This is a genomic window from Planococcus sp. ISL-109 (genome assembly GCF_018613655.1).
Taxonomy (GTDB): Bacteria; Bacillota; Bacilli; order Bacillales_A; family Planococcaceae; genus Planococcus.
This window is the reverse complement of record NZ_JAGGPW010000002.1, coordinates 1-45,459: the sequence shown is the minus strand read 5'-3', so window position 1 is coordinate 45,459 and position 45,459 is coordinate 1. Positions and strand designations below refer to the sequence as shown.

The window sequence follows — 45,459 nt, the reverse complement described above, 5'->3', positions numbered from 1 at the left end:
TGAAAGCTGCCAAGCACGCAGCTTTAGCAGCCGCTTAAATTTAAAAAACAGAAAAAATGGTCGGTAAAGTCGTCTACACTTTTTTAAAAGTGCGATTTATGAAATTGATTCATATATGTTGAACTAAAGAAATATCAGTGAATTACCACTACTACTTGAACACTAACAATTTGCGAACAAACATATGTAGCAAAACTACGGAGAAAACCGTACTGCTCCCGCAGGAAAGCGAGTCCGCGAGACCCCGCAGGGAATGAATGAGCGAAGCTTAGCTGAGCGCATTCATTTGCGACGCATCTGCCGTGCAGATGTGGGAGCACAAGGGTTTCGAAGCGACTGGGGAGGCTTGGCGCTCACCCCGCCCCCCCGGAAAGCAGCCATTGGAGCGCAGTCTCATAGCACCGGCTATTTAAAGATGAAAAAGTCTAAGATATCTTTTATAAGAGGATAAATAAAAGATCGACCACTCTAAACATAGGGACGGAGCGAAAGGGACCGACGCCTGGGGGACCGAGCGGGGCTGGCGAAACAATGGCGGCGCGCTCTTTGCCGCCTTGGTTCGACGCCCGCCCCCCCCGGCAAGCGTGCCCCTGAAGCGCAGTCTCATAGCACAAGCTATTTAGACATCAAAACTCAGCATTCAATTTAGCGACAATCTCAACTACTTTACCGCTATATATATTTTTAAAAAAACATTCACCTCCTACTTACACTTCACCTACAGAACAAACCGCTTCAAACTGGACACATACATATGCCATTCGGCTCAAAGCCGCCAAATATTGAAAATTGTGGCAGATAATTCGTTTCAAAGCGTTTGTTTTTTTGGTAAAGTAAAGCTAAGCAGAACGCCACTTGCCTGAAAGGACTTAAACGCATGATATCTGACTTCAAATTTTGGCATTTCTTTATGAACCAAGGTCAACTCATACATAATTTACGGCAAACTGAAATGAGACAAATCAATAAACGGCTCGCCGTCATTCTAGTACTCGGCTTGCTTGTTTTTGCCTTGCCGGAAATATGGGGCATGAACACCGGATCCTTGACGCCGCTGCTCGCTGCAGGCATGTTTGACGCCTACACATTGGCGCGCTGGACATCGCTCGTCGGCACATTGCTGTGGGGAGGCCTGTATTTAAGCTTTCATCTCTACATCGCCGCCTTTCTCTATAGCCGAATCATCGGCACACCATGGAAAGCGATGCTCGTCATGCAAGCTTACGTTACGGCATTGTTGGTGCTGGAAAAAGGCTTGATCTTCGGAATCTTTGCTTGGAACGGCTTCAGCATGGCTTTCTCGCCTTTCTCATTCGGGCCGATTGCTGCCACATTCATGGACAACACATATTTGATTTACTTTTTCAATCAGCTTACTTTATTCACCTCTTTAATCATCGCGATTCAATATCGTTTCATTAAAAACTTTTCGCGCGTATCGCCAAAAATTATTTTGCTGCTGCTTATCATTGTCCACATCGCTTCAGCGTTATTTGTCGCTTTGTTTAGCATGATTCCGGTCGATGAAATGATTCGCGACTTTATGCAAGGGGGGCCGATCCTATGAACCGCTTTTTCTTTGTCGGCTTATCCATCGCCATCGTCGCCTTTTTAACATCGAATTTCCTGCTGTTGTTTGGCGAGAAAAGCATTATTTCCAAAGAGCTTTATGTCAGTGAATATGAACAAGCCTTCACTCATACGTATACTAAGGCCTTGCCGAAAGAAGCTTTGACGGCACCTCAAGATACGATGGAGATTTACGTCCAAGACCATGAAGCGCTCGAGCAATGGCTCGTCAAAGAAGGCGATGCCGTCGCTGCTGGTGCTGAACTTGCCCGTTTGAACGAAAGTGAATCCGAAGAACAACGCGCAGTGTGGGAATCCGAACGGACAGCGCTGCAATCAGAACGCGGTGAAGTCGAGACATCTCTGCAGGAATTGCTTCAGGCGCGGTCGTCCCAAAACAGCAATTTTTCGGATAATACGAACAATAGCGCAACCTATCCTGGGATCGGCGACATCGAAGAAGAAATGCGTCTGGATGTGAATGTCTCAGTCGGTGTAGAAGTACCGGAAGATGGTACTTATGCTTCAGGGATCGCCCAAGCGCAGCAACGGCTGGCATCGATCGATTCCGAGCTGGCAGTCGTCGAAGCGCAGCTCGCACAAAGCAGTGCAAACCCGGCGCTCATCAGCCCGGTTGAAGGGACAGTCGCAAGCATCAACCGCGACACTGCCCCCCTCAGCATTGAAATTTATAACAATGAACGTGAATTCGTCACCTATCTATTAGAAGATGAATGGCACGATGTCGAACAAGCAGACCGCGTGATGATTCAAGCACCAGGCATTGAAGGGGCCATTCCAGGAACCGTCACCAACGTTTCCGAAATCCCTGCCGAAGAATCCAAATGGTTTCAAGCCTACCGCGAGCTCGGACGCATCGACCAAAACAATCCTATCGCCTTTTACGAAGTGCGGATTACACCTGAAACTCCGCTGAAAGACACCATGCCATTCGGCAGCAATGTCAACGCCAGCATCACATTAAATGAAGCACAAGACGCCATCGCGCTTCGTGACAAATGGATCTACAACAATAACGACACAACCGGCACAGCTTACGTCTTGAACATCGACGGCCGCCCGAACGCAGTACCGGTGGAGATCGCCTTTGCACAACATGGCCGCACCATCCTCGCGGGGGGCATGGAAGCAGGCGAACTCACCATAAATGAAGAAAAACTCCACGACTACCCGGGCAGGCCAAGGCTCTTCATGCCCTTCCCAAGCCGCCAGCCTGACTACAGCTACGCCAAAAACACAGAATGGCGCGCCTACGTCGAATACCTACTAGCCCGCTAACCAAAATCTCCGGTAATACCGGAGGTTTTTTCTGTGGAAAAAAAGCTGAATCTGAAAATGAAAACAGCCTTTAAGGGGTAGCTATATATGTTGAACTAAAGAAATATCAGTGAATTACCACGACTACTTGAACACTAACAATTTGCGAACAAACAAACAGATATGGAGCAAAACTACGGAGACTCCCAAGGGGGCAACGGTTTTCTTGCGAGGTTTGAGCTAGCGAGAATCGAGCAGCGCTCTTTTCAGCGACGCATCTGCCGTGCAGATGTGGGAGCACAAGGGTTTCGAAGCGACTGAGGAGGCTCGGCGCCCGCCCGCAGGAAATGAATAAGCGAAGAGAAGTTGAGCAAAGTTTTTCTCGGAGTGGTTTTGCGGAATATCTACAGTGGAAATTTATTAGTTCAACTTATATAGCATGTAACAAAGAAGAAAAAAGTAATATCCCTCACACTATTTTGAACAAATTATAGAAGATCAGGGGAATGGAGCTTAAATATACATGGGTGAAAAAGTGGCTAACTAACCACCATTATAAAACTAGAGATGGAGCGGAAGGTGGTGACGCCTGTCCCCCCCCGGCAAGCATCCACCTGCAGCGCAATCTCGCAGTATGGGCTTATTACATAAAAGCATTCTTTTCTTGTATCATCCCATAACTAAAATTGAACTTAATTTACAGGCGCCTTTAGTGTACGATAGATAAAGCGCATTACAGCCCTTGAACGGAGTGAACTAGCATGCAAGAAACAGATTGGCGTTTCCGTGTCGCGCACCGGGAAGCCTGGATCGGCCTCGGCCTCGCGCTCTTTAACTTTGTCTGGTGGTTCGCCTTCGCCTACGGGCTCGGCTCCCGTCCAGTCGAAGAATACACCTACATATTCGGCTTGCCCGACTGGTTTTTCTACAGCTGCATCGTCGGCTTTCTCGTCATGGCCGTCCTTGTCACCGTCGTCGTCAATCTGTTCTTCGTCGACGTGCCGTTTGACGAAGAACAGGAGGAACGCCGATGAATTATGCAGTGCTCATCCCGATGATCGCTTTTTTGCTCATCATCTTCTTTATCGGCTATTGGTCCAGCAGGAAACTGGCCGGCTCCTCGAACTTCATCAGCGATTATTTCCTCGGCGGCCGCGAACTCGGCGGTTTCGTCCTCGCGATGACCATGGTCGCCACATACGGAAGCGCCTCTAGTTTCCTCGGGGGCCCTGGGACCGCCTATACGATGGGCTTCGGTTGGGTGCTGCTCGCGATGACCCAAGTCGTCACCGGTTATTTCGTCCTGATGATTCTCGGGAAAAAATACGCGATCATGGCGCGGCGCTATGAAGCCGTCACGATGATCGACTTTCTGAAAGCCCGCTACGGCAGCACAGCGGTTGTCTTGTTATCGGCTTTCAGCATCATCGTCTTCCTGTTTTCCGCCATGGCGGCGCAGTGGATCGGCGGCGCACGGCTTATTGAATCACTGACCGGCCTGAGCTATCAATCGGCGCTGTTTTTGTTTGCTGTCAGCGTCCTCGTCTACGTGACGATCGGCGGTTTCCGTGCCGTCGCCTTGACCGATGCGGTGCAAGGGGCCGTCATGCTCGTCGGAACTTTGGTGCTGTTGATCGCGGTCATCATTTCCGGCGGCGGGATTTCAAACATCATGCAAGACCTCATCAATGAAAACCCGAACCTCGTCACCCCGTACGGAGCGGATGGCAATCTCGGTGCCGCCTATGTATCATCGTTTTGGATTTTGGTCGGTGTCGGCGTCGTGGGCTTGCCGCAAATTGCGGTGCGCGCGATGTCGTACAAAAATGCCCGGTCGATGCACCGCGCCCTCATTATCGGCACGATCGTCACCGGCGTTATCATGCTCAATATGCATTTGATCGGCGTGTTCGCGCGTCCCATCCTTCCAGGGATTGACGTCGGAGACAAAGTTATTCCGCTCATCGCGCTCGAAACTTTGCCGCCGTGGGTTGCAGGCATCGTCTTGGCCGCTCCGATGGCGGCGATCATGTCGACGGTCGACTCACTGCTGTTGCTCGTCAGTTCGTCGATCGTCAAAGACGTGTATTTGAATTACATCAAACCGGATGCCAGCCTAAAGGCCATCAAACGCATGTCGTTTGGCGTCACCGGCGTTCTTGGTGTGATCGTCTTCCTGTTGGCACTTGATCCCCCTGATTTATTGATTTTCTTGAACTTGTTCGCATTCGGCGGGCTCGAAGCGGCGTTCATCTGGCCGATTGTGCTCGGGCTTTATTGGAAATGGGGCAATAAATACGGAGCCATCGCGAGCATGGCGACCGGCATCATCAGCTATATCGCGCTGCATTTCTACAATATTGCAAACGGCAATCTGTTCGGCGTCCATACGGTCACTGTCCCGGTCGTGTTATCGCTCATCGCATTTATTGCGTTCAGCTTGCTGATAGAACGGCGCGCTTATGATTACCACGCGGTTCTATACAGAAACGAAAAACAAGCGTAAAATAAGTGGCTATATCCGAAAAAGGGAAGAAGGGTTGCACTTTTGACTCCATGGAAAGTTTATGGCATTTTAACATCGGTCATGATCGTGTGGGGATTTAACCTTGCTTCGGTCAAGTATTTATTGGATTTCGTTGATCCAGTCACACTCACGGCGTTTCGGATATTGCTTGCAGGTATCACCGTGTTGATCATTTTGGCGTCGCTCGGAATGATGCGCTTTCCAAAGCGCAGTGATTGGAAATACATACTGCTCGGCGCCCTGCTCAATGTCGTGGCGCATCATTATTTCCTGTCGCAGGGACTTGCGGTCACAACGGGGACGAATGCCGGCTTGATACTCGGGACAGGCCCGATGCTGACGGCCGTGCTCGTGTCGCTCATCATGCGCAATGTGCCTTCGCGTTTGCAATGGCTCGGTGTCTTTATCGGTTTTGGTGGTGTCGCCACAACGGTCATGGTCGGGGGCGACGCGGCGTCTGGTTTGAGCCTCGGAGATATCTTTGTATTCATTTCCATTTTGGCGCAAGTGTTCAGTTATATCGTCATTGCCAAAGCTGCGCGTTCACTTGATCCGCGCCTGTTGACCGGCTATATGCTCGTGACGGGAGCGATTGTCTTGCTCATTATCGCGCTTATTCAAGAGCCGGGTGAAATCGCTGCGTTCGCAGACGTTCCGACGTCATTCTGGGTCGCGTTCTTTTTCTCCGCGATGCTCGGCACGGCGGTCGGTCACATGCTTTATAATTATTCAATCGGCCAGGCGGGACCGACAAAAGCCGCCATTTTCATGAACCTTAATACGCTGTTTTCACTCATAGCCGCAAGCTTGATCCTCGGTGAAACGATTACGTCAGGCCATTTGATCGGCCTTGTGCTCATCGTAATCGGCGTATTGTTCGGCTCAGGGGCGGCGGAAGATTTACTGCGAAAACGCAGAAAACGGCTCCCAATATGAGCCGTTTTTTCTTTACTGGAATAGAGAAGGGAGAATGCAGTATGGAAAGTATTTGGGGAACACCGGAGCAACTGCGAGAGTTGACTGAACTATTGGTCGGCTGGGATTCGCAAGGACTGACGGAAGGGGAAGTGACATTCCCGGAAAAGCTGGAAAAGAAACTAATGGAACTTGAATATTTCCAAGAAAACCCAGATAATCTGGCGCTTGGGGAGGTCAATTGGGAACGGCGTTATTTGACTGCGCTCTATAAACATGAAAAAGCCTCACGTACCGTTGTATTGCTCAGCCATTTTGATACGGTCGCCGTACACGAATACGGCGATTTGGCACCACTCGCATACCAGCCGGCCCAGCTCGAGGCCGCATTCCAAAAAATCAAAGACGAATTCAAACCGGAGATGCAAGCCGATTTGGCGTCGGGGGAATATGTATTCGGGCGCGGCATAATGGACATGAAATCAGGGCTCGCCATTCATATGGCGCTTATAGAGCGGGCAAGCTTGGAACAGTGGCCGGTCAATCTACTGCTCATGACGGTGCCGGATGAAGAAATCAACTCGGCGGGCATGCGCTACGGAGTGTCCAAACTGCTCGATTTAGAGCGCCAGCATGGCCTGGAATATACAGTGTTTTTAAACGGTGAACCGGTATTTGCGAAATCGCCGGGAGATGAGTCGCATTATATCTACACCGGCTCCATCGGGAAAATCATGCCGAGTGCATTATTCTACGGCAAGGAAACCCATGCCGGCGAACCGCTTGCCGGGATGACGTCAAGCTATATCTCTACGTATTTGACGCGGAAAATGGAGTGGAATCCGGCATTTTCTGAAACGGTTTACGGCGAAGAAACGCCGCTTCCAGTAACTCTAACGCAAGGGGATATGAAAGAAGAATACTCCGTCCAGACGCCGTATCGCACGAAAGCGATGTACAATGTCTTTACAATGGAAAGAAATGCACAACAGGTCATGGATATTTTCGAAAGCCTCGCAAACGAATCGGCTTCAGAGTGCATGGACGATTACCGTGCTTTTTGTCAACACATCAATATGGAGCCGCGCTTTGATGAAATCCGCGTGCTGCGCTTCGAACAATTGGTGGACTATGCGAAGAATAAGTTTGGCATCGACTACTTCAATCAACTGATCCACAAAACCTTGATGGACTCGGAGCGGGATGTACGCGATAAGTCGTTTCATATCGCCGATTTGTTATTGCTCAACTGCCAGGAATTGTCGCCGAGCATCGTGCTGTTGTTTACGCCGCCCTATTACCCGGCAGTCAACTCAAGCGATGATCCGCTGATCGAAGACTGTGTGGCGCATGTAGCACAAATGGCGCTGGAGCGTTTTGATTTGGAGCTCGAACAAGTGCATTTCTTCAATGGCATCTCCGACCTGAGCTACGTCAATTACGAAGACTCTTCGGACGGCTGGGTCAGTTACGAGAAAAACACGCCGGTCTATGGCGACCCTTATAGCATCCCGTTTCAAGCGATGCAGAACCTGCAGGCGCCGGTCCTCAATATCGGCCCGTTCGGCAAAGATCCACATAAGCGGACCGAGCGTCTTCACGTCAAAAATGCATTCGAAGAAATCCCGGAACTGCTCGCCGGACTGATTTTGCACATCGGAAAACGGGCAGAAGATTAGGTGGGGGTGATTGATTATTAGCGCCTTTGAAGTACGATGCCTGTAGTTTGGATCTTCTGGTATTCTGCAAAACTGTTTGCTCGAGCACCGCAAACAAATGGTCTTGGCTTCTCTTCGTCCACTTGTTTGTTCTCACTTTGAAAGACGGGTACAATTCAAACATAAGAAACCAAAAGGAGCGAATCGCTTTATGGACATCAAACAGCAGACAGAATCGTATTTTGACCATTTCCATGCACATCCGGAAGTAAGCTTCCAGGAAGTGGAAACGACGAAGAAACTGGCCCAGATCATGGAAGAGCTCGGGGTGGAGTATCGGACGTTTGAGGACGTTACCGGACTTTTTGCGGAAATCGGCGAAGGGGATAAAGTGATAGCGGTCCGAGCGGACATCGATGCCCTATGGCAGGAAGTGAACGGCACAGTGCAGGCGAACCATTCCTGTGGACATGACGCCAATATGGCGATGGTGCTCGGTGCACTTTTGCGCTTAAAAGACGAGAACCTGTCAAAGCGCATCCGCTTTATTTTCCAGCCGGCCGAGGAACAAGGAAACGGCTCACTGTCCATGATCGAACGCGGCGCATTAGAAGGGGTGACGCATTTATTCGGCGTGCACTTGCGGCCGCAGGAAGAATTGCCGTTCGGCAAAGTGACGCCGGCGCTGCATCACGGCTCCGGTATTTTCCTGAAAGGCAAGATTACGGGAGAAGATGCGCACGGCGCGCGTCCACATCAAGGGAAAAATGCCATCGACGTCATCGCTGCAATCCACCAATTCGCCAAAACGATATATTTCTCGCCGTTCGAGTCGTATTCGGCCAAGCTGACGAATATCCAGACCGGCGGAGAAAGCTTGAACATCATTCCGGGCAGCGCTACATTCGCACTGGATGTGCGTTCTCAGTCCAATAGCTTGATGGATACATTGAAAGCGCGCCTCGAAGAAGGAATACGGACTATTGCAGAGCTTCACCGCGTCAATGTCGACTTGAGATGGGACGATTACACACCTGGCGCCGAAGTGTCGGAACAGGCGATGCAAATTGCCGGCCAAGCAATACGCAATGTGCTCGGTGAGGAAGCATGCAGCGAGCCGATCGAAACGACAGGAGCGGATGATTTCCATTTCTACACGATCAAAAAACCGGAACTGAAAGCTGCGATGGTTGGAGTCGGCGCAGATTTAACGCCAGGGCTTCATCATCCGGATATGCAGTTTAATCGCGATGCGCTCGATATCGGCGCCCGTGTCCTCGCTGAAACTTTGCGCCTGGCATAATGAAAAAATATTGCGCACCCCATTTGGTTTTTGGGTGCGCAATTAAGGGTATGGAACACTGCTCATACTAACGAATTTTAAAGGGGACAACATCATGGATGCGATATTAAATGGGTTGACGTGGATCATCGACGAAGGCAATAACATATTATGGACATACATATTGATCGGGCTATTGCTCGGTCTGGGCTTATATTTCACTATTCGTACCCGCTTTGTCCAAGTCCGCTTGTTTGGCGATATGTTCCGCGTCATCAGTGAAAAGAAAGACGGGACCGGCGGTATTTCGGCGTTCCAGGCGTTTACGATTTCGACCGCCTCACGCGTCGGCACCGGGAACATCACGGGCGTTGCCTTGGCGATTGCAATCGGCGGCCCGGGTGCAGTGTTCTGGATGTGGATGGTGGCGCTAATCGGGATGGCGACGGCATTTATCGAAAGCACGCTCGCTCAAGTATACAAAATTAAAGATGGCGAACAATTTCGTGGGGGTCCTGCGTATTACATGGAAAAAGCGCTCGGCACCCGCAAACTCGGCATCGTTTTCGCTATTCTTCTGACGATGGCATTCGGCTTCATCTTTAATTCTGTGCAGTCGAATACGATCGCGCAGTCGGTCGGTGATGTCCTAGACATTCCGAACTGGGTCGTTGGGGCAACTTTGGTCGTTCTGGCAGCCATCGTTATTTTCGGTGGTGTGCGCCGGATTGCGCACGTCACGCAAATTGTCGTGCCGGTGATGGCGACTATTTATTTGCTCGTTGTAGCTTACATAATGGTCTTGAACTTCACAGAAATTCCAGCAGTATTCACGTTGATTGTACAAAATGCTTTCGGGCTTGAAGAAGTGGTAGGCGGCGGTATCGGAGCTGCAATCATGCAAGGGATACGCCGCGGATTGTTCTCGAACGAAGCCGGTATGGGTTCTGTCCCGAACGCCGCAGCTTCCGCAAACGTATCGCATCCGGCCAAGCAAGGGCTTGTCCAAAGCCTCGGCGTATTCTTTGATACGATCATCATCTGTTCGGCGACCGCGTTCGTCATCATTCTTGCAGATCTATACCGAACGGGCGAACAAGAAGGTGTTCTTTTGACGCAAGCATCACTTACTGTCCACGTTGGAGCTTGGGCACCGTATTTCCTTGCGATTGCGATTACATTCTTCGCATTCAGTTCGATTGTCGGGAACTACTATTATGGTGAGACGAACATCGAGTTTATCAACGCCCATAGCATGTGGCTTACGGTTTACCGAGTTGGCGTTCTTGCCATGGTCATGTTCGGCTCAATCGCTCAAGTGGAGGTCGTCTGGAACATGGCGGATCTGTTCATGGGAATGATGGCTGTCATCAACTTGATTGTCATCGCCTTGCTCGGTAAAGTCGCTTTCCGCGTGCTCGATGATTACATGGGGCAGCGAAAAGCCGGCAAGAACCCGGTCTTTTATGCGAAAAATGTCCCTGGCTTGAAGAACACCGAATGTTGGGGCGAGGAAGAACACCGCCACGACGAATGATCACGGGTCTCTTCCGTTGCTGCGGAAGAGGTTTTTTCATGGGAACCACCCAGACTGCGGTGCGTCCTGTAACGAAACCGTAATGAAAAATACACTAAAACGATTTCTGCCTGAGGCCATGCTATGGTAGAATGAACTATTGATATTAGCTATATGTTTAAAAATATACAAATACATTTGTCATCGCTGTTTATTTTTATGATAGTTTATGAACTATCATTAGTTCACAATGTGATGAAGAAAAATGGAGCAAAACTGCGGAGACTCCCAAGGGAGCAGTGCTCTTTTCAGCGACGAGACAGCCGAGACCCCGCAAGGAATGAATGCGCGAAGTTCACTGAGCGCATTCATTTGCGATGCTCGAACAGAGTTCTCTCGTAGCGGTTTTGCGGAATTTCGATAGGTAAAAAGTAAAAGTTCAGCTTAGCTAGTCTTTGTTCACAATCGATCTGGCCATCAGGGCTGGCAATAAAAAATTTACTGGTAATTGAGGAGAATTAACGAAATGGAAAAAATCTGTGTAGTTGGATTAGGATATATCGGTTTGCCGACAGCTGTTATGTTCGCAAACCACGGTTACGAAGTTCACGGAGTGGACGTCAACGAAAAAGCGGTTGAAATGCTGTCTGCAGGGCAGATCCACATCGAAGAGCCGTTTCTTCAGGATTATTTGAACAAAGCTTTGGAAAAAGGAACATTTACAGTATCGACAAAACCTGCCGAAGCGGAAATGTTCATCATTGCTGTACCGTCTCCGATTTCAGAAGACAAAACAGCCAATATGGATTATATCCGTGCAGCGACAGAGTCAATCGTGCCGTTCCTGAAAAAAGGCGACCTCGTCGTATTGGAATCGACTGTTCCTCCGCGTACGGTACTAGACGTCATGATGCCGATTCTTGTGAAGAGCAACTTGGAGATCGGGACAGAACTGTTTGTTTCGCATTCCCCTGAACGCGTCATTCCAGGCAAAGTATTCGAAGAGCTCGTGAAAAACGACCGCATCATTGGCGGCATCAACGAAGAATCTTCAAAACGCACGCAAGTTTATTATGAATCATTCGTTAAAGGCGCGTTCATTTTAACGGATGCGACGACTGCTGAAATGGTCAAAGTCATGGAAAACACATACCGCGACGTCAATATTGCGTTCGCCAACGAAATTGCGAAAATCTCAGATAGCGTCGGGGTCGATGCTTGGGAAGCAATCCGCCTTGCCAATCACCACCCGCGCGTCAACATCCACTTGCCGGGCCCTGGTGTGGGCGGACATTGCATCGCGGTCGATCCGTGGTTCCTTGTGGAAAAAGAAAAGGACCTTTCGAAGATCATCCATCTGTCCCGCAACACAAACGACGGCATGCCGCAATATACGGCAGACAAAATCGACGATATTCTCAAAGACATCGATGACGCGAAAGTCGCGGTATTTGGCCTGGCCTTTAAAGGCAATATCGACGACATCCGCGAAAGCCCATCTATGGAAGTGCTAGAGTATTTGAAAGCGAAAAACTTGCGCATTTCTTCATTCGACCCGCATGTCAAAGAAAACAAAGCGCCGTTTCAGACGCAATCGTACGACGAGGCAGTTGAAGGGGCAGACTTGATCGTCATCTTGACCGATCACAAAGCATTCAAACAATACAGCCCGGAGACGCTCGGCAAAACGATGCGCAACCAAACCATTTTCGATACGAAAAATGCCATTAGCCGCGAAGCTTACGAAAGAGCCGGTTTCACGGTTTATCGCCTCGGCGACGGCAAAGGCAATCCGAAAAAATAAAATACACGGCGCATTTTCAATTTTTTGAAAATGCGGTTTTGCATGGAGGAACAATCCACATGAAGGAAGAAATTCTAGGCGTCACAGTCAATCAAGAAACCGAAAAGCAGCTGCTCGACAAGATCCAAACCGATATCGAAATAGGGCGCAAATCACGCATTGTCGCGATCAATCCAGAAAAAGTCATGATGGCTTCAAAAGACCCGGCACTCCGGGCATTATTGAACGAATCAACGTATCAGATTCCGGACGGAGTCGGCATCAAAATCGCTTCCCGCATGCGCGGTGGCGCGATCCGTGAACGTGTCACGGGCATCGGCATGATGGATGCGCTGCTTCAGCTTGCCGATAAACATCACCACCGTATATTCATGTACGGCGCGAAAAAAGCGACTGTCGAACTGGCGGCGCAAAACATTCAGGCGAAATATCCGAACCTGGTCATCGCCGGCACGCTGGATGGTTATGAGAAAGATCCAGCCAAAATCATCGAGGCGATCAACGAAGTCAACCCGCAAATCCTATTTGTCGCACTTGGCAGCCCGAAGCAGGAACTGTTTATCCGTGAACATATGAACAAGCTGAACGTCAATATTTTCCAAGGGGTAGGCGGCAGTTTCGACGTCTATAGCGGCAACGTTAAACGTGCGCCAAAACTGTTTTTGAACACAGGAACAGAATGGCTGTTCCGGCTGTTGAGCCAGCCGACTCGCATCAAGCGCCAAATGGCACTTCCTCAATTTCTGATGAAAGCAGTCCGGGATAAAGGCGGAAAGCGCTGATGAAAGTATTGCACATCATCAGTGGCGGAGAAACAGGTGGTTCGAAAAAGCATTTAGTGCAGCTTTTGACCAACTCTCCCGTAGAAGCAGAGTTGCTGCTTTTGACGGAAGGTGCTTTTGCAGAAGACGCACGAAAGGCGGGAATTCCCGTCACCGTCATCGGGCAAAGCAGCCGTTTCGACCGGTCCACAGGGAAGAAAATCCTGTCGTTTTTAAAAATTGGCGGTTTTTCACTTGTCCACTCCCACGGGGCACGGGCGAATTTCCTGATCAATTCGATTTACAAAAAACTCGGAATGCCGTGGTTCATCACAGTTCATAGCGATCCGACTTTGGACTTTTTGCATCAGCCGAAACCGCTCGCTAAAATCTTCACCATGCTCAATCAGCGCGCGATGAGGCGGGCAGACCATTTGTTTGCCGTATCGGAAAAATTCAAAGATATGCTCATCCAAATGGGGGTAGAACCGAAAAAAATCACCTCTGTCTTTAATGGCATAAATTTTCACAAAACCTTGCCAGCGTTTGATAAACAAGCGATACGTGAGTCGCTCGGTGCACATCCAGAAGACTTTGTCTTTGCCATAGTCGCCCGCCTTCATCCGGTGAAAGGACATGATATTTTGCTCGAAGCTTTCGCTAAAACCGGTAAAGCGCCTTGGAAACTGTGGGTCATCGGTGAAGGGGATTTACGCATGAAATTGGAGCAGCAAGCGGAAAAACTCGGCCTTCAAGACCGCGTCGCCTTCTTAGGGAAACGGGATGATGTGGACGAATTGCTGTACGCGGCAGATGTATCTTTATTGACATCGCATAGCGAAAGTTTCCCGCTCGTCTTATTGGAATCAGCGGATATGGCCACACCCGTCATTTCAACAAATGTCGGAGGTGTGCCGGCACTGGTAGATCCAGGAAAGACTGGATGGATTGTCGAACCGGGTCGCGCCGATGCGCTCATGTACGCCATCGAACAAGCCATGGACACGGCGACCGATACCGAAGAAATGGGGCACCAGCTTAGGAGCTTTGCAAAAGAAAGATTTTCCAACGAAAATCTACAACGGGACATCCACACAGTTTATTCGAAGGTTTTAAAGGTAAACTAGGTAAATAAGACTGTTTTTTTAATCAACCCAATTCCAGTAAATACACCGTTAAGCCTATACATGGCGCGGATTTGTAAGCCTTTTGAGTGGTCGCTCAAGAGGCTTTTTGCTGTCCTTGTAACACAAACGTAATATTCCTCTCGCAAATTCAGTGATAAACTCTGTGTTATTAAGATGAATAAATTGTCTAATAAATACAGAAAATCAGACTGATAATAATAGGGGGAAGAAAACGCATATGAAAAAGATAAAATGGTTCGGAACAATGATCGCCGCAACAGCATTATCTATGTCCGCATTTGCTTCCAATTCAGAAGCTAGCGTGTTTGAAAAATTCGATCGGATTTCAGGCGCTGATCGCTATGAAACGGCAATACAAGTTTCACGTGCAGGTTGGGGATACCACAGCACAAACAACGTGGTAATCGTTATCGGCGATAACTACCCAGATGCGCTAGCAGGTGCACCGCTTGCCAAAAAATTAAATGCACCGATTCTGCTAGTCAGAAAAGATAGCGTACCGGCTTCCATCATGTCGGAAATCGGGCGTCTCGGGGCAAAGAATGCGACAATCCTTGGCGGAGAAATCGCGATTTCGAAAAAAGTAGTCACTCAACTTGAAGCGAATGGCTTGAACGTCGACCGGATTGCCGGCAGCAACCGCTCCGAAACTTCAGCATTAATCGCTAAAGAAGTAGGCGGCTCCTCAGCCATCGTCGCAAGCGGCGCCGGCTATGCGGATTCCTTGGCAATTGCTTCTCATGCTGCTGAAACAGGCAAGCCGATTTTGCTGACATCCGGCAATAAACTATCCAAAGAAGTCGAAGCTACACTCAAGAGCTATAAAACTGTCACGGTAGTTGGTGGAGAAGGTGCCGTCAGCAAAGCTGTCTACGATAAAATCGATGAAACAGCGGCAGTTCAACGGATTTCAGGAAAAGACCGCTACGCAACAGCTGCAGCCGTCGTCGCCAAATTATACCCAGGCACAGTGACCGATTCATTGGTTGCTTCCGGCCAGCAATTCGCCGATGCTTTGACAGGTTCTGCACTTGGTGGAAAACAGAAAAAACCGATCCTATTGGTTCGCCAATCGGCTTTGCCATCGTCGACCAAAGATGTCATCAACAATAAAAATGTTAGCAACTTGATCGTGATCGGTGGGGAAGTGGCGGTTTCCAAAGAAGCGCTGAACCCGAATCCGAAACCGGCAGCCACACCGACACCGATCGTCAAACCGTCTGTTGATATCCGTGCGGACATTATTACAGAAGCGAAAAAATACATGGGCGTCCCATATCGCTGGGGCGGTACGACAACGTCTGGCTTTGATTGCTCGGGCTATTTGATGTATGTGTTCAATCAAAAAGGCATCAGCATTCCAAGAACAACAGCGTTAATGGCGCAAGCCGGCAAGCCGGTCAGCTATGCGAACGTCAAACCGGGCGATATCGTCTTGCTTGACCTGGTCAGAAGCACACCGACACTAGCATCTCACGCTGGAATTTATGTCGGCGATGGGAAAATCATCCATGCTGGAACGAGCACGGGCGTGACCATCACACCGCTTGCAACATCTTGGGGACATTGGGACAAAAAAATCGTCGCCATCCGTTCGTATACAGATTAAAAAATGGCTGCGGCCATTTTTTTTTGCTTTAAGATTTCCACGATCATAAAATCAAATCGAAAGTGATCAGTTTAGCAGAATAATTTACATAAATTTATAAAAATTTATGTACCTTTTAGTAAAAATCTAGAATATACTGTTAAAAAATAGAGAGTGTTCATCCAAATGAAAGACTAGGGGGAAATAGAGTGAAAATCTTATTGAATGGTTTAGCGATGTTAATGTTTATCGGTGTGCTGATCGGAGGCGCGGCAAACGCATCAGCCAATGATGATTTTACGGTCAAAGTTCGGCTGACCAATAATTTGGGGACAGCCACCAGCTATGACTTTACGCCACGCGGAAGTTCGCAGCTTCAAGAAGACAAAACAGTCCAATTGGAAAAAGGGGTCCGTTACAGCGTTCAAGTTGTATCCGGCAAACTGGTCTTAAAAAAAGGCAGCAAAACGCTGAAAAGCGGACTCGCTACCGTAACGGTCGAACCGGTCGCCTATTCAAAAGCCAATCATATCTATCTCTACAAAACAGGCACGAGCACGATCTACCCATACATGGGAACGATTCAATTCCGCATGTCCGGCACGACACGGATGCAGCCGGTCAACTCGTTGCAATTTGAAGATTACTTGAAAGGCGTCGTGCCGTCTGAAAGCCCGGCGAGTTGGGGCGCGAGTGGTGGGATGGAATCATTGAAAGCCCAAGCCATCACCGCCAGATCCTACGTCTTTTCCAAAATGAACCAAAACTCACTCGAAATCGATGACACGACAACGTTTCAAGTGTATAAAGGATTTATTTGGGATCCCTTGTCCCCGAAGTACCAATCCGCTTATCAGCATACGAACCGCGCTGTCGATGAAACAAAAGGACAGATTTTAACATATAAACAAGCAAACGGCCAAACCGGCTTTGTCACTGCCTATTTCTCATCGAGCAACGGAGGGCAAACCGAACTGCCGGAACAATACTGGTCTAGCAAATTGCCGTATTTGTCCACTTCACAAAAAGATCCTTTTGATACGAACAATGTCGTCTGGAAGTTGAATTGGCTGAAACAGCAATTGCCGGCAACCGCCGATTTGATGATGCCGGCAGTTTGGTGGCAGACGACCGCCGAACATAACTTGAACGGTGGACTCGTCAACGAGCAAAGTAAAACGGCGTTCACGAACTTTAAAAAGGATTTGCTCGCCAAAGCGAAAGCAAAAGATCCGAACGTGGAATCCATTAAAATTGCATCCATCAATCAAATCCAAACAGAAACTTACGGCAATACCGGGAAAGTCAAAGGCATCACACTCGATATGGATTATTATGTCCGCAACAGCAAAAATGGCGCGTTAAGTTTTGACATGGCAGCGGGCGCAGCATCCAAAACCCTGTCCGGCAAAAGCCGCTATGAAACTGCTGTGGAAATTGCCAAAGAAACGCTCGCAACAGAAAAAGCTCCAGCCATCGTTCTTGGCCGCGGCGACGTGCCGGCTGATGCCCTTGCCGGAACGGTTCTGGCGCACAAACACGGCGCACCGGTCTTGCTGACGAGAAGCGAAAGTTTACCGGCAGTGGTCGAGAAATTCCTCGAGGAACAGACCGTGCAAGGCGCCACGATTTATTTATTGGGCGGAACCTTAGCGATTTCTGCGGAAGTCGAAGCCGTTTTGACGAAAAAAGGATTTAACACGAAACGCTTAGCCGGGAAAACCCGTTCGGAAACATCGCTATTGATTGCAAAAGAAATCGGACAGATGAAAACCGTACTGTTCGCAACAGGCAAAGATGACTCTTCGGATGCCTTGTCGGCTTCTGCTTATGCAGCTGCTCATCAATTGCCGATCATCATCCACATGGGATCGAAAAGTCCGGAGTCCACTTTAACGTTCCTGGAAGAACAAAAAACCGAAAAAGCGACGATCATTGGTGGTACGTCGGCAGTACCGGAAGCGGTAGCCGGCACATTGGCTGAACGCGGCATCCAGAGCGACCGCATCAGCGGCCAAGACCGCGTAGCAACAAGCATCGAGATTAACCGTTTATTGCCGATGAATGGCAAGAATTTAGTAGTCGGGAACGCTTACTCCTTCGTGGATGCTCTCGCAGGATCGGTGCTCGCAGCGAAAACGAATTCACCGATTTTATTGCTTCACCCGGATCCGTTGCGGTTACCTGCAAGTCATATGGAGCAAATCAGCAAATTGACGAAAGACCAAGCGTATTATCTTGGCGGCGAAATGGTCATTCCGACCGCTTTGAAGACTGCGAGCAATGAATACATCGGTTCGTCATTGAAAAAGCACCGTGCGTCCGTAACGTATAAAGCAGGGAGCACACCAAGCATGACCGCATTCCGGACATTGCTAGGCGGAGCGAATTTGAAGAGTGTCGATTTTGACGTCGTGGATACGGCAGACCGTTTTGTATTGGACGGGAGCGGGTTTGGGCACGGCATCGGCATGAGCCAGTGGGGCTCTTACCGCCGCGCGCAAGCAGGCCAGAGCGCTGAGCAGATTTTGAAGTTTTACTATCAAGGCGTATCGATCGAAAACACATCTAAGTTTGTAAAATAAGCTATTGAAAAGCCGTCCTGAAAAGGGCGGCTTTTTTTGTTTGGAATGAATTCTAGTTGCACGAAAAAAGGTGGAGGGGATTGTGCTCCAGATAGATGCTGAGTTTTGATGTCTAAATAGCTAGCACTATTAGACTGCGCTGCAGGGGCACGCTTGCCGGGGGGGCGGGCGTCGAACCAAGGTGACGCAAAGGGCGCGTCACCATTGTTTCGCCAGTCCCGCGCGATCCCCCAGGCGTCGGCCGCTTTCGCTCCGTCTCTAGGTTAATAGTGGTTGATAAGTTTCTTTGTCTTTTGACAATTAGGGACAAGATAATATGTCTCGGACTTTTCATCTTTAAATAGCTTTTGTTATGAGGCTGCGCTGCAGGGGCGCGCGTCAAACCAAGGTGGCAAAGGGCATGCCACCATTGTTTCGCCAGTCCCGCGCGATCCCCCAGGCGTCGGCCCCTTCCGCTCCGTCTCTAGGTTAATAGTGGTTGATAAGTTTCTTTGTCTTTTGACAATTAGGGAGCAAGATAATATGTCCCGGACTTTTCATCTTTAAATAACTTTTGTTATGAGGCTGCGCTGCAGGGGCACGCTTGCCGGGGGGGCGGGCGTCGAACCAAGGTGGCAAAGGGCATGCCACCATTGTTTCGCCAGTCCCGCGCGATCCCCCAGGCGTCGGCCCCTTTCGCTCCGTCTCTAGGTTTATAAGGGTTGAAAGTTTCTTCGTCATCTCAAACTAGCAAGCAGTGGAAGATATCTCTTTGTAAGAACAAATGATGCTGCACACTTTTCCTGATAACTGGAGAGGGGAAAAAATTTCAGTATTCATTGAACCAGCTAAGTCAGTTTTCTATTCACTATGCCCCACTAAGGAAGCGATTTCCCTACCAGTGGACAAAACCTATAGAAGCAACTCAATTTTCACAGGCTAAAGCCAGCGGAAATGAAAAGCCGTCTCGCGCTCACGGGTGAGCCGAAGCAATGAGACAAGTGGTTTTCTTGGCTCATTGCGGGAGGCCAACCCAAAGCGAGTTGGCGGATAGTTGGATGGCACTGAAAATGAACCGCTTAACATTCCGCGCTCCATGCCCAAATATCTTCACTCAAAGCCACAATGAAACAAACTGGTGACAGAGCTTTCAAAGTAAATAAAAACGTTAAAACAAATGGTTTTCATATCCTACTGTGAAAGGCCTAACTCAATCGAATCGAAGGGCTGATAACAATTGGAACAAGAATCAGCTTTCAAAATACCTATCAACGAAACCCTCTGATTACTGCTTATCAAAGCGCTTCTATTTGCACTTGCTTTGTAAAAGGTAAATGAATTACAAAAATTATTAAAGCTCAACTATTCGTTGAAAACCTTAATGGGACAGTGTAAACACAACTAAGCAACCGGTAAAGCGTCTTTACATGAGCTTAGTACTGTTGTAATAATTGTCACAATAGTGCTAAAATTGGTTCATCGATAATGAGGTGTTAACTATGAAAAAGACAAAAAGATTAAATTCCCCCCTGGTAGTGTTGGCAATTCTGTCGATCATACTACTCACCAAGTTGGGGGTCTTCCGTACCTTAGTCTACGGAGAAGTATCCTGGCTGAGGCTGTTGATTGTTGATTTTCCGATCTGGATGCTTCTGCCGGTCGTGTTGTTTGTGGTCTTGCGGCGGGTCAGCCCGGCAGTCGCGTTTGTTTACAATTTGATCATCTCCGGCTTGATGGTGTCGATCATTTGGTACGAGCGCTATTTCCAGACAGTCCCGAGTTATTTCGATTTACAGCAAGGCGATCAAGCCGGTTCAGTAATGGAGACGGTCAGTTTATTGTACTCGCCGCTGGATTTCCTGTTTTTTGCGGACATACTCATTTACGTGGCCTTGTTCATCTTGTATTGGAACCGGCCGCTGACCATGAAAAACCGCAAAAAAATCGGCGTGGCAGCATTTGTATTGCTGGTCATAAGCGCAGTGACGACAACGGTCGCGTTGCAAAAGCCGATTTTGGATATGACCTTATTCGCAAAAGAGCAAGGCTTTGCACAAACTCAGCTTGTACAGGCGATGCAGCAAAATAGCGTATCGGCGCAAATGAATTTATTATCAGACGAAGAACTGGCTGAGCTAAAAGGCAATGAATTTGTGCCATTTACGGAACATGAACGGTTTGGCATTGCGGAAGATCGCCACCTGTTCGTCATCCAAGTCGAGTCGCTGCAGAATTTTGCGATCAACCAGTCGATTGACGGCCAGGAGCTGACGCCGAACATGAATGCGCTGCTTTCGGACAGCTTGTATTTTGATCGGATGTTCCAGCAGATCGGCGCAGGCAATACTTCCGATGCGGAATGGCTGCTTCATATGTCGCTGTTGACAAGAGGTTTGGATCCGACGGTCAACTATTTGAACGGCAAAGAGTTGCCTTCGCTAGTCGATTTGCTCAATGACCGGGATTATTACACGACGACTTACCATGCGGATGCACTGAAATATTGGAACCGTGAAGAATTGTATCCGGCGCTCGGTTTTGATTATGCGTATTCGCTCGACGAAATTCCGAATGAAGACTTTATCCATATTGGGCCGTCTGATCGTGTCATGTTCGAGTTTGCCGAAGAAGAAATTCGCCAGCAACTGGCGGAAGGCAAAAAAATCTACGCCAATTTGATGACCATGACAAGCCATACGCCATTCACGATGCCGGAGAAAGATGCGTATCTCGAGTTGCCGGAAGCATATGTGGACAGCTACACAGGGGATTACTTGCAATCAATCCGCTACGCCGATGAAACAATCGGAGAGTTTATCGCTTTCTTGAAAGCGGAAGGCATTTACGATAGATCGATCATTGTAATCAATGGCGATCATTCCGGTCTTCATGGAACGCCGATGAAAGTAAGTGACAATAACTTGATGTCGGAGTTGCTGGGCCATCAGTATTCTCTAAAAGACCGCTTCTTATTGCCGTTCATCATTACAGCTCCCGGTTTGTTTGAGTCGGAAGTGAATTCCAATTTCGGCGGACAGGTCGATATGATGCCGACCATCATGAACTTGCTGGGCATAGAACCGGAAGCGCCGATGGTTGGGCATAACATGCTGCAATATGAAAACAATCTGCTGGCCGTGCGCTATTATTTGCCGGGCGGATCGTATATAACAGGTGACAATATGTATCTTGGGCAAAACGCCCGATATCCGGAACGTTATTATGATTTTGATACGATGGAGCGGATTGAGGTAGACGACGCGACCATTGAACAAAATCAGGCAAACTCCCTAAAAATATTAGACCATTCCGATGCCTTGTTGAGTAATTACTTGGACGAAGGCGAGGAAGAAGAATCCGAAGAAGAGAGCTAATCTCTTCCTTGGATTTTTTTATTAATTCAATGCAGTGGATGAAAATACAAGGTTTATACATAGGCTATAAAGCTGGTTTAATTCTTTTTACCTAATCAATATAAGGTATTTACTGATATTTATTATTTTTTTAGGTCTTTTGGCTTTTTGTTTGAAAAATTCAGTTTTAAACTCTGTATAAAGAATCATTTTATGAAAATATTGTAAAATTCTCTTGTTTCTCCTAATTTCCGCCCGTACTATTAGGTCAGAAAGAGGGGAATGTAGCATTGAAAACTAAACTTTTGTTCGTGCTCTTGTTGCTGCTTGCCATTGGAATTGGTTCAGGAACTGCATCAGCTTCCGGCAAACCGACTGTGATTATAGACCCAGGACATGGAGGGACTTACGGAGGAACTGCAGGTTATTCCGGGAACCGTACAGGTTATTACGAAAAACACGCAAATATGGAAGTATCGAACCGGCTTAAAACGGAACTTGAAAAACGGGGCTTTATCGTTCGCATGACACGAACGAAAGATGCCCAGTTTTCACGCATTTCATCCAGCCAGGACCTCGTGGAACGGATGAAAGTCGCAAATGGCATGATCGCAAGCGGTAATAACGACAACACCGTCTTTATCTCTGTTCACCATAATGCGACAGGATCACCTACATATGGTGGGTACGAAACGTATTACTTCAATAATAATTTTGCAAGTAGCTCTTATCCACCGTCTACTTTGCAAAGACATTATTCACCGGAAAGCGGACGCTTAGCTACCAACACGCACCGCTCCGTCATCAACTCCGGCGTTAAAGAAGGCCGCGGCATAGTAGCGAGCAGCTTTTACGTAAACCGGACGGCGAATGTTCCGGCTGTATTGCTTGAAGTCGGCTATATGTCGAACCCGACAGAAGAAGCGATGATCAAGCAAGCTTGGTTCCAGAACAAAGTCGCTGCCAACGTAGCTAAAGGAGTCGATGATTTCTTCAACGTCTATGTCGTCAACGACCGCAACGGCAAATCTCTAAGACATTACGCATCCAAAACAGATGCATTGAACTATGCTAAAACTGTTGCAGGAAGCTATGTTGCACATAAGAAAACAGGAGCGGTTGAAGGCGCAACAAAGCCTGAGCCGATTGTCCGTCCGCTCGTCTACGGAATTTATCATCCATCTGTAAAAGTAGCGAATAATTTATACGGAACAGAACAAGAAGCTGTCAACGAAGCGGAAAAATGGAAAAACACACGTGTCGTCCACACAACGACAGGATCGGTTCTTTGGTCGAATTATCTGCCGAAAAAATATGTTGTCCTAGACGGCAGTGATAAAGAAATCACACGGTTCTACCGAGAAGATGATGCGGTAGCGCATGCAGGAAAGCTCCCGCAAGCATCCGTCATCGATGAATCCACACAAGAAAATGATGTATTGTGGTCGAACTTCAAACGCAAAAACTTTATCGTCCGCTCGAAAGACAAAGGCGAAATGATCCACCTTTACAACCGCGAGGAAGCACGCGACTATGCGCGTAGCTGGCCGAACTCAGAATTATTCGATGTCTGGGCGCAAAAAGTAATCTTCACAAATACGGATACGACGAAATATTCCTACACGCCGCAAAACGTTGAAGGAAAAAACCGGACTGAAACAGCCGTTGCAGTGTCGAAATTGCTTTACCCGAACGGCTTTGCCTCAGCAAAACCACAAAAAACGGTAGTCCTTGCAACTTCTGGGCAATATGCAGATGCTTTATCAGCGGGACCTCTTGCTGCCCATTACGGCAATGCGCCGATTCTTTTGAGCAGCACGAAAACTTTGACGCCAGCTGTTGAACAGGAATTGAAACGCCTGAAAGCTAAAAATATCATTATGGTAGGCGGAACAGTCGCGCTCTCGGCGTCAGTTGAAAGCAAGTTGAAAAGCATGGGAATGACCGTCGAACGCTTGTCTGGGAAAACTCGTTATGAAACAAACGAAAAAATCAACGCAAAACTTCCATCTGCAGACGGCATGTTCGTCACAGCAGGCAATAACTACCCGGATGCTTTGACCGCAGCAAGTGTCGCGGTCGTGAAAAAATGGCCGATCGTTCTTGTGAGAGACGGCATGGCCGTGCCAAACCGCATCAGAACGGCATTCGGTGATGAAGTCGTTATCATCGGCGGAACAGCAGCTGTACCAGCGGCGATGGAAACAGCCATTAAACGTGAGATTGGCGCAGACAGCGTTCGCCGCTTGTCTGGAACAACACGCTATGACACAGGAACTGCGACCATCGAGCATTACAGCAAGGAATTCATCTCCAATCGATTGATTGTCTCAACCGGCACGAATTATCCGGATGCGCTTGTATCATCCGCAATTTCTGCCCGTTACAATGCACCGCTATTCCTAGTGCCGGATGGCGCCATGGCGGCTACGCTGTCGACTTCGCTCTCGAAGAACAGCAAAGAAAAATTGATCAACCGCACGTATTATGTAGGCGGCGCGGTCAACCCGTCGATCAAAACAACTATCAACGCTATGCAAAAATGATAAGGTGGTTAAACATATGAAGAAATTCAGTGGTCTCTTGCTCTCAGTCGTCATTCTCGGCGGCTGCGGAACTGCTGTGACGGACTCTGCCGAAGACACGAACGTCAACGGTACAGGCGGAACAGAATCAACCGAAACCGAAGCCACGGAAACCGAAGCCACAGAAACTGAAGTCGGATCTTCAGAAAACGACCCGATCGAAGTAACGGACCCAACCGGCCTGCAACTGTATATGCCGGAAATGGGCCTCATCAAGAATTTCCAAGTAGAAGACTTTGAAATCACCCGCGAAGTGCTCGAAGTGTCCGGCAACAAAGTGCTGGAGGAAATCACTTTCGGGGAAGCGGCGAACGTCGAAGTCACCGAGTGGACAGAAACGACGATGAATATGGTGATCGACACAGCTGAACTTGAAGGCGAACGCGACATCTCGATTGAAGGCCTTGTGCCGATGAATGCGCCGGTTGCCATGATTGATGAAGAAAATGGCACAGAAGGCGAATGGATCGTGACGTCGAAAGACGCAACCTTGGAGACAGCGGCTGGCGCATTTGAAGATGTGCTTGTGGTCCAGCAAGTTTTGAAGTCGGAAGCATCTGATCAAGTGACGACGACCACCCGCTATTTCGCACCGGGTCTTGGATTTATCAAGGAAGAGTCTGTAGTGGCAAATGGCGACGACAAGCAAGAATCTGTTGTCAGCCTTGTGAGCTTCGAATAAAGAGAAATCAAAAACCATTCGCCTTTAGGGCGGATGGTTTTTTGTTGTTCTCTTAAGAAGAGATTATGAAAAGATGTTGCAGAATTTTCATCTTTAAATAGCTTTTGCTATGAGACTGCGCTGCAGGGGCACGCTTGCCGGGGGGCGGGCGTCGAACCAATGTGTCGCAAAGAACGCGCCACATTTGTTTCGCCAGTCCCGCGCGATCCCCCAGGCGTCGGCCCCTTTCGCTCCGTCTCTAGGTTTATAGTGGTTGATAAGTTTCTTTGTCCTTTGACAATTAGGGAGCAAGATAATATGTCCCGGACTTTTCATCTTTAAATAGCTTTTGCTAGGAGGCTGCGCTGCAGGGGCACGCTTGCCGGGGGGGCGGGCGTCGAACCAAGGTGGCGAAGGGCATGCCACCATTGTTTCGCCAGTCCCGCGCGATCCCCCAGGCGTCGGCCCCTTTCGCTCCGTCTCTAGGTTAATAAGGATTGAAAGTTTCTTCGTCATCTCAAACTAGCAAGCAGTGGAAGATATCTCTCTGTTACTTAAAATGATGCTGCACACTTTTCCTGATAACTGGAGAGGGGAAAAAAATTCAGCATTCACTGAACCAGCTATGTCAGTTTTCTGTACACTACGCCCTACTAAGGAAGCGATTTCCCCATCAGTGGACGAAAGCTATAGAAGCACACAAAAACTTCAGTCATACAACTAAATGAAATACAACAGCCGCCTCGCGCTTACGGGTGAGCCTCTTGCAGTGAGACAAGTGGTTTTCTTGGCTCACTGCAAGAGGCCAACCCAAAGCAAGGCGGCGAATCCATTGGTGATGCCAGAAAAACCTGTGGCACATTTCTACACATGAATTACGGCTCATCCCAATAGCTCGATTTCACCAAGGAAGCGATTTGCCCATCCGCGGACGAAACATATAAAAGCAGCTCAACATATACAGTATAGAGTCAGTGGAAATGAAAAGTCGCCAACCCAAAGCAAGGCGGCGACTATTTAGATGTCACTGAAATCGAACATCTCGACCTATCCACACGCAAATTCTAGATTTCTTCACCCACAGTTCTAACCAATTAAACTGATTCTCATCTCAATCATAGCTATAAAAATCCAAAAAAATATTTTTTGTAGAAATTAGCAACCAATTATAATGATGTCTTCAGTTTACAGGTATTGAAAAATCAGAAGAGAAAAATTAGTGAAAAAGTCCTTTTATATTTCGGAACACGAAAATTTTACTTTTCAAAAAGGTTCCTTCAGCTCATGTAATTTGAAGATACAAATTGTTCGTTAACTCATCTTTTATGCTCATATGATTTCAAGTAAATTCCATACTTTCAATTGAAAAGTATACCCTTTTAGCATATTGACATAATTATGAGACTATTGTTACTATTTTAGTTGTGGGGAAATACGTACATAAGTTGGAAATTTACATAAATCTCGATTTCTCCAAAAAATTTAGGGGAGGCTATATTGTGCAAAACGGTTCAAAAACATGGAAAAAGTTTGTATCTGTTGCGATGATCGCTGGATTAGTCGCAAGTAACGGAGCCATGACTGCAAGTGCTACATCTGGCGATAAAGAGAAAGCCAATGATCAAGATTTGCAGGCGGTTAACGTTTTATCAAACGAAAAAGCTGAACTCATTAAACAGCTCAAGAAAAAACAAAATGCTGAAATGGTTCAAACGGACGCATTGACTCCGAACGAAGAAGTTCGTGTCATTGTGGAAATCGAAGGGCAATCAGCAGTTGAAGTGGCATCTGCAAAAGGTGTCCAATATAAGGAATTGGCTTCAACAGAAAAAGTGCAAATTGAATCAAACCTTGTGAAATCACATGATAATGTAAAGAAAACCATTTCTTCAAGAGGCGTTGAACTGAATTCGCAATATGAATACACAACAGCTTTCAACGGATTCAGTGGGGTTGTAAAATTCAGCGATATCCAGAAAATCAAAGACTTGCCGAATGTTAAGGATGTCTATATCGCAAATGAATATGAAAGACCAGAAGCGACACCTGATATGACGACAAGCCATGACTTTATCCAGTCCCGCCAAGTTTGGGCTGACAGCAAATTTAAAGGCGAAGGCATGGTGGTTGCGGTTATCGATACAGGTGTTGATCCAGAGCATAAAGATTTCAACATTACAGATGAGTCCAAAGTTGATTTGACGAAATCAACCGTTGACGGGCTTGTGTCAAAAGATGGCTTGAGAGGCGCTTATCAAAACGTTAAAGTCCCTTATGCGTATAACTACTACGATAAAAATGCTGAAATCAACGATGACGGGCCAAATGCTTCCATGCACGGTATGCACGTAGCTGGTACAGTCGGTGCGAACGGCGATGAAAGTGAAGGCGGCCTAAAAGGGGTGGCTCCTGAGTCCCAAATCCTGGGCATGAAAGTGTTCTCGAATGATGTCAAATTCCCATCTACGTTCTCTGATATTTACTTGGCAGCGATTGATGATGCCGTAAAACTTGGCGCAGATGTCTTGAACATGAGCTTAGGATCGACTTCTTCGTTCTATGATGCAGACAGCGCAGAAGACAAAGCGATCACAAACGCAGTAAATAACGGCGTCGTAGCAGCTGTATCTGCCGGCAACTCTGGGCATATCGGCTACGGCTTCGATAATCCGCATTATGATAACCCAGACTATGGTTTGGTCGGATCGCCAGGATTGAATAAAGACACGATCCAAGTCGCGGCGACAGGAAATGTCGTAAACCACTTTACACATGAAGTTGAATTCGATGATTTCACAGTAGAAGGTTTCGGCGTGGATGATTGGACTGATTTCAAAACAGCAGGCGCTGATTTCGAAGTCGTTTCCTTGAAGGAATTGACAGGCAACCCGGCTGCTCTTGGTGCGGCTGCTGATTATGAAGGAATCGATGTAGAAGGCAAAGTCGTTGTCGTGTCACGCGGAGCTCACACGTTCGTCGATAAGACAAACTGGGCAGCAGCAGCTGGAGCAGCGGGCATTATCGTTTATAACACCGACAACCCGGTATTCTTCAAAGACCAAGGCGGCTGGGATATCCCGTTCATGAAAATAACAAAAGCGGACGGGGATGCGCTTGAAGCAGCGCTCGCTGAAGATGGCGAACTTGGCGCTGACGTTGAGCAGACAAATGTTGAAGAAGGGCCGGAAGTGGGCCGTTCAACAAACTTCACTTCATGGGGCGTAACACCGGATCTTGAGTTCAAACCGGAATTGTCTGCTCCAGGCGGAAACATTTTGTCGACACTTGAAAATGATCAATACGGTGTCATGAGTGGAACGTCGATGGCAGCTCCTCACGTTGCGGGCGGAGCGGCACTCGTTCAGCAATACTTGAAAAACCATGACGAGTTCAAAAATCTTTCACTTGAAGAGCGCACGCGCCTTGCAAAAGTATTGCTGTTGAACACAGCAGATATTACGCACGGCAAATCGGGCGACATCATCTCTCCACGCCGACAAGGCGCTGGTATGATGCAGTTGAACGGGGCGGTATCGACTCCGGTCATCTTGACTGAAAAAGCGACAAATGAAGCGAAAGTGAACGTCAAAGACTTCACAGGCGATTCATTCACATTCACATTGACGGCTGAAAACTTATCGAATAAAGCGGCTACGTATTCAGTTGATACGTCCGTCATCGTTGATATGTTCCAGGAAAAGGGTGCTGTAAAAGCGAACTTGCTGAAATCCGGTGCACTTGAAGGAGCGAAAGTAACTGCTCCTGAAACCGTGACAGTTCCAGCGAACGGCAAAGCGGATGTCAAGGTGACAATCGATATCAGCGAAGGCAAAGTGCCAGGACTTGATAAAGATGGCAAAGAAATCGCAAAAGCGCTTGAAGAAGATGTCTTTGTTGAAGGCTTCGTGACACTGTCAGCTGAAGCAGGCTCGGCTAATCCAGACCTAGTTCTTCCTTACATCAGCTTCTACGGTGAATGGGACCGTCCGGACATCATTGATTCCTTTGGAGTTGAAGAAAAAGACGAGCCGCTTTTCTACCAAGCCTATTACGACTTCTATGAAGTTGAAGACGCGGATGATGGAGAATTCAATTACGATCTAGTTAAAGTAAATGGTGAATGGGTCTATCCTGTATCTCCAAACGGTGATGGCTTGAACGATACGATCAACGGAAATATCACTTTGCTTCGCAACGCCAGCGAACTGCAAACGAACATTCTCGATGCAGACGGCAAAAAAGTCCGCACCGTGAACATCGAAAAAGATGTCTATAAAAACTTCTTCAACGGTGGCCGCGGAACATTCCTCAGCTATATTGGGGCACGTTCTTGGGACGGGAAAATTAAAGGCAAAGTAGCGGATGATGGCTTGTACGAATACGAATACAGAGCGAAAGTGGACTATGAAGATGCTGAGTGGCAAAGCAAATCATTGCCGGTTTACATCGATACTGTAGCGCCTGAATCAAAAGTCGATGTGAATACTGAAGATAATACTTTAGAAGTTGAATTGACGGATGAGGGTGTCGGTGCTTCGTACTACGCTATTTATGTAAATGATGAGCGTTTACCAGACAAGGGTTATTTTGATGCAGATGAAACGACCATCGATCTTGATGAATTCGGTGTCTCGGCAAAAGACATCAATACGATCGAAGTACTTGCATATGACCACGCCCACAACTTTGGCTATTCTAAAAAGAATGCTAACGATACAGTGAAGCCAGTTATCTATATGGACGATAAGGGTCCAACTGCTCTTGGCCTTTACGACACAAATACTGTACCGGTCAAGGGGTATGTAGTGGAAGAAAACTTGGCGACAGTAAAAGTCAACGGCAAAGAAGTTGAGTTCACAAAAGGTGAAAAAGGCTATGACTTTGAAACAACTGTAGAGCTTGAAACAGGACGCCACGACGTGAAAATCGAAGCGACAGACTTTAACGGCAACACGTCTTCGATCATCCGCCCGGTATTCGTTGATACAGTAAATCCGACACTTGCGATCGATGCACCGAAAGTCGTCGACAAGGACCAGAAGTCTTTGGAATTCGACATCACGGTGAAAGATAACTTCAATATGATCAAATTGTCGATTGACGGCGATATGCTTTATGTACAAGATGACTTTAATGTCATCACGTTGAAAGACCCGATCAGCAAAACGGTTACAGCGAAAGTCGACCTGGCACATGGCGTGAACACGTTCAAAGTTGTCGCTGAAGACGGCGCTGGCAACAAAATCGAAAAAGAAGTGAAGATCGAGCGTTCGGATTCTGAACTTCGTGCAGAACGCATTTCTGGTGAAAGCCGTTACGCGACTGCAGTCGAGCTAAGCAAAGAAGGCTGGACTTCTTCTGACACAGTCGTACTGGCGCGCGGCGATAACTATGCCGATGCACTAGCAGGCGTGCCGCTTGCGAAGAAGCATGATGCACCGCTTCTATTATCCCGCACCGCGAAATTGCCGGCTGAAACTTATGAAGAAATCAAACGCCTCGGCGCGAAAACAGTTCACGTTCTTGGCGGCACAATCGCGATCTCTGATGACGTCGTGAAGCAATTAAAATCCGATGACATCAAAGTTGAGCGCATCAGCGGCGCTGACCGCTATGAAACAGCAGCGAAAATCGCGGAGAAATTCGGTAAATCCGAGTCTGCCATCGTGGTAAGCGGCGCGAACTTCCCGGATGCTCTCAGCGTAGCGAGCTATGCTGGAACAGAAGGCACGCCGATCTTGCTGACGCGCAAAGATTCTGTACCGAATGCGACGAAAGCAGCTCTAGTGAAAATGGGCGCGAAAAATACGCTAGTAATCGGCGGCACGGGGGCAGTAAGCGCGAAAGCAGCTTCTGAACTTCCAGATTCATTCCGCATCAGTGGTTCGAACCGTTACGAAACGTCTCTTGAAGTGGCAAAATACTTCGGTAGCCCGACAGATACAGTTTACGTAGCGACAGGAACAGCGTTTGCCGATGCGCTAGCAGGTGGTGCGCTGGCAGCGAAACAAGACACTGGCGTTTACTTGGTAGGAAAATCCGTACCAGCTGAACTTGGTGAACATTTGCAGAAGAATGGCGTCGAATACGCGAAAGTGATCGGTGGATCTAAAGCGGTATCTGATGACATCCTAAAGCAATTGGATGAGTACTTGAACGATAAGTAAGCAGCAGCAACCGGAGTGCCTGAGGGCGCTCCGGTTTTTATATATATCGGATTGCGCGTTCGATCAGGCAGACATCAGCAACACTATTATAATAGTAGAAACTCATCAGGAAATTGATTTAAATAAACAAATGCAAGTGTCGCGAGAGCATAAAGGATCATGAAATGAATTCCTTTTATTGGGATTAATTCAACTTATTTACCAATAGAAGAAAAAATGTAAACGTTTACTAAATGTTTATCAAAATTTTACTTACCTTCGAATTTTTTTGTAGTATGATGAATTATAGGGATAAACGCCTTCATACATAGTCTGAAAGGTTCAGCAGCGGGAGGCGTTCGTCAAAAAAAATGATAGGATGGTGGAGAAATGCCGAAAAAGATTTTCACTTCTGTAATGGCAGCTGGACTGGCACTAACAGTCATTGGGATCCAAGATTCGGAAAAAGTAGAAGCAGCTGAAGGTGATTTTAATCTGACGATCATGCACACGAATGACACACACGCAAATCTTGACGGTGCGCCAAAGCGCGCAACATTGATCAAAGAAATTCGTGCGGAGCAGGATAACAACCTCTTGCTTGATGCAGGCGACGTCTTCTCGGGAACGCTGTACTTCAACGAGTTTGAAGGCCAGGCGGATTTAGAATTGATGAATTACATGGAATACGATGCGATGGTTTTTGGTAACCACGAATTCGATCTCGGATCAAGTGCAGCAGGGCACTCTGCACTGGCGGAATTTGTCGGCAATGCAGACTTCCCGATGCTCGGGGCGAATGTTGATTTCTCTAAAGACGCGAATATGGCACCGCTCGTAGCGGGTGAAGCGTTCACGAAAACGGCTTCAAATGGCCAAATCTACAGCGGTGTGGTCCAAGAAGTCGACGGGGAAGAAGTTGGAGTTTTCGGGTTGACGACTGCTGAAACGGCTGAAATTTCGAGCCCTGGCGATGTTGAATTCACCGACTATTTGGAAGCTGCAGACGAAGCAGTCGCTTGGTTCGAGTCTCAAGGCATCAACAAAATCATCGCTTTGACGCATATCGGTTATGACGATAACCCGGCATTTGATAACGACCGCACGCTCGCTGCAGAAGTTGACGGCATCGACGTAATTGTCGGAGGGCATACGCACACAAAACTATTGCCGCCACAAGAAGTAAACGACACGGTCATCGTCCAGGCGAACGAATACAATAAATTCCTCGGCCAATTGGATCTTACTTTTGACGCTGAAGGAAATGTAACAAACTTTGTAGGTGAGCATCATGCAATCGATGATTCTGTTGCGGACGATGCAGAAGCAGCAGCAATCTTGAAGCCTTATACAGATGAAGTGGAAACCTTGAAAGAAACAGAAATCGGTGCTGACGCCAATGTCTTCTTGAACGGGACGCGCGGAGAATTCGGCATTCGTGCAAGCGAAACGAATCTCGGTAATTTCATCACAGATGGCATGCTCGCAAAAGCGCAGCAAATCAATTCAAACACAACGATTGCCTTGCAAAACGGCGGAGGCATCCGTGCTTCGATTGAAGAAGGACCGATCACATACGGAGAAGTGTTGACGGTATTGCCGTTCGGAAACGCTCTTGCAATCATGGACGTAACAGGACAGGAAATTTGGGAAGCGCTTGAACATAGCGTGCGCTTGTTCCCAGCAGAAAATGGCGGATTCCTCCACGCTTCCGGCATGTTCTTCAATTATGACGGCAAAGCGCCAGCTGGCGACCGCGTTCTTTCGGTCTATGTCGATAATGGTGAAGAATATCTGGAAATCGATTTGGCAGAAACATATACAGTAGCAACAAACTCGTTCACCGCTAAAGGCGGCGACGGCTACGAGATGTTTGGCACAGCTTATGCAGAAGGGCGTGTCTCTGAACCAGGATTTACAGATTGGGAAATGTTCGTGGAACATGCAGAGAAATTCGCTGATGAAGGTGTAGAGCCTTACGAAGAGCGCCGCATCAACCAAGTGCGCTTGTCCGGTGAAAACCGTTACGAAACAGCGATCGCTGTCTCGAAACAAGGCTGGGATTCTGCTGATACAGTGGTCATCGCACGCGGCGACCAGTATGCGGACGCTTTAACAGCTGCACCTCTTGCAGACCAGTATGATGCACCGATTCTTCTGACGCGTTCTGGCGGCCTTGCTGCTGGCGTAGCGGAAGAAATTGAGCGCCTTGGCGCAACGAAAGCGATTGTTCTTGGTGGAACTATGGCTGTATCGAGCGACGTTGTCGATCAGCTTGAAGCATTGGACCTTGAAGTCGACCGTATCGGCGGCCAGACGCGCTATGATACATCAGTCGCAATCGCTGCTGAACTCGACACAGCTGCAACAGCTGCAGTTGTCGTCAGCGGCTTGAACTTCCCGGATGCTTTATCTGCTGGATCTTACGCAGCAGTCAACGACAAGCCGATCCTGTTGACTCGTCCAGACCGCATTCCGGCTGTCATTGCAGATGCGCTTGAATCTTATACTTCAACGACCATCATCGGCGGAACGCAAGCCGTTTCGAATGATGTAGCTTCTGACTTGCCGAACGCAACACGCGTAAGCGGCGCTGATCGTTACTTGACTTCAGCTGCAGTAGCTGAGCAACTCTTTGATGGTGCTGGTGAAGGCTTGGCAGCGAACGGCCAGAACTTCCCGGATGCTTTGACTGGAAACGTCCTAGCGGCAGCTTACAACGCACCGATGCTTCTAGTGAAGCAAGACAGCGTCAATCCAGTAGTCGAGACACGCGCTCATTACTACGGAACAGTCTTCACGACTGGTGGGACATTAGCGGTTTCTCCAGAAGTAGTGAAAGCATTGCACCAAGAGTGAAATCCATTCTAACCAACCGCCTTGGCGGTTGGTTTTTTTATTTTTGCATAGATTACTACTATTATTTGGTAAAGATTATAAGGAAATGGGTAAAGAATGATTAAGAATCTATGAGAATACCCATCTTCCCGCTATTTTCTAGTAGAATGTGGGGGAAATTCTTATGAAACGGACGTGACTGTCATGAAAAAGGCAATAATATTCATGGCAACCATCTTAATCGCTGTGACGGCATTCTTCATTTGGCCAGACAAGATGAAAGCGCAGGCTTCGGTGATGTGGAAGCACCAGACCAACCCGAATCCGTCGCCAGCACAGATGAATCACCAACTGAAGTTGCACCGGATGCAGTCGAAGAGCCGGAAACGTTTGAACTGACCTTGATGCATACGAACGATACACATACAGTAATGGACAATATCGCTGGCCGCGCTTCATTGATTGAAAATATTCGCGAGTCAAGCAGCAACCATCTTTTATTATCTGCAGGTGACGTGACTTCTTGGGACATCGCTAGAAAAGCACAGGATTCACTCGCGAACGCCATCTTCATGAACCACCTCGGTTATCAAGGTGCAGTGCTCGGCAACCATGAATTCGATATCGGCAAAGGCGTTGTGGATCATAAGCCGCTCAGCATATACGTAAAAAATGCTGGATTCCCGGTGCTCGGTGCAAACGTCGATTTTACCGACAAGCCGGTAGACGGGCGCATCAATAAAGGCTATGTGAAAACTGTCAGCGGGGAACAGATTGGCATATTCGGCATCACGCATTACAGTGAATCTGTGACAGTGCCAGGCGATGTAACATTTTCCGATTACACCGAATCGGCCAGAGAAGCCGTTGCGCATTTTGAAGCGCAGGGCATCGATAAGATCATCGCCTTGTCGCCAGAAGTTTTGTCGCTCGGCATTATCAGCTATGAGGATTTCATCAGCCATATAGTAGAAGCTGATGAATTGGAGACATACGAAGCGTTTAACGAGGAATAAGAAACAAGCATGCATCCGGAAGGGATGTATGCTTGTTTTTTTGTTTGGTGAGATAAGTGCGAAGTTGTTATTGATATGTATGTGAAATAGGTAGTGGTTGAGATTGCGCTCCAGGCGGACGCTTGCCTAGGGGCGGGAATCGAGCCTCCTCGTCGCGCGAAAACCATGCGCTCCTGCGGGGTCTCTCAAACCCGCTGATCCCTCAGGCGTCGCCGCCCTGCGCTCCATCTCTACGTTTATAGTGGGAATAAACTTTTTTATTCTCTCAAATCAGCAACAGGAAAATAGATTATAGCTATCTCAAAATGTAATTTCACTACATTAATCCCCATTTCTGAAAACGAATATTTATATTCAGTACTCACAAAACAGCATAAGTCATCTAACATTTGTGGATGAGTAATATCGAAGCATATGCATTTCACTCTCGCGAATCAATGAAATCTAAAAGCGGCTTCGCGCTTACGGGTGAAGCGAAGTGATGAGACAGCTGGTTTTCTGGCTCATCACGAAAGCTCAACCCCAAGCGAGGCTGCGGCTTATTTCGCGACACTGAATCTGAACAGCTCAACAGCGTCACACTCGAATTACCGACATTTTTTTCCCTATTCCAAATAAGCATTTTCCATCTGCGGATGAATCCTATCGAAGCAGATGCATTTCACTCTCGCGAATCAATGGAATCTAAAAGCGGCCGCGCGCTTACGGGTGAAGCGAAGTGATGAGACAGTGGTTTTCCTGGCTCATCACGAAAGCTCAACCCCAAGCGAGACTGCGGATACAATCAGGATAAAATAACCGAACTACTGAACATTTCCGCATACGAATTCCAGATATTTTCCTCTCTATTCCAAATAAGCTTAATCCAACTGCGGATGAATCATATTGAAGCAGAATATATAACGTTCACTCGAACCAACGAACTATCCGAGCGGTCTCGCGCACAAGGGTGAGCCGAAGCAGTGAGACAGGTGGTCTTCCTGGCTCACTGCGATAGGCCAACCCAAAGCGAGTCTGCGGATATAATCAGGACATTAATAACAATCAACTCAAACTTTTCACACATAATTTAAGCTAACCACCAGCATTCTATTATATGAAAAACACGCAAACCCCCTCCGCTCAAACTGAACGGAGGGGGTTTGCGTTAATAGGAATCGACATCCGACTGGGACAGATGCCAGTCGGTGAGCTGATCATAATTGCCAGTGCCAGTGAAATCTTTGATAACAAACGGCATCGGGCTATTGATATGGAAGAAACCGGCTTTCTTCAAGCCGCGGTAGCGCGGGCTCTCCGGCACTGCCCAGCAATTGAGGGCATCCGCTTGTGTAAAGCGGCGTATCGCTTTCAATTGATCGGCGATGACCGCTTCATCGTTCGCGCCTAACAGATCGACAATCGTCGTGAACGTGACGCCGTTTTCTTTTGTTTCATCGTGCAGCACGCAATAGCCGTCAGCCTGCCCATTGCTTTCGAGCGCATAGACCCGGTATTGTTTCTCCGGATGCGACAAGAAGCGGCGCTGTAGATAGCTGCCGTCGCGTTTTGCATGGAGCGGGTACTGGTCTTCAAAGCGCGCATAAAGTTCATCGGCCAGTTCTAGTTCACCGGTCATGGCGCGCAGTATGTGCTTAGTCTTTTTCGGAATCGATGCGGAAAAGAGTTTGTTGATCGGCGACTGGATGGCTTTTAGCGGGCTCAGTTTAGAGGCCAGCAAAGCCCCCGGTTTATTGACGGCGAGAAAGCGCGGCACATTGCCGAGATCGCTTCCTCCTGCCGCTTTCAAAAATACTTGCTTTGCGGTTTGTGCCGGGAAGCCGTAGAGGATATCGATTTTTTCAGCAACGCATTCTTGGATCATGCGCGCGACGATTTGCTTGTAGATGCCGCGGCCTTGAGCGTCGGGGTCGACCATAATATCGACCCGTTCGCCTATAGTAATATCCTTGCCGTTATGCCGCGCGCATATTTTCAAGAAAGCGGCGTGGCCGTTAATGCGGCCGTCTTCCTCGGAGACAACGATGGATGCGCTCTCTGGAAAAGTTTCGAACTTCCATTGCCACTCTGCAAGAGATCGTTGTTTGCCGAAGACTTTTTCGTGCAATTCATTAATGCCAGCAGCGTCGCCGTGTTGGTACAGGCGGATCATAAAGTTTCACCGTTGTCTTTAAGGGCAAAATCTTCACGGCGCGATGCCGCAGCCAGCAGGGCAAAGAACGCCAAACCGAAGATATCGGATTCCCATAGATTGTAGACAAGGCCCATAAAGTAGGCGCCGAGCAAAATGCTCACCGTCAGTGAGTAGAGATAGCTTTCTTTATGCTTTTTCCCGAAACGCCAGAGCATCATCAACAGGAAGGCCGCAAAGGCGATGACGCCGAGAATGCCGGTTTGGACGATGATCTGGATATATTGGTTGTCCGAGTAGAAATTATGGCCGATGCCGTAACGCTCATAGATCGGTGAGCCGTTCGACAGCGTCGTGGAATCGCCGAATGTCGCAAAACCGGTGCCGATTACGGGATGATCTTTGAACACTTCAAAGCCGGTTTTGACGATGAACAGGCGGCCTGAGCTTTGGCTGCCGGTGACGGTGTCTTCACTGAATGTGCTGCCGATGCGGTCGCGGAAGCCGGACTGTCCACCGACATCAAACTGCTGGATATTGGTGACTTTTTCTGCGCCGAGATCGGTGCTTTCGATGAAGTTTGTCATCAAGTTCATAGGCAACACGACGAGTACCATTGCAAGTACCGTATATTTAACGAAATCCACTAGGATGCCGAGTTTGCGCGTCATGATCAAGAAGGCGATGGCTGCGACTAAAAAGCCGCCCCAAGTGCCGCGGGAATATGTAAGGACCAGAATCCCGACAAGTAAGACGTTTAAAATGTCCATATAGCGCGGGTTGAATTCCGGCAATTTGTTTTTCGCGTAGTAGAAGGCGATGAACGCGAACATCAAGAAAATGCCTAGCACATTCGGATTGCCGAGCATGCCGTAGATGCGCACGCGGTTTTTGGCCGACAAGGCCATCTGTTGCCATTCTAGTGGCAAGAAGAAGTTGCGGATCGACAGCTTTTCCGCTATCGCTTGGATGATGACCAAAATCGATGTCCAGATGAAGATCCATACAAGGTTGACCAAATCTTTACGGGTGACGCCCAGGCGGTAAACGATGTAATACACTAGGTAAAAGACTACGAACTGGCGCAATTGCATGGCGATTAAAATCGGGCTGATACCCATGATGAGCGCTGAAATCGAGCCGATGGCAAGAAACGTGAAATAGGCGTATTCGAAATTCTTGAAATGGAATAATTTACTGATTGAGCTGCGGTTTGCCCAAAAGACGTGGAATAATGCACCGAACACGAGCGCTTCAGTCAAATAGCTGAGCCCCGGGTTATAAGCCGTCACAAATTCCCGTATCGGAATATAGACGAACAACAGCAAGATGCCGTATTTCGGATTAAAGAACGCATAGACAAACATTGCAGCTGTCAGGACATAAGCGATGATGGGCAGCTGTGAATAGCCGATAAGCATAAGGGTGATCAAGGCGATGAGCCAAAACCATTTTTCGTTGTTGTTCCTAAAAAATTTCATAATACCCTCCAGGTGCATTTATATTAGCGGCTCTTGTAAATAGCCTTTTTTAGTTTCAGGTTTTTGAAGATGGCCCACCATAAAGTCACGGTCCGGTTCGCTTGTTTGAAATGCTGCTCATACTGGCGGTCACCTTCTGCGAGGTGCTCTGCTGCTTGGATAAAGCCTGGAGCTGTGTTTTCAATGAAAGTTTCCACGTAACGGACATTTTTTTCCTTTGTTTGTGATGCTTTAATATTAGCGAGTGCAAGAAACCCGTCAAAAGCGATGACTTGGCTCTTGAACGCCTCGGTCGCTTGTTGTTTCACCGGAAACTGATCGGTAATATCCATAATACAATTAATGTAAGAGGGCGGTACAGGGCAATTAATCTCATATTCGCGCACGATTTTCGGTTGGTGCGCCGATTTTTTTAAAGCAGACGCAACAAGATGTGCACTGTAGACATGGTCAGGGTGCGCATCGATCAAGCTTGTCACGTAAACGGTGTCGGGACGGATGTCCTCGATCAAGCTCTGGATTCGGTCGCTTGATTGGACTTGTTTGATTTGGCTGTCCGGGTAATCGAGATAGCGGATGTCGGTAAATCCGAGCAACTCCTGAATCGACAGCAGCTCTTGTTTGCGCGTATCGGCGAGCTTGTCGGCATCGACCGTTGAGGCGTTGCTGTTTTTGCCGTCTGTGATGATGGCGATCGTTACATGTGTGCCCATATCCGCATAGCGCCGTAGTGTTCCGCCGAGGCCGATCGTTTCATCGTCGATATGCGGTGCGAACACAAGCACGCGCTCCGCCGCTTCAAGCGGGGTGACGGGCTTGTCAGCTGCATAAAAGCGTTTCAAGGACGCCTTAATCGCCGGCGTCAGGACCGGCGTGGCGTTTTTCATCAATGCTTGTTTCATAATGTGAAAAAACTCCTTATGATTTTCTGAGTTTGCTGATGAGGAAGCGGGCGATTTCAGTTTTCAGCGCGAGTGCGGCCAAAACATAGACAATCGCACCGATTCCAGCGGTCAAGCCAAAGCGTACGTACATATTCAAGTTTTCGAGCAATCCGGATGCCGCCCATAATGACAGCAGCATCAGCGCAGTCGCCATCAGAATTTTCGCTCCATCTTTGACGATAAAGCGTGTATCGAGTTTGCCTTGGGTGCGGTTAAAGACGACCCAGTTGAGGGCGAAATAGACAAGCGCCATGACGGACGAGGCGAGTGGAATCGCCAAGTACGAATCGAGCCAAGCGATGAACAGGAAGTTCAATGCAACATTGAGCGCGATCGAGAACAAGGAAATGCGCAAAATGACATAGCCTTTCTTCTTCGCATAAAACGCTTTGTTCAAGATGTTCTGCAAACTGAAGAACAACACCGATCCCATGTACAGGTATCCGACACTGGCTGTCGCCGCCGTCGCTTCTGCTGTGAATGCGCCGCGTTCGTAAACGATGCGGATGAGATCTTCCATCAGCCACATCATTCCCGCTACAGCCGGCAACAAAACCAGCAGCGTCAGCATCAAGCCATACTCAATGCCTTGCTTGAAACTTTTTTCATTGGCGTTCGCGATCGCTTTCGACAGGATCGGGAAGATGATCGTCCCGATCGTCACGCCGATGATCGCCTGCGGAAAGTGGACGATGTTTTTAGCATAGTTGATATAGTTGATTGCTTGTCCGCTGAATGAGCCAGCGAAAATATTGTCGATCGTCAAGTTCACTTGGCCGACCATGACGGTAATGGCCACTGGAACGAAGATGATTGAAAACGGTTTGATTTCTTCCCAATCGAGCTTGCCGAACACTTTATGGCTGCGTCTTGGGACAAACCACAACCGTTTGATGATATACGATAGCAGTGCACCGACTAAATAACCGTATGCTAAAGAGTACGCACCGATTTGGTCGGCGAACAAGACAGCGCCGAGGATGGTGCTGCCGATGACGAGAATCTGCGAAATGACCGACAAGGAGAATTTATTCTCCGCATCGAGATACGCTTCGTACACAGAATTCAGCGACACGAGGAATACGGCGATAAAGAAAATCACCGACAGTGCGACGCTCAGCTCGATCGCTTCAGCCGGAAGTTCCGGGAACATGATCGGCAAAAGCAGCGGTGACGCCAACACGCCAATCACAGATACGATAAAGCCGAGCACCATCGTACCCCGTATGACCTGCGAGAAATGATGATGGCCTTTGCCATCAGCGTCCGCATGGATAAAGCTCGGTACGAACGCATTTTTCATGCCGGTAGTGAAAAACAAAATGAACATATTCGGCAAAGTGAATGCTGCGAAATACGCCATCGCCTGGTATGAATCCCCAAAATGGAATGCAATGACCATGTCGCGCAGAAGGCCTGAAATTTTCAGGAACAGCGAAGCGATGACAAACAAAATGCCGGTAATAGCGAGTTTTCTGCCCAAATCAAAATCCTACTTTCTACAAGTGGCCCATCGTAAATCGAATGGAGCACATTCTTTCCTTATATAAGAAACTAAGAAGCTTCAAATTCCATTTAACTATCTTATCACGAAACCATAACAATAGACGTCCCTCGAACCATTATGTTGCGGAAAAGTTCACATCTGCCAAGATGATAGGGCTAATAGAGTAACTATCATGAAGAAACAGAGAATCCATTTCTTTTTATCCTATTTTACAGGATAAAAAAGGGAATAATATAAATAATTTGGGTATAAATAAAAGAGATTTACAAATATTTAATAAAGCGTTTACAACTATTTAGTATACTGAATTCGTATGACAATAACTTATTAGAGGAGTGAAGATTTGTGACAAAAAGCGCGTTCAGTAAGATCTTTTTGAGTCTGATCTTAGCTTTCTCGGCTGCTTTGCCGTACATGGCGACTGCCGGTGCAGCTGAAACCATCTCAGTTGCAGAAGCCATTGAAAACAATACAGGAACGGCGACGGTAAAAGGCTTTATCGTTGGGACGGCGACTAGCGGGACCAACTATGACCAAGAGCCGCCATTTACATCGGCGACCAATCTTGGCTTAGCTGATTCACCGGACGAAACAAACCCGGCAAACATCATGCCTGTTCAATTGCCATCGGGATCTATCCGTACCGGCTTGAACCTTGTCGACAACCCTGGGAATTTCAAAGCGGAAGTGACAATTACTGGTTCACTTTCGGCTTACTTCTCAGTTCCTGGTCTACGCTCACCGACTGCTTTCACGATTGTAGCAGCAGGTGAAGAGCCGCCGGCTGCAACGCCAGTGGACAATGTGCAAGAAGCACGCGAATCTGACGGGGAATTGATTTCCGTCGAAGCGGTCGTGACGACTGGTACTGGCTTCTGGGGCGGAAATGCATTTTACGTGCAGGATGACACGGCTGGAATTTATGTCTATACTACCAGCGCATCAGTAGCTGTAGGAGACATAGTCCGCTTGGAAGGAAAGACGTCTACATATGGCGGCGAATTGCAATTGCAGCCGACGAATATTGAAGTCCTTTCTTCCGGCAATGAATTGCCCACAGCACAGACCATTTCACCAGCAGGTGTCAATGAAGAGACTCAAGGAGAACGGATCAACTTAGAACGCGTCACCATCACAGGCTTAAACTCCGTTAACTCGTTCGGAACATTTGAATTTCAAGCGGTTGCGGAAAATGGCGAGCAAATCGTCATCCGCAACGACAACCGCAACGGCTTGACGTTCGAAGAGTTCACGAAACAATACAAAGAAGGCGACCTGGTCCACGTATCGGGCATCGCTTCGAAATACAACGACACGTACCAAGTGAAAACACTCGGCTTTGACAGCTTTGACCTCGTCAACAAGCCGGCCGTTTACGTCAATGTCTTCCCAGGCGTTGTCTCGGAAGGAACTGCTATTACGCTTGCGAGCGGTATGGACGATGCAACCATCCATTACACGCTAGACGGTTCGACGCCAACAGCCAACAGCGCTGTGTATGCTGAGCCGATTGTATTGACAAAAGACACTGTGATCAAAGCGATTGCAGTTAACGGCGAAACATCTGAAGTGTTCACATTCGATTACACGGTATTGAAAACGACGGATCTTAAAATCCGTGATATCCAAGGCCAAGACCATTACTCGGATTATGAAGGCGCAGCCGTCAATGATGTGACGGGTGTGGTGACACATATCTACAATGGCGCGAACTTTGTCATCCAAGATACAGAAGATGACGGCGACTGGACGACTTCTGAGGCGATCATCGTCAACCGCACATCGAATGGATTGAAAGTCGGCGATTTGGTGACCGTTGCTGGAACAGTCGAAGAGCATTTCTACAGCGGCTATTCCGATATGCGCCAAAACGATTTGCCGCTGACGCGCATCCGTGCGACTGAAGTCGTGGCAAACGGCACAGCGGAACTTCCCGAGCCGATCATCATCGGTGAAGATGTCTTCCCGCCGACACAAATTATCGATAACGACGGGCTTTCTGCATTCGAGCCGGAAGAAGACGGCATCGATTTCTGGGAAGCGCTTGAATGGATGCGTGTCGGTGTAGCCGATGCCCAAATCCTCGGGCCGCAGAAATACGAAGAAGTCATTGTCGTATCGAAAAATGCGACAAACAATGAGTTCCACAATCAAGGCGGCATTTTGCTCGCTGAAGATGATTTCAATCCTGAACGCATCACCATTAAAGTAGACGAAAGTCTCGTCGCAAAAGCTGGCGACACATTTGCTGACACTCCGGTCGGCGTTCTCGGCTACGGCTATGGCAACTACCAGATCTGGACAGACACAACTGCTGTCCCGGCTATCGTCGACGGCGGCACAGAGCCTGAAACGACATGGATCAAAAACACTGAAGACAAATTGACGGTTTCTACGTATAACGTCGAAAACTTCTCAGCCGACCCGGATCATACTTCGGACGACAAGGCCCAGCGCATCGCTGAGTCATTCGTTGAAGACTTAAATTCTCCGGACATCATCGCGATGGTCGAAGTACAGGACAATGACGGCCCGATCGCTTCCGGCAATTCTGATGCTTCCGCTTCGTATGAGCGTCTGATCGCAGACATCCAAACAGCGGGCGGTCCTGAATACGCATGGACGGACATCGCACCGGAATACAACAAGGACGGCGGGCAGCCAGGCGGCAATATCCGCGTCGGTTATTTGTACAACCCGGAACGCGTGTCGTTGTCTGAAGGCGAAAAAGGAACAGCGACACAGGATAACTCTTGGACTGAATCCGGCGACCTCGTCTTGAACCCAGGACGCATCCAGCCGATTGCCATGCCTAGCACGCGCAAGCCGCTTGCAGCGCAATTCGAATTCCAAGGTGAAGAAGTCGTCGTCATCGCAGCTCACTTGAACTCTAAAGGCGGCGACCAAGGCTTGATGGGCCAGCACCAGCCACCAGTCTTTGGTTCTGAAGTACAGCGCAAAGAACTTGCAGAAGCCATCAACGGCTTTATCGCAGACGGCCTTGAGAAGAACCCGGACTTGAACGTCATCGTCACTGGCGACATGAACGATTTCGAATTCACTCCGGCACTAGCAGCACTTAAAGGCGACATCTTGACGAACAAAGTCGACGATGTGCCGTTAGATGACCGCTACTCATATTATTACCAAGGCAACTCCCAAGTGCTCGACCACTTATTGGTGACGAACAACTTGGCTGAACGCACAGAGCTCGACATGGTCCACATCAACTCGATGTTCATGGAAGAACATGGCCGCGCATCTGACCATGATCCATTGCTTGCACAAATCTCCTTCGATAAAGAAGAAGAGCCGCAAGTTCCTGGCGAACAGCAAGCCGACCCGGACCTATCCGGCGACCAAGCAACGATCACAGCCGGTGAATTTGACGCCGCTGGCACACTCGACATCACATTCACACAAGGCACAATCGATGAATTGCTTGAAAGCGGCAAAGACTTGTCAGTTGAACTCGAAGCCGCAAGCTTCACATTCACAGCAGACAACTTGAAGCAATTGGCTCAAGCAGCAGGCGAAGGTATGACACTCGCCCTCGCAGTCGATGACGCAACTCAAGTCGACAGCCGCCCTGCACTCGCGCAACAGCTTGATATTGCTGTACTTGACGCAGACGGAACAGAGCTCGACATCACGTTCAACGAACCGATGGAATTGAACTTCCTCACAAACCCGGACGTGAAAGTTCAGTTTGGTGCACGCCAGGATGACAAAGGCAAATGGAAAATCATCCAAGGCGAATTGAACGGAGATTTGTTCACACTCGAAGTGAGTGAACTCGGCAACTACACAGTCGTGACGAACAAAGGGCAATTGAAAAAAAGCAAAAGGTAATGAAAAGATTGCCGGAGAGCGATTGCTCTCCGGCAGTCTTTTTTTGTGTGTTAAAGCTAATTGGTGGAACTAGTTTACTATCAGAATGTTGAAGAAGTTGATTATCTTCAATATCTAGAATAAATGTAGCAGTTCAATGCAACAAAAAATTGAGTGAGCTATCTAAGTGGTTTGGAGAAGCGTCCGCTCGTAAAACCTTCTGCTCAATAATGCTTCGCATTACATCGCAAAGATAAGGCCTCACGTAGTTCGGCTTTATCTTTCCTGTGGGAGCACACGGGTTTCGAAGCGGATGAGGAGGCTCGATTCCCGCCCATATCTGTCAACTTAACGTC

24 protein-coding genes are annotated in these 45,459 nt (G+C 48.1%); 20 read left to right on the top strand and 4 right to left on the bottom strand.

Annotated features, from left to right (window positions below):
• The first annotated feature begins 952 nt into the window (after window positions 1-952).
• The 19 genes from J7E21_RS00660 (at window position 953) to J7E21_RS00570 (ending at window position 35,209) form a co-directional block, all read left to right on the top strand.
• Window positions 953-1,567, top strand: a complete 615-nt coding sequence (locus tag J7E21_RS00660; protein ID WP_215103792.1) for a hypothetical protein — start codon at window positions 953-955, stop codon at window positions 1,565-1,567.
• A complete protein-coding gene (locus tag J7E21_RS00655; RefSeq protein WP_215103791.1) occupies window positions 1,564-2,868 on the top strand; it encodes an HlyD family secretion protein in 1,305 nt (434 codons plus the stop codon). Before J7E21_RS00660 ends, J7E21_RS00655 begins: the two co-directional genes overlap by 4 nt.
• Before the next feature lie 740 nt (window positions 2,869-3,608).
• Window positions 3,609-3,881, top strand: coding sequence for a YhdT family protein (locus J7E21_RS00650; protein WP_215103790.1), 273 nt, complete (start codon window positions 3,609-3,611; stop codon window positions 3,879-3,881).
• Window positions 3,878-5,353, top strand: coding sequence for a sodium/pantothenate symporter (gene panF, locus J7E21_RS00645; RefSeq protein WP_215103789.1), 1,476 nt, complete (start codon window positions 3,878-3,880; stop codon window positions 5,351-5,353). Before J7E21_RS00650 ends, panF begins: the two co-directional genes overlap by 4 nt.
• A gap of 42 nt (window positions 5,354-5,395) precedes the next feature.
• The gene (locus J7E21_RS00640) at window positions 5,396-6,310 is read left to right on the top strand and encodes a DMT family transporter (protein ID WP_215103788.1); all 915 of its coding nucleotides are present in this window, start codon (window positions 5,396-5,398) and stop codon (window positions 6,308-6,310) included.
• Window positions 6,311-6,351: 41 nt separating this feature from the next.
• Entirely contained in the window at window positions 6,352-7,968 is a 1,617-nt protein-coding gene (locus J7E21_RS00635) for a M20/M25/M40 family metallo-hydrolase (protein WP_215103787.1), read from the top strand.
• Window positions 7,969-8,158: 190 nt separating this feature from the next.
• Window positions 8,159-9,250 carry an amidohydrolase gene (locus tag J7E21_RS00630; RefSeq protein WP_215103786.1) on the top strand — a complete coding sequence of 364 codons (1,092 nt, stop codon included), beginning with the start codon at window positions 8,159-8,161 and terminating at the stop codon, window positions 9,248-9,250.
• 94 nt (window positions 9,251-9,344) lie between these two features.
• Window positions 9,345-10,766, top strand: coding sequence for an alanine/glycine:cation symporter family protein (locus J7E21_RS00625; protein WP_215103784.1), 1,422 nt, complete (start codon window positions 9,345-9,347; stop codon window positions 10,764-10,766).
• Window positions 10,767-11,271: 505 nt separating this feature from the next.
• The gene (locus J7E21_RS00620) at window positions 11,272-12,549 is read left to right on the top strand and encodes a nucleotide sugar dehydrogenase (protein WP_215103782.1); all 1,278 of its coding nucleotides are present in this window, start codon (window positions 11,272-11,274) and stop codon (window positions 12,547-12,549) included.
• A gap of 59 nt (window positions 12,550-12,608) precedes the next feature.
• A complete protein-coding gene (locus J7E21_RS00615; RefSeq protein ID WP_215103780.1) occupies window positions 12,609-13,331 on the top strand; it encodes a WecB/TagA/CpsF family glycosyltransferase in 723 nt (240 codons plus the stop codon).
• Window positions 13,331-14,437, top strand: coding sequence for a glycosyltransferase (locus tag J7E21_RS00610; protein ID WP_215103778.1), 1,107 nt, complete (start codon window positions 13,331-13,333; stop codon window positions 14,435-14,437). The genes J7E21_RS00615 and J7E21_RS00610 overlap by 1 nt, the downstream gene beginning before the upstream one ends.
• A 238-nt stretch (window positions 14,438-14,675) precedes the next feature.
• Complete coding sequence (locus J7E21_RS00605) at window positions 14,676-16,067, top strand: cell wall-binding repeat-containing protein (RefSeq protein ID WP_215103776.1); 1,392 nt, start codon at window positions 14,676-14,678, stop codon at window positions 16,065-16,067.
• 188 nt (window positions 16,068-16,255) lie between these two features.
• Window positions 16,256-18,631 carry a SpoIID/LytB domain-containing protein gene (locus J7E21_RS00600; protein ID WP_215103774.1) on the top strand — a complete coding sequence of 792 codons (2,376 nt, stop codon included), beginning with the start codon at window positions 16,256-16,258 and terminating at the stop codon, window positions 18,629-18,631.
• Between the two features lie 1,478 nt (window positions 18,632-20,109).
• Window positions 20,110-21,984, top strand: a complete 1,875-nt coding sequence (locus tag J7E21_RS00595; RefSeq protein WP_215103772.1) for an LTA synthase family protein — start codon at window positions 20,110-20,112, stop codon at window positions 21,982-21,984.
• 269 nt (window positions 21,985-22,253) lie between these two features.
• Window positions 22,254-24,509: a cell wall-binding repeat-containing protein gene (locus J7E21_RS00590; protein WP_215103770.1), complete on the top strand. Its 2,256-nt coding sequence runs from the start codon at window positions 22,254-22,256 to the stop codon at window positions 24,507-24,509.
• Between the two features lie 16 nt (window positions 24,510-24,525).
• Window positions 24,526-25,230: a hypothetical protein gene (locus tag J7E21_RS00585; protein WP_215103768.1), complete on the top strand. Its 705-nt coding sequence runs from the start codon at window positions 24,526-24,528 to the stop codon at window positions 25,228-25,230.
• Window positions 25,231-26,708: 1,478 nt separating this feature from the next.
• Window positions 26,709-31,376 (top strand): cell wall-binding repeat-containing protein, encoded by a 4,668-nt coding sequence (locus J7E21_RS16400; protein WP_353047701.1) that lies wholly within the window; start codon window positions 26,709-26,711, stop codon window positions 31,374-31,376.
• A 369-nt stretch (window positions 31,377-31,745) separates the two neighbouring features.
• Complete coding sequence (locus J7E21_RS00575; RefSeq protein WP_215103766.1) at window positions 31,746-34,214, top strand: cell wall-binding repeat-containing protein; 2,469 nt, start codon at window positions 31,746-31,748, stop codon at window positions 34,212-34,214.
• A gap of 242 nt (window positions 34,215-34,456) precedes the next feature.
• On the top strand, window positions 34,457-35,209 hold the full coding sequence (locus tag J7E21_RS00570; protein WP_215103764.1) for a metallophosphoesterase: 753 nt from the start codon (window positions 34,457-34,459) through the stop codon (window positions 35,207-35,209).
• A 1,147-nt stretch (window positions 35,210-36,356) separates the two neighbouring features.
• On the opposite strand, the gene J7E21_RS00565 is transcribed toward J7E21_RS00570, so the two are convergent.
• Genes J7E21_RS00565 through murJ form a run of 4 tightly spaced genes read right to left on the bottom strand, consistent with a single transcriptional unit; the run spans window position 36,357 to window position 41,248 of the window.
• Window positions 36,357-37,361 carry a GNAT family N-acetyltransferase gene (locus J7E21_RS00565; RefSeq protein WP_215103762.1) on the bottom strand — a complete coding sequence of 335 codons (1,005 nt, stop codon included), beginning with the start codon at window positions 37,359-37,361 and terminating at the stop codon, window positions 36,357-36,359.
• Entirely contained in the window at window positions 37,358-38,821 is a 1,464-nt protein-coding gene (locus J7E21_RS00560) for an O-antigen ligase family protein (RefSeq protein WP_215103760.1), read from the bottom strand. The genes J7E21_RS00565 and J7E21_RS00560 overlap by 4 nt, the downstream gene beginning before the upstream one ends.
• A 23-nt stretch (window positions 38,822-38,844) precedes the next feature.
• The gene (locus tag J7E21_RS00555) at window positions 38,845-39,723 is read right to left on the bottom strand and encodes a PIG-L deacetylase family protein (RefSeq protein ID WP_215103758.1); all 879 of its coding nucleotides are present in this window, start codon (window positions 39,721-39,723) and stop codon (window positions 38,845-38,847) included.
• Between the two features lie 16 nt (window positions 39,724-39,739).
• On the bottom strand, window positions 39,740-41,248 hold the full coding sequence (gene murJ / locus J7E21_RS00550) for a murein biosynthesis integral membrane protein MurJ (protein ID WP_215103756.1): 1,509 nt from the start codon (window positions 41,246-41,248) through the stop codon (window positions 39,740-39,742).
• Window positions 41,249-41,617: 369 nt separating this feature from the next.
• Between murJ and J7E21_RS00545 the strand changes: the two genes are divergently transcribed.
• Window positions 41,618-45,124, top strand: coding sequence for a DUF6359 domain-containing protein (locus J7E21_RS00545; protein WP_215103754.1), 3,507 nt, complete (start codon window positions 41,618-41,620; stop codon window positions 45,122-45,124).
• Window positions 45,125-45,459: the final 335 nt, after the last annotated feature.

Excerpts from the sequence above, each read along its gene's own strand:
- J7E21_RS00650 (WP_215103790.1), top strand. The coding sequence starts at position 3,609 with ATGCAAGAAACAGATTGGCGTTTCCGTGTCGCGCACCGGGAAGCCTGG.
- J7E21_RS00595 (WP_215103772.1), top strand. The coding sequence starts at position 20,110 with ATGAAAAAGACAAAAAGATTAAATTCCCCCCTGGTAGTGTTGGCAATT.
- J7E21_RS00630 (WP_215103786.1), top strand. The coding sequence starts at position 8,159 with ATGGACATCAAACAGCAGACAGAATCGTATTTTGACCATTTCCATGCA.
- J7E21_RS00655 (WP_215103791.1), top strand. The coding sequence starts at position 1,564 with ATGAACCGCTTTTTCTTTGTCGGCTTATCCATCGCCATCGTCGCCTTT.
- J7E21_RS00660 (WP_215103792.1), top strand. The coding sequence starts at position 953 with ATGAGACAAATCAATAAACGGCTCGCCGTCATTCTAGTACTCGGCTTG.
- J7E21_RS00555 (WP_215103758.1), bottom strand. The coding sequence starts at position 39,723 with ATGAAACAAGCATTGATGAAAAACGCCACGCCGGTCCTGACGCCGGCG.
- J7E21_RS00605 (WP_215103776.1), top strand. The coding sequence starts at position 14,676 with ATGAAAAAGATAAAATGGTTCGGAACAATGATCGCCGCAACAGCATTA.
- J7E21_RS00620 (WP_215103782.1), top strand. The coding sequence starts at position 11,272 with ATGGAAAAAATCTGTGTAGTTGGATTAGGATATATCGGTTTGCCGACA.
- J7E21_RS00575 (WP_215103766.1), top strand. The coding sequence starts at position 31,746 with ATGCCGAAAAAGATTTTCACTTCTGTAATGGCAGCTGGACTGGCACTA.
- J7E21_RS00585 (WP_215103768.1), top strand. The coding sequence starts at position 24,526 with ATGAAGAAATTCAGTGGTCTCTTGCTCTCAGTCGTCATTCTCGGCGGC.
- J7E21_RS00565 (WP_215103762.1), bottom strand. The coding sequence starts at position 37,361 with ATGATCCGCCTGTACCAACACGGCGACGCTGCTGGCATTAATGAATTG.
- J7E21_RS00635 (WP_215103787.1), top strand. The coding sequence starts at position 6,352 with ATGGAAAGTATTTGGGGAACACCGGAGCAACTGCGAGAGTTGACTGAA.
- J7E21_RS00610 (WP_215103778.1), top strand. The coding sequence starts at position 13,331 with ATGAAAGTATTGCACATCATCAGTGGCGGAGAAACAGGTGGTTCGAAA.
- J7E21_RS00625 (WP_215103784.1), top strand. The coding sequence starts at position 9,345 with ATGGATGCGATATTAAATGGGTTGACGTGGATCATCGACGAAGGCAAT.
- panF (WP_215103789.1), top strand. The coding sequence starts at position 3,878 with ATGAATTATGCAGTGCTCATCCCGATGATCGCTTTTTTGCTCATCATC.
- J7E21_RS00560 (WP_215103760.1), bottom strand. The coding sequence starts at position 38,821 with ATGAAATTTTTTAGGAACAACAACGAAAAATGGTTTTGGCTCATCGCC.
- J7E21_RS00615 (WP_215103780.1), top strand. The coding sequence starts at position 12,609 with ATGAAGGAAGAAATTCTAGGCGTCACAGTCAATCAAGAAACCGAAAAG.